Consider the following 56,524-nt stretch of genomic DNA (forward strand, 5'->3'; position numbering starts at 1 on the left):
GGCGGTGTGCGAAGTGCGTGGGTTCAGCGCGCGGACATGCCCTGCCCGGGACGTCCCTGCTGGCCGAGCCCGATCTTGGTCGCGTACGTGGACGCCACCAGCTTGCCCAGCGCCGTGTAGGCGCCCAGCGGCTCGGCCACGGCGCAGCCCGCCTCCTGGGCCGCCGCCTCCAGCAGGCCCTCGGGGACCTCGGGGCCGATCAGGCACGGGGCGACCGCGAGCTGCTGCGAACCGGAGCCGCGCAGCTGCTCGGCGGTGCGGGCGATGGCGCCCTCCTCGTCCAGCCCGGCGGCCAGCACCGGCACCGCGAGCCGCGCCGCCAGGAGCATGCCCGTGATACCGGCGGCCTGGACGGCCTCCTCGCCGCCGACCGTCGCCAGGATGATGCCGTCGGCGGCGGTCGCGACCGTGAAGAGCCGGGCGCGGTCGGCGCGCGCCAGACCCGCCTCGGACAGCTTGACGTGCACGCCCTCGGCGAGGAGGGGGTGCGGGCCGAGGACGTCGGTCAGTTCGGCGCCCGCGCCGCTGCTCACGACGGCCTGCCGTATCCGCCGCATCAGCGCGGAGTCCGGGCCCGCCAGCAGCGGGACGACGATGGCGCTGGGCCCCGGGTCCTGCTGGGGCTGAGCGTTCCCCGCGGCCGCCGCGGCGGCGGCAGCTGCCTCGAGCGCGGCGTTCCGCTGCGCCGCGACCCCCGCGAGGACGGCTCCCAGTGCCGGGAACTCCTCGCTCTCCCCGTCCACGTACCCGATCCGGGCGTCGAGGCCGGGGAGCTCGGAGCGGGCGATGCTCAGAGTCTCCTCGGCGAGGCCGCGCGTCGCGGCGGACGGCGTACCGGGAACGGCCAGCACCAGCGCGGGTGCGTTCTCGGGGGCGACCACAGGCTCCGGTCGGCGGTGCCTTCCGGGCTGACGTGGACGTGGCATTCGTACGGGCAGGCCATTGTCCGGCCCAGTGGGGGAGCTCATGCGCCCGCATGCTAATGCCTTGATGGGCTTGGCTGTTCGGGCGGGGAGGGACGGTCCGCCTATGTCCCGATTCGCACCGCGCGTCGCGTGACTCGTTTTGGCTATATTCGTCAACCCGACAACAACAGGGTGGGATCGGTCGGCAACCGCAGCGCACCCGCCGCCAACTGGTCGGCGACCAGCAGCGACCCCTCCAGCGGCCCGCCCCGCGCCTCGGCCGTCCGCGCCCCCGGCACCCGCCGCGCCAACTCCTCGCGCAGCGGCCGGCACAGCACCTCCCCGAGCCGGAACAGCCCGCCGGTCAGCGCGATCACGGACCCGTCACGGGCACCGTCCGGGCACACGGCGGCGGCGCTGACGGCCATCTGGTGCGCCGCCTCGCGCAGGACCGTCCCGGCCACCGCGTCGTGCTCCGCGCAGGCGGCGACCCGGGGCGCGAACGAGGCCAGCACCGCGGCCCGGTCCGTGCGCGGGTACAGCTGCCCGGCCAGCGCGCTCAGCGGCCGCCCGAACATCTCCTCGGCCTGCTCCCGCAGCGCCCCCGAACCGCCGGCCCGGCCGTCGTACGCGCGCAGCGCCGCCTCCAGTCCCGCGCGGCCGATCCACGCGCCGCCGCCGCAGTCGCCGAGCAGGTGGCCCCAGCCGTCGGCCCGGCGCCAGGTGCGCAGGTCGGTGCCGGTGGCGATCATGCCGGTGCCGGCGGCCAGCACCGCGCCGGGCCGCTGGCCGAGCGCCCCGGCGTACGCGGTGACGGCGTCGGCGGCCAGCGCGATCCGGCGGACGTCGGTGCCGAAGGCGGCGGTGAGGGCGCCGGGGAGTTCGGCGCGGAGCGCGGTGCCGAGCGAGGCCATCCCGGCGGCGCCCACGCAGACGGCGCGCAGCCCGTCCTCGGGCGCCCCGGCCCGCGCGAGCAGCCCGCGCGCGGCCGGCACCAGCCGCGCCAGCATGTCCCCGGCGTCGATCCCGGCCGGCCCCGTCCGCACCGGATCGTCCGAGGAGACCGAGCCGACGGGCACCGGCGGCCCGACGTCCGCACCCGCGCCCGGAGTTGAGCCCGCACGGGCCAGGGCGAGGCGCAGGCCCGAGCCGCCGGAGTCGACGCCGAGGACCCAGCCGGGGCCGGTCACGGCAGGCGCCAGTCCACCGGGTTCGCGCCCTGCTGCGCCAGCAGGGTGTTGACCCGGCTGAAGGGGCGCGAGCCGAAGAAGCCGCGGTCGGCGGACATGGGGGAGGGGTGCGAGGACTCGACGGACGGCAGCCCGTTCAGCAGCGGGCGCAGATTGCGCGCGTCCCGTCCCCACAGCACCGAGACCAGCGGCCGCCCGCGCGCGACGAGCGCTCGGATCGCCTGCTCGGTGACCTCCTCCCAGCCCTTGCCCCGGTGCGCGGCGGGCTTGCGCGGCGCCGTCGTCAGCGCCCGGTTCAGCAGCAGGACGCCCTGCCGGGTCCAGGGGGTGAGGTCGCCGTTCGAGGGGCGGGGCAGGCCGAGGTCCGTGTGCATCTCCCGGTAGATGTTCTCCAGGCTCGGCGGGAGCGGCGCCACCTCGGGGGCGACGGAGAAGGAGAGCCCCACCGCGTGCCCCGGCGTCGGGTACGGGTCCTGACCGACGATCAGCACCCGCACCTCGTCGAAGGGCTGCTGAAAGGCTCTCAGGACCTGCTGCCCGGCGGGGACGTAGGTCTTCCCCGCCGCGATCTCCGTGCGCAGGAAGTCGCCCATCGCGGCGATACGGTCAGCGACCGGTTCCAGGGCCTTGGCCCAGCCCGGTTCGACGATTTCGTTCAAGGGTCGTGCAGCCACGAGCCGTCACTCTACTGGCCCACGGGCCCTGCCCGTCCCCGTCCCCGCGAATTCCCCGGGCCGCTCAGCCGATCACCGCGGCCCGTACGCACAGCACGTCGGGGAGGTGGCTCGCCAGCTGCTGCCAGCTCTCGCCCTCGTCGGCGCTGGCGAAGAGCTCGCCGTTGCGGTTGCCGAAGTAGATCCCGGCCGGGTCGGCGTCGTCCGCCCACATGGCGTCCCGCAGCACCGGGCCGTAGTGCGCGGACTCGGGGAGCCCCGCGCCGAGGCCCTCCCAGGTGGCGCCCGCGTCCTCGGTGCGGTGCACCCGGCAGCGGTGCCGCGCGGGGACGCGGTCGTAGTCGGCGTTGAGCGGGAAGACGTACGCGACCCCGCCGCGCCGGGGGTGGCTCACCACGGGGAAGCCGAAGTCCGAGGGGAGGCTGTCGCCGATGGAGATCCAGCCGGTGCCGGCGTCGTCGCTGCGGTAGACGCCCCAGTGGTTCTGGAGGTAGAGGCGGTCCGGGTCGGCGGCGTCCCGCGCGACCTTGTGCACGCACTGGCCGTGGTCGGGGAAGCGCCGGCCCTCCGGCAGGAACGCCGCCTGCACGCCCTGGTTGCACGGCTCCCAGCGCGCACCGGCGTCCGAGGTGCGGTACGCGCCGCCGGTGGAGACGGCGACCGTCACCGAACGGGAGTCGCGCGGGTCCACCAGCACGGTGTGCAGGCCGAGCCCGCCGCCGCCCGGGACCCAGTCGGCGCGCGTCGGGTGGTCCCACAGCGGGCGCACCAGCGCGAAGCTCTCGCCGCCGTCCTCCGAGCGGAACAGCGCCCCGGGCTCCGTGCCCGCGTACACCACGCCGGGTTCGTCCGCGCCGCCCGGCTGGAGCTGCCAGACCCGCTCAAGTGAAGTGCCGGTGTCCTGGGGGAACTTGACCGCCGGATGCTGCGGCTCCGTCCACGTCCGGCCCAGGTCGTCGGAGTGGAAGACCGACGGGCCCCAGTGCGCGCTGTCCCCGCCGGCCAGTACGCGGGGGGCGCCGGGGCCGCGGGTGTCGATGCCCACCGCGTACACCGCCTGGGCGTTGAAGTGCGGGCCGTCGAACTCCCAGTCCGGGTCCCCGCGCCGGCCGGTCTCCCGCCGGGCGAGGAAGAGTCCCTTCCGGGTACCCACCGCGAGCAGCACGTCCGTCATGCCAGAACACCGCCTCGTGACGCCGTCGTCCAGGACTCCGGCAGTCCGGTGCCGGATCAGTCGTCAGTCTGCACCCCGGCACCGACAGTCGCGTCCGGTCCGGCATCGGCCCAGGTCGCGGCGTGTGCCGCGGGGGTCAGGTGGGCCACAGGGCGTCGGAGGCCGCCGCGAGCAGCCGGTCGCGGGCCGGGATCTTGACCCGGGAGCGGCCGAGGCTGCGGCCGAGCGTCGTCTCCGCGTCCTCGATGCCGAGCCAGCCGCTCCACTCGACGGGACGCAGCCCCATGTACCGCAGCACCGTCAGCGGGTCGGCCGGGGTGCGCCCGGGCGCGGCGGCGAGCGCGCGGGCGTCGGCGAGCAGCGAGGTCACGGTCTCCTTGGCGCAGGGCCGGTTGGTGCCGATCACGCCGGTGGGCCCGCGCTTGATCCACCCCGCGACGTACTCGCCGCGCGAGACCCGGCCGTCCCGCAGCACCCGCCCGGCCAGATGCGGGACGGTGCCCGTCTCCGCGTCGAACGGCAGCCCCGCCAGGGGCACTCCGCGGTAGCCGACCGAGCGGAGCACCAGCTGTGCCGGGACCTCCTCGTGCTCCCCGGTGCCGGTGACGGCGCCCGTGCCGTCGGGCCGCATCCGCTCGAAGCGCACCCCGCGCACGGCGCCCTCGGCGTCGCCGAGGATCTCCACGGGGCGGAGGCAGAAGCGGAGTTCGATCAGCCGCCCGGTCTCCGGCTCCGGCGTCCCCTCCGGTGCCGACCAGCCGCGCAGCACCTCGACGTTGCGCTGCGCGGCCCGGGACAGGGCGTCCGGCGCGGCGCACAGCGGGTCGGCGGCCAGCTCGTCCGCGCGGACGCGGACGGTGGTGCCGGGGAGGGTGCCCAGCTCGCGCAGCTCCTTGGTGGTGAACTTCGCCTGGGACGGGCCGCGTCGGCCCACCGTCGTCACCCGGCGCACCCGGCTGTCCGCGAGCCGTTCGAGCACGTCCTGCGGCACGTCCGTCGGCCGCAGCTCCTCGCGGGCGCGGGCCAGGACGCGGGTGACGTCCACGGCGACGTTGCCGACGCCGATCACCACGGCCGAGCGGGCCGCGAGCGGGAAGCCGTCGGGGGCCGAGTCGGGGTGGCCGCTGTACCAGGAGACGAAGCCCGTCGCCGAGTAGCTGCCGCGCAGCTCCTCGCCGGGGATGCCGAGGGTGCGGTCGGTGGCGGCGCCGACGCAGTAGACCACGGCGTCGTACAGCCGCAGCAGGTCGCGCGGCCCGATGCCGCCCGGGCCCACCTCGATGTTGCCGAGGAAGCGCACGCCCGGCTGCTCCAGCACCTGACGCAGGTTGTTCTGCAGCGACTTGATCTTCTCGTGGTCCGGGGCGACGCCGTACCGCACCAGCCCGTACGGGCAGGGCAGCCGGTCCAGGACGTCCACCGTGACGCCCCTTTCCCCGGCCAGCCCCTGCGCGGCGTACACGCCGCTGGGCCCGGAGCCCACGACGGCGACGCGGAGCGGGGTGCCGTTCCGGGCTGCGGTGCGGTCGGTCCGATCGGGGCACACGGTGCCGTTCCTTCCGCCGGGAGTCCCAGCATGGCACCGCGCGGGCCCGGGCGGGAGGGGGCGGGCGCCGCGCGGGCTACGGCGGGGAGGGCGGGTGGCCCAGGGCCGGGTCCAGTCCGTACCGGGCGAAGAGCTCGGCGCGCAGCCGGGTCACGGACATCGGTGCTCCGGGCAGCAGGGAGGCCACCACGGAGCCCATGAGCAGGGCCCGCAGCATGGTGTAGTCGGTCTCGGGGTCGGCCGAGCCGTAGCGCTCGACGGCGTCCCGGAGCAGCGCGGCGAGGCGCTGCTGTTCGTCGCACTGGACGAAGCCCTCCTGCTGGAGCAGCCCGGCCATGTGGGCCCGCATCAGCACCGGCCGGTCCTGGGCGAGGCCGAGGATCGCGTCGATGGCGCGGGCCAGCAACTCCTCGCCGGCGCGGGGCCCTTGGGGGCGCGGCTCGCGCTCCAGCGCCTCGGCGAGGGTGAGGTGCATGAGCCGGTGCACCGCCGACTGGAACAGCTGGCGTTTGCCGGGGAAGTAGTACGAGACGAGCCCGCGCGCGGCCCCGGCGCGGTCGGCGATGTCCTTGAGGGTGGTGGCCTCGTAGCCCTGCTCGCTGACCACGTCGACGGTTGCTTGGAGCAAACGTTCGCGCGAGCGTCGGCGCAACTCCGCATTGACCGAAGCGCTCCGAGGGGACATGCTGGAACTCCTGCGTTGACTGGCTCAGAGCCAGTATACTCGGCGAGGCTTCGGACGTACGGCCCGCGAGGGTCACGTCCGGCATGGCTGCCGGTATTGGGCGAAGCGGGGGATCGTCCAATACCGGCTGTCCCTCGTTGTGGACGTGTTCCCGACTTCCCTTCCGCACACGTTTGCTCACGGCTCGTGACGGTGCGGACGTCAGCGGTGCTGCCACCGGGCCAGGGCGTGCACGACGCCGGCCGAGGCGGGATACAGCTCGCGGTAGAGGGCGTACAGCTCGTCGTAGCGCGCGGTGGCGTCCGGATCGGGGACGACGCGTTCGGCGACGGGGTTCCAGGCGTCCACCGAGGCGTCGCCGACGAGTTGGGCCGCGAGCAGCGCGCCGCCGTAGCTCGCGCCGATCGACGTCGCCCGCACCTCCTGCTCCCGGCCCGTGACGTCCGAGACGATCCGGGTCCACAGCCCGCCCCTGGTGCCGCCGCCGACGGCGACGACCCGGCCGATGCCGCCGCCCGCCGCCTCCAGCGCCTCGATGTTGTGGCGTACGCCGAAGGCCGTGCCCTCCAGCGCCGCGCGGTACAGGTCACCCCGGGTGTGCGAGAGCGTCAGCCCCGCGATGACGCCCCGGGCGTCCGGGTCCGTCACCGGGGTGCGCTCGCCCGCGAGGTACGGCAGCATCAGCAGGCCGCCCGCGCCGGGCCCCGACTCCTCGGCGAGGCGCAGCAGTTGGGCGTAGTCGGGCGAGCCGAACAGCTCCCGCAGCCAGCCCGTGACGGCGCCCGAGGTGGCCATGCCGCCCGCGAGGCTGCGGGTGCCGGGCAGGGCGCCGACGGTGCTCCACAGCGAGGGGGCGCGCAAAAGCCGGGGCACGGTGTGGACGAGGAACATCGTCGTCCCGTACATCAGCATCAGGTCGCCGGTGCCGTGCGCGCCGACGCTGAGCGCCTCGGCCCAGGCGTCGATCGTGCCGGTGGTGACGGGGATGCCCGCGGGCAGGCCGGTCAGCCGGGCCGCCTCGGCGGTGACCGTGCCGGCGGCCTCGCCGGACCAGCGCAGCGGCGGGAGTTCGACGCCGGGGGCGACGGCCTCGGCCCAGGGCGCGTACCAGTCCTGGGCGACGGTGTCGTACAGCGGGGTGCACTGGCTGGCCGAGTGGTGGTCCAGGACGTAGGCGCCGGTGAGCCCGCGGACCAGCCACGAGCTGGGCATGTACAGGCGCCGGGCGCGGGCGAAGAGCGCGGGCTCCTCGTCGGCGACCCAGGCGATCTTCGGGCCCGCGGCCTGGCCGGACAGCCCGGAGCCGCAGCGCCGCCGGATCTCCTCGTCGCCCAACTCGCGCTCCAGGCGGGCGATCTGGGGGCCGGAGCGGGTGTCGACGCCGTACAGGATCGCGGGGCGCAGCGGGGTGCCGGCCTCGTCGGTCAGCAGCACGCAGGGGCCCATGCCGCTGAGGCCGACGGCGACGACCCGGGCCCCGGCCTCGTCCTCCGCGTAGGCCGTCAACTCGCGTGCGAGGGAGACGAATTCGTCCCACCAGATCCCGGCGTCCATCTCGACGTGGCCGGGCGCGGGCCGGTCGACGGTGTGCTCGCGGACGGCCGAGCGCAGCAGGGTGCCGTCCGGGCCGACGAGGACGCCCTTGCTGCTGGAGGTCCCGATGTCGACGCCGAGGACGGCGGGGGAGGGGGTGCGGGGCATGGCAGCACGCTGGCAGCGATCTCCGGGCCGGTCAACGGGTCGCCGCACCCCGTCCCGTCGCAGTACCGGTGACCAGCGGCTTCGCGTTCGCCCGCTGTTCAACTCGGCAATGTTGATCATGACTTGAGAGTGCGATTAGTCTGACGGACCGACAGGCGGTGCCTGGCCGCCCGTACTTCACCGGAGGACATGCATGACCACCCTGCCGCAGCCTCGGGCCGGCGAGGCTGAGCAGCCCCAGCAGTCCCTCAGCACCGCCGCCGCGCGGAAGCTGGCGACCACGACCAAGTCCGCCCCGCAGATGCAGGGCATCACCTCGCGTTGGCTCCTCAAGGTCCTCCCGTGGGTCCAGACCGAGGGCGGCGTCTACCGCGTCAACCGGCGGCTGACCTACACGGTCGGCGACGGCCGGATCGAGTTCGACCAGACCGGCGCGAACGTCCGCGTGCTGCCGCCCGAGCTCGGCGAGCTGGGCATCTTCCGCGGCTTCGAGGACACGGCTGCCCTCGGCGCCCTCGCCGACGCCTTCACCCAGCACGACTTCGAGGCCGGCGAGGTCCTGGCCCGCGAGGGCGAGGACGTCCGCTACGTGCGGCTCATCGCCCACGGCCGCGTCCGCCGCAGCCGCGCCGGCAAGTACGGCGACGACTCCGTCGTCGAGACCGTCGCCGACGGCGACCGCTTCGGCGAGCACGCCCTCAACGGCGAGCCCGCCACCTGGGACGCCACGGCCACCGCGCTCACCTCCGGCACGCTGCTCCAGCTGCACCGCGACGACTTCGAGCGGCTCCTGGAGCGCACCCCCTCGCTCCGCGAGCACGTCGCCGCCTTCCGCGCGCTGCCCGCGCACGAGCAGAACAAGCAGGGCGAGGCCGACATCGCGCTGGCCTCCGGGCACATCGGCGAGCCGACGCTGCCCGGCACCTTCGTCGACTACGACCTCAAGCCGCGCGAGTACGAGCTGTCGGTCGCGCAGACCGTGCTGCGGGTCCACTCCCGCGTCGCGGACCTGTACAACAAGCCGATGAACCAGACCGAGGAGCAGCTGCGGCTCACGGTCGAGGCGCTGCGCGAGCGCCAGGAGCACGAGCTCGTCAACAACCGCGAGTTCGGCCTGCTGCACAACGCCGAGTACAAGCAGCGCATCCGCACCCACTCCGGCCCGCCCACCCCGGACGACCTGGACGAGCTGCTCGCCCGGCGCCGCAGCACCCGCGTGATGCTCGCCCACCCGAAGGCGATCGCCGCCATCGGCCGCGAGCTGAACCACCGCGGGCTCTACCCGGACAACGCCGACTTCAATGGCCAGTCCGTACCGGCCTGGCGGGGCGTCCCGATCCTGCCGTGCAACAAGATCCCGGTCACCGCGCAGGGCACCTCCTCGATCATCGCCATGCGTACCGGCGAGGACGACCAGGGCGTCATCGGCCTGCACCAGACCGGCATCCCGGACGAGATCGAGCCCGGTCTGAACGCCCGCTTCATGGGCATCGACGAGAAGGCCGTCATCTCCTACCTCGTGTCCACCTACTACTCGGCCGCGGTACTGGTCCCCGACGCGCTCGGCGTCCTCGAGGACGTCAACGTGTACCACCGCCGCGACTGACCGTAAGGACGACGCAGGATGGCCAAGCCCTTCGAGCTGCCCACGTTCTACGAGCCGTATCCGGCTCGCCTGAGCCCACACCTGGAAGAAGCCCGCACCCACTCCCGGGCCTGGGCCGGGGACATGGGCATGCTCGAGGGCTCGGGCATCTGGGACACGGCGGAGTACGACGCGCACGACTACGCCCTGCTGTGCGCCTACACCCACCCCGACGCCTCCGCCGAGCGGCTGGCGACGGTCACCGACTGGTACGTGTGGGTCTTCTTCTTCGACGACCACTTCCTGGAGAAGTACAAGTACACCCGGGACTCGGCCGCGGCCAGGGAACACCTGCTCCGGCTCCGGGAGTTCATGCCCGCCGACCCCTCGGCCCCGATGCCGCAGCCGCGCGACCCGGTGGAGACCGGGCTCGCCGACCTGTGGCGGCGCACCGTCCCCGTCATGACGGACGGCTGGCGCGAGCGGTTCACCGAGGCCACGCTCGCGCTGCTGGACGAGTCGATGTGGGAGCTGTCCAACATCGAGATCGGACGGGTCTCCAATCCCCTGGAGTACATCGAGATGCGCCGCAAGGTCGGCGGCGCACCCTGGTCGGCCGGACTGGTGGAGTACGCGGCGCACGCCGAACTCCCCGGCCAGGTCGCTCAGTCACGCCCGCTGGCCGTGCTGCGCGACACCTTCTCGGACGCCGTCCACCTGCGCAACGACCTCTTCTCGTACCAGCGGGAGGTCGAGGAGGAGGGCGAACTGTCCAACGGGGTGCTCGTCTTCGAGACCTTCCTGGACTGCACCACCCAGCAGGCCGCCGAGAAGGTCAACGACCTGCTCACGGCCCGCCTCCACCAGTTCGAGCACACCGCGCTCACCGAGGTGCCGCCGCTCTGCGCCGAGCACGGGCTCACCCCCGACGAACAGCTGCGCATCGCCGCGTACACCAAGGGACTCCAGGACTGGCAGGCCGGCGGCCACGAGTGGCACCGCCGCTCCAGCCGCTACATGCGCGAGTCGGGACCGGGCCCGGACGCCGGGCCCCGGCTGCCCAGCGGCCCCACCGGGCTCGGCACCAGCGCGGCCCGGCTCGCCGAGTCGTACACGCACTCCATGCCGCAGCGGCTGCGCAGCTTCACGCACGTGCAGCAGCCCGCCGGCGGCCTGCCCGAGCCGGACCCGCGGATGCCGTACCCGGCCCGGCGCTCCGGGCACCTGGACGGCGCGCGCGAGCGACTCGTCGCCTGGTGCCGCGAGTTCGGGATCACCTCGGAGGGCGTGTGGGACGAGGCGAAGCTGCGCGCCGCCGACCTCCCGCTCTGCTCGGCGGGCATCCACCCGGACGCCACAGCGGACGGCCTCGACCTGACCTCGGGCTGGCTGGCCTGGGGCACCTACGGCGACGACTACTACCCGCTGGTCTTCGGCCGCACCGGCAACCTGGCCGCCGCCAAGCGGTACACCGACGGCCTGGCGGACTTCATGCCGCCGGACGTCGGCGAGCCGCCCCGGCCGCCGGGCTCGGCGCTGGAGCGTGCGCTGTACGACCTGTGGGTGCGCACGGCCACGCCGATGAACCGCGAGGCGCGGCTCACCTTCCGGCGGACCATCACCGACATGACGAGCTCGTGGGTGTGGGAGCTGGTCAACGCGGCGCAGCGGCGGGTGCCCGAGCCCGTGGACTACATCGAGATGCGCCGCCAGACCTTCGGCGCCGACCTCACGATGAGCCTCTCGCGCATCGGGCACGGCGGCGTCATCCCGGAGGAGGTGTACCGCTCCCGCCCCGTGCAGGCGCTGGAGCACTCGGCCGCGGACTGGGCCGGCCTCGTCAACGACGTGTTCTCCTTCCGCAAGGAGATCGAGTTCGAGGGCGAGATCCACAACGCGGTGCTGGTGGCGCAGCGGTTCCTGGACTGCACGCAGGCCCAGGCGCGCCGGATCGTCGACGACCTGATCGACGGCCGGATGCGCGAGTTCCAGCACGTCCTCGCGGTGCAGATCCCCGCACTCTGCGACGACCTGGACCTCCCGGGCGAGACCCGCGCGGCCCTGGACCGGTACGCGCTGGAGCTGCAGAACTGGATGTCCGGCATCCTCGTCTGGCACCGCGGCTGCCGCCGCTACGACGAGGACGAACTCCGCCGCGACATCGGCGGCCTGGGCACCGCGGTGACCCGCGCCCGGGTGGGCGCCCTGGGAGTGTGACGCCGGCCCCGCGCCCCCGCTCCGGGGGCGCGGGGAACCGCGCGGACACCCCGCCGCCCGGCGGCGGTTCACGGCGCGCCGGTCACCCCGTGAACCGGTCCGGGTCCGCCTCGTCCCAGTCCCGCTCCCAGCCGCCCGGCAGCTCCCGCGCGGCGCCGCCGAGCAGCACCCCCGGCGCCAGCCAGTCGTACAGCTCCGCGTACGAGGCCACCGCGTGCGGCGCCGTGCGCCGGTACAGCATGCGCGGTCGCAGCTGCGCGGGCTCGTCCACACCGAGCGCGCCCATGATCTCCAGCGCGCTGCGCACCGTCGCCTCCTGGAACCTGCGCACCCGGACGTACTTGTCCGCCACGTCCAACGCCCGCTCCCGGCGCGGGTCCTGGGTGGCCACGCCGACGGGGCAGGTGTTGGCGTGGCACCGCTGCGACTGGATGCAGCCGACGGCGAACATCATGGCCCGGGCCGCGTTGGTGTAGTCGGCGCCCTGCACCAGCCGCTTGACGAGATCGGAGCCCGTGGCGACCTTGCCGCTCGCGCCGACGGCGACCCGCTCCCGCAGACCGATGCCCGTCAGCGCGTTGTGCACGGTGTTCAGCCCCTCCGTCAGCGGCACCCCGACGTGGTCCACGAACTCCAGCGGCGCCGCGCCCGTCCCGCCCTCCGCGCCGTCCACCACGATGAAGTCGGGGGTGATGTCCTCCTCCAGCATCGCCTTGCACAGCGACAGGAACTCGCGCCGGTAGCCGACGCACAGTTTGAAGCCGACCGGCTTCCCGCCCGCGAGCACCCGCATCCGCTCCAGGAAGCGCACCATCTCGCGCGGCGTGCCGAACACCCGGTGGTACGGCGGCGAGACGACCGTACGGCCCTGCGGCACCTCCCGTACGCGGGCGATCTCCGCGCTCACCTTGCCGCCCGGCAGCACCCCGCCCACCCCCGGCTTGGCGCCCTGCGAGAGCTTCAACGAGACGGCGCGGACCTGCTCCCAGGCCGCCTTGCGCGCGAACTCCGCCTCGTCGAAGCCCCCTTCGGGGGTGCGGCAGCCGAAGTACCCCGTGCCGATCTCCCAGATCAGGTCCCCGCCGTGGCACAGATGGTGGTCGGAGATGCCGCCCTCGCCGGTGTCGTGCGCGAAACCGCCCTCGGCCGCGCCGCGGTTGAGCGCGCGGATCGCGTTGCCGGAGAGGGAACCGAAGCTCATCGCGGAGACGTTCAGCAGTGCCATCCGGTACGGGCGGGTGCAGCGCGGGCCGCCGACGTGCACCCGGTACGGCTCCTCCGGCACGGGGCGCGGGGCGACCGTGTGCAGGAAGAACTCGTACCCGGGCTGGTAGACGGAACGTTCGGTGCCGAACGGGTCGGTGTCCTCCACGCCCTTGGCCCGCTCGTACACCGTCGACCGGGTCTCGCGGTCGAAGGGCCTGCCGTCGAAGTCCCGCTCGATGAAGTACTGCTGGAGCTCGGGCCGGAGCCGCTCCAGCGTGAAGCGCAGATGCCCGAGGACGGGGTAGTTGCGCAGCACCGAGTGCCGCCGCTGCACCACGTCGTACGCCCCGGTCACCGCGCAGGCCAGCAGCGGCACCGCGGCCGCCCACCACCGGGCCGAGGCCGCCAGCGCGGCCGCCGCGGCGACGGCGAGCACCGTCACCAGCGCCACGGTGGACCAGCGGCGGTGCAGCATGCGCGTCACGTGCCCTCCTCCTCGCTCGCGGTACGGGCGCGGCCCGTGGGGGAGGCCGGGCCGCGGCGTCCGGGTTAGCCTGCGAAGAGGTTCCCGGACATCCCGGACGTCGTCACCGGGATGACGCGACCGTAAGGAACGGAGCCCGACATGACATCCCGACTCAACCCGTACATCACCTTCGACGGCGACGCGCGGCAGGCCATGGACTTCTACCGGAGCGTCTTCGGCGGCGAGGTCGAGCGGATGACCTTCGCCGAGATGGGCATGGCCGACTCACCGGACGCACAGAAGGTCATGCACTCCATGCTGGTCACCCCCAGCGGCTTCACGCTGATGGCGGCCGACTGCCCGCAGGGCATGTCCTACGACCCCGGCGACAACATCACCGTCAGCCTCAGCGGCGACGACGCCGAGGAACTGCACGGCTACTGGGCGAAGCTGTCCGAGGGCGGCACCGTCGGCGTCCCCATGGAGAAGCAGATGTGGGGCGACGAATTCGGCGCCTGCGTCGACAAGTTCGGCATCAACTGGATGGTCGACATCGGGGAGCCGCAGAGCTGACCGGCGTCCGGTCTGCCGCGGCCGCGTAGAGCTCGGTCAGCAGGGCGACCGCGGCACCGGTGGCCGGGTGGGGGTCGGGGCGGCTCCACAGCACCCGTACCGGGACCGGGTCCGCGTCGCGCAGCGGCCGGAAGACGATCCCGTGCCGCCGGTACTGGGTGACGGTGCTCTCGGCCGTGATGCCGACGCGGCTGCCGGAGGCGATCGCGGCCAGCCAGTCGTCCACGTCCTGGATGTACTCGATCTCCGGACGCGCGCCGTCCGGCCACAGACCCGCCGTCGTGCTCCCCGAACGCCGGTCGATCAGCACCGTCCTGCCCTGCACCTCGTGCAGCCGCACCGAGCGCCGCCGCGCCCACGGGTCGTCCGCGGCCAGGGCGCAGTAGCGCCGCTCGTGCCCGACCACGGTGCTCGCGAACCGCCGGTCACCCGGCTCGGACCGGACGACGGCCAGGTCGCAGGCCCCCTCGGCCAGCCCCGCCGTCGCCGTGTTCGTCCGGACCAGCCGCAGCTCGACGCCCGGGTGCCCGGCGGCCCAGCGGCGCAGGAACTCGGGGGTGTGGCGGCCCAGCGACGACCAGGCGTGACCGATCCGCAGCCGGGTGTGGCCCGTCACGGCCTCGCGGACCAGATCGTCCGCCTCGGCCAGCAGCTGCCGCGCCCGGGCCAGCACCTGCACGCCCGCCGTGGTGGGGGAGAGGCTGCGGCTCGTGCGGTGCAGCAGCCGCACCCCGAGAATCCGCTCCAGCGAGCCCAGCGTGCGCGAGACGGCCGCCTGGGAGACGCCCAGCTCGATCGCGGCGTCCGTGAAGCTCCCCGTCTCCACGATCGCGACCAGCGCCCGCAGGTGCCGCAGCTCCATGTCCATGACTCCAGCGTATGGATGGCCCCTCGCACGCATTTTGCGGGTGTCCCCGGCGGCCGCAGGATCACCGCCCATGGAGACCCCCGTGGACGACGCCGTGCCCCGCCGAGCCGCACCCCTGCCCGCCCAACTCCCGGAGCAGCGCGGCCGGTTGACCGGCATCGCGCTGATGCTGGGCGGCGGGCTGTCCAACCAGACGGGCGCAGCCCTCGGCGCCCTCGCCTTCCCCGCCATCGGCCCCACCGGGGTGGTGGCCGTACGGCAGTGGGTCGCGGCCCTGGTGCTGCTGGCCGCCGGGCGGCCGCGGCTGCGCGGCTTCACCTGGGCGCAGTGGTGGCCGGTGCTGTGCCTCGCGCTGGTCTTCGCCACGATGAACCTCGCGCTCTACACGGCCGTCGACCGGATCGGCCTCGGCCTCGCCGTCACGCTGGAGTTCCTCGGCCCGCTCGCCGTTGCCCTGGCCGCCTCCCGGCGCCGTACCGACCTCGGCTGCGCCCTCGTCGCCGGGGGAGCGGTCGCGGTGCTGTCCAGGCCGCAGCCGTCCACCGACTACACCGGCATCGCCTGCGGCCTCCTCGCGGCCGCCTGCTGGGCCGCGTACATCCTGCTGAACCGCACCGTCGGCCGGCGGCTGCCCGGGGTGCAGGGTTCGGCCGCGGCCGCCGGCGTCTCCGGCCTGCTGTACGTGCCGGTCGGGATCGCCGTACTGCTCCAGCACCCGCCGACCGGGCGGGTGCTGGCGTACGCGGCGGCCGCCGGACTCCTCTCGTCCGCCGTCCCGTTCCTCGCCGACATGCTGGCGCTGCGGCGCGTACCGCCGCGCTTCTTCGGCGTCTTCATGAGCGTCCACCCGGTGAGCGCCGCGCTCGTCGGCCTCGTCGTCCTCGGCCAGCACCCGCAGCCGCTGGACTGGCTGGCCGTCGCCGCGATCGTCGCCGCGAACACCGTCGGCGTGCTGACGGCGCGGCGATGACGGAGTTGACGACGACACGGGCGCCCGCGCCGGCGGGCGTCGAAGGGGGTGACGTGGTCCCGAACGAGCCTGCCGCGCAAGGGAGTTGGCGGGCCGGGTGGTATCAGTGCGGCCGGTTCTTCGGTTCCTTGATCGATAATCGTCACCTATATCGGTGATCTTGCCCGCGGTGGCGACGAGCAGCCCCCTGAACGGCCCACAATGGAATCTGACAGAAGGATTACTTCAACAGCAGGAGGATTTCTGTGCGTCGGCTCGCTTGTGCTTTCGCCGTTCCCGCGGCGGCGGTTGTCGCCGCTCTCGCCGGTCAAGGAACGGCCGCGGCCGCGGAAAACGGTGAAGTGACCGTATTCAGCACGGAGTTTAACTCGCTCTCGGTCTACGAGAACCCCTCCGGCTGCCACAAGCTCCCGCTCGACGGCCATGTTCTGGTGAACCGCACGGACAAGCCGGTCACCCTCTACGGCGACCCGTTCTGCATGACCCCGGGAATGACCGTCCAGCCGGACCACGGCGCCCACGTCGTCCCCGGTACGGGAAGCTTCAGCGCCTGATGAGTGCCGTCTCGACAGGTGCCGGGTCCGGCCCGGAAGCGCTTGCCGGGCCGTCCTCACCGCTGCCCGGTGGGACCTCCGGAGGCGTGCCGGACGTGGTCGTCATGGGCCTGGGGCACGTGGGATTACCCCTCGTCCAGGAAGCCACCTCGGCCGGCCTCGCGACCGTGGGGTACGACGTGTCCGAGGAGGTCGTGGCGGGTGTGAACGCCGGCCGCTCGCACGTGGGCGGCGTCTCCGACGCGGACGTGACGGCCATGGTGGCGGGCGGCTTCCGCGCCACCGGTGACCCGCGCGTCCTCGACGGGGCGCGCACGGTGCTGATCTGCGTCCCCACCGGACTCACCGCCTCCGGCACCCCGGACCTGGCACAGGTCGAGGCGGCCACCACGGCCGCGGCGCGCGGACTGTCCCCCGGAACCCTCGTCGTCCTCGAATCGACGAGCTATCCGGGAACCACCGACGGATTCGTCCGCCCGCTCCTGGAGCGGATCAGCGGACTGCGCGCCGGACACGATTTCCACCTCGCCTTCTCGCCCCAGCGCATCGACCCGGGAAACCGGGAGTGGGGCGTGCGCAACACCCCGAAGATCGTGAGCGGTTACACCGCGAAGTGCGCCAAACGCGCCATCGCTTTCTACTCGCGTTTCGTCGAGAACCCCGTGCTCTCCAGAGGGACGCGCGAAGCGGAAATGGCGAAACTGCTGGAGAACACCTACCGGTACGTGAACATCGCGCTCGTCGACGAAGTCGCCCTGTTCTGTGCCGAATCCGGGATCGACGTGTGGGACGTGCTGCACTGCGCCGGCACGAAACCCTTCGGCTTCGCCTCCTTCAGACCCGGCGCCGGGGTCGGCGGTCACTGCATCCCGGTGGACCCGCGGTACCTGGCGGCGCAGGCCGAGGCGCAGGGCTTCTCCTTCCGGATGCTCGCCGCCGCGCAGGACGTGCTGACCCGGATGCCGGGCCATGTCGTCGGCCGCACCCTGGAGTTGCTCGACGAGATCGACGTCAAGCCCGCCGGGTCCCGGGTGCTGCTGCTCGGCGTCTCGTACAAGCCCGACGTGGCGGACGTCCGCGAGACCCCCGCCGTCGCGGTGGCCTCCGGGCTGCTGTCCGCGGGCGCCGAGGTCTCCTACCACGACCCGTACGTCGAGCACTTCGCCCTCGGGGCGCAGCCCGTCCCCCGCGCGGGGGAACTGGACGAGGCGCTGCGCGAGGCGGATGTGGCGATCCTGCTCCAGGAACACACCGAGTACGACGCGGCCTCGCTCAACCGCGCTCCCTGCGCGGTGCTCGACACCCGGGGCCTCGTCGCGGGCCGCGGCGTCACGCTGCTCTGAACCCGGCCGTCCCGTGCGGACCCGGCCACCCGAACTCACACGCCGGTCACCGGTGTGTGTCCCGCTGCCCTCAACCGGGCGGTTTTTACTGGAAATTCACGAAAGGATCAGGAATATGAGCAACGCTCTGGCCAACGAGCGCCTCCGCAAGCGCTTCTCCCGCTGGGACGTGGACGGCAACGGCCGTCTGGAGCTGAACGACTTCAAGCAGGAGGCGGCCCGGATCGCCCAGGGCTTCAACAAGGCCGAGGACGCCCCCGAGGTCAAGCCCCTGCACGACGCGTTCGAGGCGCTCTACAGCCACCTCGCGGAGAAGAGCGGCGCGCAGGCCGGCATCACCGAGGAGCAGTTCCTCCAGGTCACCGGTGAGCTCCTGTTCACCGAGGGCGAGGCCGCCTTCAACCGCGCGCTCGGCCCGGTCGTGTCCGCCCTCGTCGGCCTCTCCGACGCGGACAAGGACGGCGTCATCAGCGGCTCCGAGTTCGAGATCTGGCTGGCCGGCGTCGGCCTGCCGCGCACCGAGGCCGCCGAGGTCTTCCGCAAGGTCGACCAGGACGGCAACGGGCAGCTCACCGAGGAGGAGCTGCTGACCGCCGTGCGCGAGTACCACTACGGCCGGCTCGACGCCGAGCTCCTGGGCTGACGCCCTCCGCGCCCCGCAGCGGGGCGCGGGACCGCACGAAGAGGCCGGCGGCCCCAACGGGCCGCCGGCCTCCTGCTGTTGGGGCCGCCCGGCGTCTACGGCACGTCGTCCGCGCCCTGGGTGAAGACGACCGGCATCTCCGGCCGCAGCGCGAGCTCACCCCCGGCGGTCAGGCTCTCGCGGTGCACCAGGATGTTGTAGTGGTTGGGGAAGTGGCAGCCGTCGAAGCCGAGCACCGTCCCCACCACCGTGTCCCCGATGCGCAGCGTGTCCCCGCGGTCGACGACGCCGCCGCAGCGCAGCTCCGTGAAGCCGAGGAACCCGACCCGGTCCACGCGGGCGCCGGGCGTCGGGTCCCACCGGTCGGTGACGACGAGTTCGTGCACCTCGCCGGCGCGTACGCAGCGGCTCGCGAACTCCTCCAGGGCCATCCCGCGGTCCGTGCGCCGGTGCAGCAGCACCTTCACCAGCCGCCCCTCGACGGCCCGCTTCGGCCCGTCCTCGACGGTGTTCCTCACGGCCTGCCTCCCGCCTGGGCGAAGGACCCGGCGGGCGCGGGACCGTACGGCTCCTCGCGGGCGTACGCGGCCGCCACCAGCTCCAGGCAGTCCAGCCCGCCGTGCGCCCGGTGCCCGGGGAGCGGGGCAGCGCAGGCCGTGGCGAAATCGGCGAGGATGCCCTCGTACTCGTGCCACAGCGAGGACTTGAAGCCGTGGTGCCCGGCGAGCATGTCGGCCGACAGCAGCCGCCCGTCGGCCAGTTCGACCTCGACGTCCTTGGTCTCGCCCGGGTGGGACCAGTCCAGTTCCACGGTGGCGCGGACGCCGTCGGCGGCGCGCAGCCCGATCCGGGCCTGCCGGTCGGTCCCGTCGGCGTCCCGCCGGACCTCGGCGCCCGTCACCTCGACGTCGCCGGCGAACAGCCGTACCAGGTCGAAGGCGTTGGGGCCGTTGTCCGCGACGCAGCCGCCGCCGCAGCGGCCCGGGTCCAGGTACCAGGTCTCGCCGCCGAGGTGCTCCTCGATGCGCTCCAGGTAGCGGACCCGGAGCGAGCGGACGGGCGGACCGCCGTCGAGCGAGCGGCGCAGCGCGAGGACGGCCTCGTTGTACCGCCGGTGGAAGGCCGTGAACAGGGCGACGCCGTGCCGTTCGGCCTCGGCGACCAGCTCCTTCCCCTCCTCCGGGGTCAGCGCCAGCGGCTTCTCCACGCACACCGGCACCCCGGCGGCCAGCACGCTCGCGCACACCTGCCGGTGCGCGTCGTTGGGCACGGCGACGACGACGCCGTCCGGCTCCGCCTCGCGCAGCATGGTCTCCGCGTCCGTCCAGCACGGGACGCGCCCCCGGTGCGGTGCGAGCCGGGATTCGCGGGCGTCGCAGACGGCCGCGAGTTCCCAGTGCGGGGAGCGTTCGGCGGCGGCCAGGTAGTAGCCGGAGATCGCCCCGAGCCCGATGACGGCCAGCCGCGCCGTCCCGCTCATCGCCCGGCCTCCCCGTCGCCGTCGCCGGAGAGCAGGCCCAACTCGACCAGTTCGCGGTGGAGTTCGCGGGGCAGGGGGACGCCGTCGCGGCGGCGGGCCGTGGCGCGTTCGGCCTCGTGCCAGCCCGGGTACCGGACCGGCCCCGCGCCGGGGCGCGGCGGGCAGTCGGCGACGGTGCCGAACAGCGAGCGGACGGTGTCGCGGAACTCGCCGCCGGGGCGCAGCAGTCCGGGGTCGATGGCGAGCAGGAAGAAGCCGACGCCGTCGTCCCTGCCGTGCGGGGTGCCGTCACCCGAGAGGGCCTCGGGGGCCGGGCCGACCCCGCTGCCGGACAGCGCGGCCGACAGCACCTCCACCATGAGCCCGAGGCCGAAGCCTTTGTGGGCCCCGTTGTCGGGGTCGCCGCCCAGCCAGCGCAGGTGCGCCTCGCCCCGGTCGAAGGCGGCCGGGTCGGTGACCGGGGTGCCGTCGGCGTCCTCCAGCCAGCCCTCGGGGACGGGCCGCTCCTCGCGGGCCGCCAGCCGGACCCGGCCGGTCGGCACCGCCGTGGTGCTCATGTCCAGCACGAAGGGGTGGCCGTCGAGCGCGGGGGCGGCCACGCTCAGCGGGTTGGTGCCCAGCAGCGGGAGCGTGCCGAGCGGCGGGCGGGCCAGGCGCTGGCTGCCGCAGTTGCTCGCGACGATGCCCACCAGCCCCTCGGCCGCCGCGCGGGCCGCGTGGAAGCCCGCGCAGCCGAAGTGGGTGCCGCCGCGCACCGCGACGAGCCCGATCCCGTACCGGCGGGCGCGGGCCACCGCGTCGTCCATGGACGCGGCGGCGGCCCACAGGCCCAGCGCCCTGCGGTGGTCGACCACGGCGCAGGCCCCGAGGTCGGTGACGGTGAGCGGGCGGGCCGCCGGGTCGCAGCGGCCGGACTCCAGCAGCGGCAGGTAGAGCCGGCGGAGGTTGGTCAGCCCGTGCGAGGGGAAGCCCGCGAGGTCGCCGTAGCAGAGCGCCTCGGCCGCGGTTCGGGCCTCTGCCGCGGGGATGCCCCGGTCGCGGAAGTGCCGGGCGACGGAGCCGAGCAGCTCGTCGTGCCCGACACGTACCGGGTCGTGCGGGCTGTGCTGCCGTTCCGCGGCAGCGGCGGGTGCGGACGTCATACGGAGGGCCTCTCGTCGGCGAAGGTGGTGCGGTCGGTCGGGTCGGTCTCGGGCGGACGGTCGGTGGCGAAGCCGGTGACCAGGCGGGTGACGAGGGCGGCGAACTCCTCCAGGTCGGCCAGGTCGACGAACTCGCCTTCGGCGTGGGCGTGGTTGAGGTCCAGCGAGCCGGGGCCCAGCACCGTGGTGAAGGTGCCCGGGAGCCCGGCGGCCCAGATGGCGTCGCAGGTGAACCCGGGGTCGTCGGCGGGCGCCGCGCGTGCGCCGGCGCGGGCCAGCAGCCGCTCCGCCCACGGGTCGCCGGAGCGCAGCGCGGGGAGCCCCCGCTTGTCCCAGGTCAGCCGGGTGACGCGGGCCGCGGACGCGGCGGTGTGCGCGAACTCGCGGGTGCCGGCGAAGGCGTCGGCGAAGTCCTTCAGGCCCGCCGCGTACTCCCGCTCGACGGCCTCCGCGAGCAGTTCGCCCTCGGCCGCCGTCCCGTAGGACAGGTTCAGCAGGAGCGTCCCGGTGCCGTAGACGCGGTTGTGGGCGCCGCCGGTGTGCAGGCCCGCGACGCAGAGGCGGCCGCCGGGCGCGGCCCGGTCGAGCCGGGCCGCGAGGTGGGTGGCCAGGTGTCCGAGGAGCACGGTGGCGTTGTGCCCGGCGTCGGGGCGGTCGTCGATCGCGCCCTCGCCGTCGACCGTGATCCGGGCCGTCATGGAGGCGGTGGCCCGGGGGACGGAGCGCAGCCCGGTCGGTTCGCAGAAGACGTTGAGCCGCCCGTAGTGGCCCGCGTCGAGCAGCGGGCGGGTGCCGAAGGTGCCCATCGCCCCGCCCTCCTCCCCGGCGACGGCCTGCACCAGCACCGTGGACTCCCGTGCCGCGCCCGGGAGTTGCGCGACGGCGCGGAGCCCGGCCAGCAGCGCGACGGCCGGGCCCTTGGCGTCCACGGCGCCGCGGCCGGTGAAGCGCGCCCCGTCGAAGCCGACGGGCTCGGCCCCGGCGACGGTGTCCAGGTGCACGTTGAACATCACGGTGCGCTCCGCGGGCCGCGGCGGGCCCAGCCGGAGCACCAGGCTCGGCTGCTCGGCGAGGAAGCCGTCCCGGGCGCGTGCCGCCTCCCGGACCACGGCGGGGACGCCGGGCCGCTCCAGCCAGTGCGGGGCCGCGGGCCCGTGGTGGACGACCTCCAGTCCGGCGTCCTCCGCCGCGGCCGCGTACGTCCGCAGGGCCGCCGGGATGCCGGACGGTCCGGCGCCGGGGCCGGCCTCCAGCGGGCCGACGGTGGGGATCTCCAGCAGCCGCAGCAGCAGTTCCGTGTCGGCCCCGGAGAACAGTCCGCTCACGCCGGCCGCCCGGCGAGCGCGTCCAGGGTCTGCGACCACAGCCGCTCCAGCCGTTCGCCCGCGCTGACCGTCAGGCTCGTGGCGTCCGCGCCCGGCCGGTTCAGGCCCTCGTGCGGCCGGACGGCGAGGTGCGGTTCGAGCGAGAGGGCGCCGGTGTAGCCGCCGCGCGCCAGCATGTCCAGGCACTCCGCGACGTGCGCCTGCCCGTCGCCGGGGAGGGTGTACGCGGTGTCGTCCCCGGAGGTGCGCACGGCGTCCTTCACGTGCACGTGGGCGACGTGCGGGAGCAGCTCCCGCAGCATGGCGACGCCGTCGTAGCCGTGCGGCACGCCGTTCCCGATGTCGAACAGGACCCGCAGGGCCGGGCTCGCCACGTCCTCCAGCAGCCGGAGCGTGCGCGGCGCGCTGGCGCCGGCCCAGCCGGAGCAGTTCTCGTGGACGAGCGTGACGCCGGCCTCCTCGGCGCGGGCGGCCAGCCGGGTCAGGCGGGCCGTCACGTGCCGGGCCCATTCCGCCTCGGGGAGGCCGTCGTTGGGGTAGGACATGACGCGGACCATCCCGCAGCCGAACAGGCGGCCCTGCTCGATCAGGGTGTCGAGCTCGGTGACGTCCTCGGCGAAGTCGCCCGTCACCGGGCGCCCCCAGTTGCCGATCCGGGAGGCGAGGCAGACCACGTCCACGCCCGCGTCCGCCAGCCGCGCGGCGCACTCCCGGGCGCGGGCGCGGGGGAGTTCGGCCAGCGGCGTGCCGTCGACCGTCCGCAACTCCAGGGTGTGCCAGCCCAGTCGGCGTACCGTCCGGATCTGGCCCTCCAGTCCGGCCGCGGCCTCGTCGCCGATGACGGCGAAGGTGCGGGCGGACGTCTCGGTGCCGCTCATGCCGCCCCCTGCCCGAGGACGGGCCCGGTGGTGTCCGAACCGGGCGCTCCGCAGCGGGTCTTGGCCTCGTCCAGGAGTCGGGCCGTGTCGCGGGCGACCGCGAACTCCGGGTCGGGCCGTCCGGCCGCGAAGTCCTGGTAGGCGCGGCGGAGGAAGGCGGACAGGGCGTCGTCGCGGAAGCTGCGCGGTCCGGAGCCGTCGGGGAGGACCAGTTGGGCGTGGTCGTCCTCCTCGCCGATCGGGTAGTGCGCCGTGACCGTCCCGTCGCCGAAGCGCAGATGGGCCGTGCGCTGCCGGACCGGGGACATCAGATCGCTGCGCAGCACCGTGTGCACACCGCTGTCGTGGGCGAGTTCGACGCGGGCGCCGCCCAGCAGCGGGCGCGTCCGGCTGCCGGCCCGCAGGTCCGAGCAGGAGGCGTCGAGCAGGCGGGCGGGCCCGGCGAGGTGCAGGACCAGGCCGAGGGAGTGCGGGATCTCCACGTCGAGCGCCGTCGGGTGCCCGGAGGTGGCCAGGGACCGGGCGAAACGCGGCTTGTCCTGCCGCATCCCGAAGCCGAGCAGCGGGCCGTACGGTTCCTCGCGGACGATCCGCCGGAGCCGGGCGGTGAGTTCCGAGGTCAGCCAGTGTGCGACGACGGCGATCCGCAGGTTCTCGCGGCGCCGCAGGTCCAGCAGTCCGTCGAGTTCGGCGCGGTCGGCGGCGAGCGGCTTCTCGACGATCAGGTTCCGGAAGCCGTGCTCCGCGAGCTCGGTCAGCAGCGGCAGCCGGCTCCTCGGCGGGGTGCACACGTGCACCACGGTCCGCTCCGGGTCCCGGACCCGCGCGGCGGCCTCCGCGACCGAGGCGGTGACGGCCAGACCGGGCACCTCTCCCTCCGCTCCGGGGCGCGGGTCGCATCCGACCACGGGCCCTGACCAGACGGGGGCGTCCTCGTTCCCGGCCGGTTTTCGGAGCACCTTCAGGTGCAGACCGGCTCCGGCGCGGCCGAGTCCGACCACCAGGGGCTGCAGCACACATGCCTCCTTCGGGGGCAGTTGAGAAACGGAGGGGAGCGGAGGAGCCGGTCCGGCGGGCAATCCTGCGGCGGCGCAGGGCTTCGGGTGCCTCCCGCGACGGGACGGCACGCGCCGGGGCGCCGCGGCGCGTGGGTGCGCCAACTCCCCTTTCCCGAGCGACTGTTGAATGCTTGGCGATCAAGGTCAAGCCATTCGGGGAAGGGCCACCGAAAAGTGTGAATATGATCGTCTCAGCTTTGCCGGAGCACCGCGTTCCGGTCAGTCTTGGGCCCGCCATGCAGAAACCATTGGGGGGCAGGACTTTGGGTTCCGATACCGCCCGGACCACGCTGGAGCCCCACGGTTCCGAAGGTCCGGGCCCGAGTGGAACGGCGGCGGAAGCGGGGGTCCCGTTCTTTTCCCAGACGGCGACCGTCACCCGTTTGTGGCCCTTGATCGAACGCAATCTGCACCGTGTGTTCGACAACGGAAAATTCTCGCACGGACAGCAAGTGGCGGAATTCGAGCGGGAACTCGCCGCCTGGACCGGCGCGGAATACGCGATCGGGGTCAACAGCGGAACCGACGCCCTGGTGCTGCTGCTCCGCGCCTGCGGGATTCGCCCCGGCGACGGCGTCCTCGTCCCCGCCTACTCCTTCTTCGCCACCGCCTCCTCCGTCGTCCTCGCGGGCGGCCGCCCGCAGTTCGTCGACATCGACCCCGCGACGTACGCCCTCGACCCGGCCGCGCTCGCCGCGGCGGTGACCCCCGAGAGCCGCTTCGTCATGCCCGCCCACCTCTTCCACGGGATGGCCGACACGGCGGGCATCGGTGCCGTCGCCCGGGACGCGGGGCTGACCGTCGTGGAGGACAGCGCCGAGGCGATCGGCATGCGCCGGGACGGCGTGCACGCCGGACTGCACGGCGCCGGGGGAGTGCTGTCCTTCTTCCCGAGCAAGACGCTCGGCGCGCTCGGCGACGCCGGCGCCGTCCTCACCGACGACCCCGAGATCGCCGCCACCGTCTCCGCGCTCCGCCACCACGGACGCGGCGGGGACACCGTGAACAACTTCCCGGCCATCGCCACGTCCAGCCGACTCGTCGGCGAGAACAGCAAGATGGACGACATCCAGGCCGCCGTCCTCTCGGCCAAGCTCACCGTCCTCGACGAGGACATCGCCCACCGCGCCCGCCTCGCCGCCGCCTGCACCGAGCAACTCCGCGGCCTGCCCGGCATCCTGCGGCTGCCCACGACGGACGCGCACGGCCCCGGGCACGAGGGCGTCCACTACGTCTACCTGATCGAGACCGAGCGCCGGGACGCACTGGCCGCGCACCTCGAACGGCGCGGCATCGGCACCGAGATCTACTACCCGCTGGCTCTGCACCTCCAGCCCGCCTTCGCCGGACTCGGGTACGGGCCGGGCGACTTCCCGTGCGCGGAGCGCGCCTCCGGCCGCGCCCTCGCCCTGCCGATGTACGCCGACCTCACCCTCGACGGGGTGGAGCGGGTCTGCGCCGCCGTCGCGGAGTTCTGCACCGGCGACGAGCCCCGGGGAGGGGACGCCCTATGACCACCGTGCAGACCATCCCGTTCTTCCCGCCGCACCTCTTCGAGGCGGACCGCGAGGAACTCCTCGGACTCGTACGGGACGTCGCCCTCGACCCGGAGCAGCGGTTCATCCTCGGCGCGCGCAGCGCGCGGTTCGAGGAGACGCTCAGGTCCTCGCTGCGCGCCGCCGACGCCGTGCTGTGCGGCAGCGGCACCTCCGCGCTGGAACTGGTGCTCGCCGCCATGGACATCGGGCCCGGCGACGAGGTCGTCGTCCCCGCGTTCGGCTGCGCCCCGCTCGCCGCCTCCGTGGTGAACGCCGGCGCCGTGCCCGTCTTCGCCGACGTCGACCCGCACACCATGGTCGCCGACCCGGCGGACGCCGAACGGCGCGTCACCCCGCGCACCAAGGCGCTGATGCCCGCGCACATGTTCTCCGTGATGGCGGACATGCCCGCCTTCCGCGAGGCCGCGCGCCGGAGGGGACTGCGGCTGATCGAGGACTCCGCCGTGGCCCAGGGCGCCACCCTCGACGGCATCCCGGCCGGACTGTGGGGCGAGGCGGGCGTGTACTCCTTCGTCCAGGTCAAGTCGTGCGGCATGCCGGGCGAGGGCGGCGCCGTCGTCACCGGGGACGCTCAACTGGCCCGGCGCGTACGGATGCTGCGCAACCACGGGCAGGACGGCACACAGCGCTTCCTGCACCACGAGGTGGGCCGCAACAGCCGCTTCGACGAGCTCCAGGCCGCCTTCCAGCTGCACCGCTTCGCCGGATTCCCGCGACGGCTGGAGCGCCGCGCCGAGATCGCCGCCTACTACACCGAGCGCTTCGCGCCGCTGGCCGCCCAGGGCGTCCTCCCGCCCCCGCCCGGCCGGGACGGACGCTGCTACTACGTCTACGCGGTGCTCGCCGAGCAGCGCGACGCGCTCCGCGCCCACCTCACCGAGCGCGGCGTGCAGACCCACGTCTACTACCGGCAGCCGCTGCCCGAGCAGCCGGCCTTCGCCCGGTACGCGGCCCCGGACGACCGGTGGCCGCACGCGCGGCGGGCGAGCGAACGCCATCTCGCCCTGCCGGTCCACCACCTGCTCACGGACACCGACGTCGAGTACGTCGCGGACTGCGTCCGCGCGTTCGCCGCCGGCCGCTGACGCACGGCCGCACCCCGCCGCCGTACCCCGCACGCCCGTGCCGCCGGGAGCCGACACTCCCGGCGGCACGGGCGTGCGGGGCGGCCGCGAGGGGACCGGCCGGACCGGCCACCGAAGAAGAAGGAACGAGGAAGGAACGATGACCCAGAGCATCGCCGCCGAGACCGGCGCACCGCGCCCGGCGGACCGGCCCGAGAGCACCCTCCGCAGCTACACGCGGCTGGGCAAACTCGACGTCTACGACTACTACTTGAGCACCGCGGTGGTCCTCTCCGCCGTGCTGCTGCCGCTGTCCGGACTCTCCGCGCGGACCGCCGCCGTCGTCGTGGTGTTCCTGCTCGGCCAGGTCTTCGTGATCATGGCCATGGTGGCCCTCGACGACATCACCGGCTACCGCGACGGCAGCGACATCGCCAACTACGGCCCCGACGACCCGTTGCGCAACAAGCTCCGCAAGCCCCTCGTCGCCGGCACCCTCACCGAGGCGCAGGCGGTGCGCTTCGCCTGGCTCTGCGCCGCGGCCGGTGCCGTGCTGTGGACCGCGGCCGCCGGCATCGCCCCGCACCGTCCGACCTGGGCCCTGGTGCTGCTCGGTGCGCTGTTCGTGGTCTCGCTCCAGTACTCCTACGGCCTGAAGATCAGCTACCACGGCTTCCAGGAGGCCTTCCTCGTCTGGCTCGGCGCCGTCCTGGTCATCGGCCAGTACGGGCTGCTGGCGGGGGAGTTCTCCGGGTTCGTGATGGTGCAGGGCGTCCTCTTCGGCTTCGGGCCGCTGATGTTCGGGGTGTACTCCAACACCAACGACGTCGAGGGCGACCGTGCCGTCGGACGTCCCACCGTGGCCGCGCTGGTCACCGAGCGCGGCAACGCGGTGTTCATCGGGGTGCTGTCCGCCGCCGAGTTCCTGCTCAGCGTCGTCGCCGCGGCCGCCGGCATCGCGCCCTGGTGGTTCGCGCTGGTCATGCTGCCCGCGGCGGCGCTCCGCGCGCACCAGTACGTCACCGGCTTCCGCAAGGGCAACATCATGGTGGCCCGCCGCACCGGCTTCGCCGTGCACCGCCTGAGCGTGCTGCTGCTCGTCGTGGCCAACCTCCTCGCCGGGGCGGGCGCCGCGTGAGCGCCACGAGCGGCCCCGACCTCGACGTCGCCGTGGTCGGCGCCGGGATGGCCGGGCTGACCGCCGCGCACGAACTGCGCCGCGCCGGGCTGTCGGTGCGGGTCTTCGAGGAACACCAGCAGGTCGGCGGCCGGATGCGCAGCTTCCGCCGGGACGGCTGGACCGTCGACCAGGGCGCCGAACAGGTCCCCGGACGCGGCTACCGCGCCACCCGCGAACTCCTCACCCGCCTCGGCGTGCCCGGGACGGACGTGCCGCCCGTCGGCGCCGGCGTCGCCGTGTGGCGCGGGGGACGCGCCCGGCACGGCGTCGGGGACCCCGGCGCGCTGCTCGCCGACGGCGCCGGACTCGGCCCGCGCGCCCGTGTCGACCTGGCCGGCCTGCTCGCCCAAGTGGCCCTGCGCCGCGCCGAGTTCGACGGCGACCGGCCGGAGAGCACCCCGGTCGGCGCCGCCACCGTGCGCGAACTCGCCGCCCGCTGCCACCGCGACGTCCACGACTACCTGCTCCAGCCGCTCGCCGGCTGCTGCTTCGGCTGGGACACCGCCCGCTCCGCCGCGGCCCCGATGCTCTCCCTGCTCGCCGAGGTCGGCCCGCCCTCCGGATGGCGCACCTACCGCACCGGCATGGACCTGCTCGCCCGCCGCCTCGCCGGCACCGTCGACGTCGAGCCGGGCCGCGCCGTCCGCGAGGTCGTCGACGAGGGCGGCCGCGCCCGCCTGCGGTTCGACGAAGGGGAGGTCACCGCCCGCGCCGCCGTCCTCGCCGTCCCCGCGCCGACGGCCCTGGCCGTCCGCCCCGAAGTCCCGCCGGAGGAACGGGAGTTCCTCGCCGCCTGCACCTTCACCCCGGCGCTGAAGGTGAGCTGCCTGCTCGACCGCCCGCTCGCGCCCGCCGCGCGGCGCCCGGTGTACCTGCTGCTCACCCCGGCCGCCGAGGAGTCCGTCCTCTCCGCCGTCATCGTCGACCACGCCAAGCACCCGGGCCGCGCCCCGGCCGGCAAGGGCCTGCTGACCCTGATGGCCGCGCCGGGAACCGTGCCCGAACTGCTGGACGCGCCCGAGGAGGAGACGGCGAAGCTGCTGACGGACGCCGCGGAACGGTACGTCCCGGGGCTGGCCGAGGCCACCGGGCAGCGCTTCGTGCACGCCTTCCGGCACGCCCTGCCCGAGGCCACCCCCGCCGCGCTGCACCTGCGGTCCCGCTTCGGGGCCCGGCGGGCCCGCGCCGTGGACTACGCGGGGGACTGGACCACGCTGCGCCCCGCCAGTGAGGGCGCCGTCCGCTCGGGCGCGCTGGCCGCCTCCCGCGTCCTGAGCAGGCTCGGCCCGGCGCCCGCCACCCGGAACCCGCTGCGAGAGGTGCACCGTGAAACCGCATGACATGGGAGTCCTGTTCGACGAGGCCGCGGCCCGGGGCGCCGCCACCGCGGTCCGCCTCGACCGCCCCTTCGACATCGCCCCCGACGGGGGCACCCACTGGACGCTGCCCCGGCTGGCCGCACTCGTCGCCCGCACCGCCTCCCGGCTCGCCGCCGCCGGCGTCGGCCGCGGGGACCGGGTCGCCGTGGCCAAGGACAACCACTGGGACTACGACCTGCTGGCCTGCGCCGCCGTACGCCTCGGCGCCGTCCCCGCGCAGCTCTCCGGACAGCTGGCCCCCGAGACCCTCGGCACCCTGCTCCGCCGCCTCGGCCCCGCGCTCCTGGTCACCACCCCCGAACTCCTCGCCCGCTGCCGCGCCGCCGACGTCGACCCGGCCGCGCTCGCCAAGAACTGCGTGACCGTCACCCACGCGCTCGGCGACACCCCCGAGGACCCCACGTCCCCGGGCGCCGTCCCGCTGCTCACCCTGGACCCGGACACCCCGGCCCCGCACCGCGGGCGGCACGACGACGAACCGCTGGTGATCAACCACACCTCGGGCACCACCGGGGTGCCGAAGCTCGTGACGCACTCCACGCGCACGATCATCCGCAAACTCGCCCGCTCCGAGGCCGTCCGCTACCCGCGCATCGGCGCCCGCAGGGACGACACCCTGCTCAACGCCAGCTCCTACGCGCACGGCAGGACCTTTTGCTGGACCGGCGTGGCCGTCTCCATGGCACCCCGCGAGATCGTCCTCCTCACCGACTCCGCACCCGAGACCGCCGACCCGCTGCTGCGCGCCCACCCGCCGACCGTCGTCGAGGCCCTGCCCTCCGCGTACGTCCGGCTCCAGCCGCTGACCGAGCGGCTGGACAACCCCTTCCGCCGGGTCCGGCTCTTCATCAGCACCTACGACGCGGTGCACCCGCCCACGCTGCGCGGCTATCTGACGGCCAGCCGGCACCGCAGCCCGCTGTGGATGCAGGGCTGGGGACAGACCGAGACCGGGCCGCTCACGTTCCGCTTCCACACCCGCGGCTCCGTCACCGGCGATTCCGCGCCCGGAACCGCCAGGGACCTCGGCCGCCCGATCCCCGTCCGGACCCGGCTCCGCGCCGTCGACCCCGACACCCTGGAACCCGTGCCGCGCGGCCGGGCCGGACTGCTCCAGGCCAGGACCGGCGCGCTCGGCCTCGGCTACATCGGCGAGCCCGAACGCTGGGCACGCAAGGAGCAGGACGGCTGGTGGACCACCGGCGACATCGGCATCCTCCGCCGGGACGGCAGCGTCCGGCTGCTCGACCGCGAGGTCGACAGCACGCCCCGGCTCAGCTGCCTGGAGACCGAGGACCTGCTGGAGGACCGGCTGCCGGAGGCGCTGGAGTGCGTCGTCCTCGGCCGCCCCGGCACGGACCCGCTCCCCGTGGTCGTCACCGCGGACGGCCGGCTCGACGGGGACAGCTGGCGCGGGGCCGTCGCGGGCCTGCCGCGGCTGGCCGAACCCGTCGTGCTCACCTGGCGGGACGTCCCCCGCACCGGCACCGGCAAGGTCCGCCGCACCGCCCTCCTGCACCAGCTCACCGGCAACGGCAGCACCTGCGGCACCGGCCTGTGGACCTGAACCCCGGCCCCCGGCCCCGTACTTGAGCCTGCCCCTGCACACCCCCTGCACCCCCGCCCCGACGAGAGGAACCCCCGTGAACCAGCCGACGGCCACCACCGACCGCCCGGCCACCGGCTACGCCTTCGACAACGCCACCGACCACAGCCACGACCAGCACCGCTGCCTGGCCGCCGCCTACGACCCGGTGACCCTGCCGCGGCTGGCGGCCACCGGACTGCGCTCCGGCTGGGACTGTCTGGAGGTCGGCGCGGGCGGCGGCAGCGTCGCCCAGTGGCTCGCGCGCCGCGTCGCCCCGCACGGCACCGTCCTGGCCACCGACGTGGACCCCCGGCACATCGCCTCCGCGCCCGGCCTGACCGTACGGGCCCACGACCTGGAGCGGGACCCGCTGCCGGAGAACGCCTTCGACCTGGTCGTCGCCCGGCTGGTGCTCCAGCACCTGCCCGGACGCCGCGCCGTGCTCGCCAAGCTGGTGCGCGCGCTCCGGCCCGGGGGCGTGCTCCAGATCGACGAGTTCGACACCTCCTACGAACCGCCCCTGCTCGCCCCCGACGAGGAGTCCGCCGAGCTGTACAGCGCCTTCCTCCGCGCCAAGTCCGACGCGCTGCGCGCCGCCGGAGGCGACCCGCAGTGGGGCCGCCGCGTCCCGTCCGCGCTGCGCGAGGCCGGACTCGTCGGCATCGACACCCAGCCGTACGTCGAGGTGCGGCACGCGGGCTCGGCCAGCCTCCAGCTCCAGCTGCACCACACCCACCACCTCCGCGACCGGCTGGTCGCCCAGGGCATGACCCCGGCCCAACTGGAGCGCGTGCGCGAGCTGATGACGGACCCGTCCTTCCGCGCGGCGTCCAGCATCCTGTACTCCACCCAGGGCCGCCGCCCCGAGGGGCGCGACCCCCGGTGACCGCTTCCCCGACCGCACTGCACCCCCGCACCACCCGCGACGAGGTCACCGCCCGCCTGCTCCGGCACACCGCGCACGCCCTCCGGGACGACGCGCTCACCGCCGCCGTGGACCTGGCGGCGGACCGGGCCGGACCGGTGGCCGCGCCCCTGCCCGACGAGCGGGCCGTGCAGGCCGCCTGCGGCATCGCGCACGTGCACGGCCGCGCCGCCGGCCGCCCGCTGCCCCTCGCCGTCGACTACGCCGCGACAGCGGCCGGACTCCTCGCCGCGCAGGGCGTGTCCGCCGTCCTCCTCGCCCGGCACCGCGGACTCGGCCTCCGGCACGTACGGACCTCCGAGGCCCAGGCTGCGCTGCTCGCCACCGGCCAGTACCTCGCCGCCGCCACGGCGGCCGGGGACGGCGAGGAGGAGACGGCGGCCGGGCCCGTGCCGCGCACCGCCGGCCTGGCCGCCGCCGACGGCACACCCGTCGAGATCGAGACCCTGGACCCGGACGCCTGGCGGGAGTTCTGGCGGCGCCTCGGCGTCGCCCCGTCCCTCGCGGGCCGTGGCTGGGGCCCGTTCCAGCGCCGCTTCGCCACCGCGGTCTGCGACCTGCCGGACGCCCTGCGGCAGGCGGCCCGGGAGACCACGCTCGCCGCACTCCGGGACGCGGCCGCCGCCACCGGCGTGAGCCTGCTGCCCCTGACCGGCGACCCGGCCCCCGCCGGCCTCCCGTCCCCCTGGGACCTGACCCGGGAGCCCGGCCCGGCCACCGGCCACGGGCCGGGCCCCGGACTCCCGCACGGCGCGCTCCCGTTGGCGGGCGTCCGCGTCGTCGAGGCCACGCGCCGGGTCCAGGGGCCGCTGGCCGGGCACGTGCTGCGGCTGCTGGGCGCCGAGGTGATCCGCGTCGAGCCGCCCGGCGGCGACCCGATGCGCGGGCTGCCCCCGCTCGCCGGGGACTGCTCGGCCCGCTTCCTGGCGCTCAACGCGGGCAAGTCCGTGACCGAGGCCGACATCACCACCCCGGCCGGACGCTGCGCCGTGCACGAACTCGTCGCCGGCGCCGACGCGTTCGTGCACAACTGGGCACCGGGCCGCGCCGAACGCCTCGGGCTCGACGCACCGGCCCTGTGGCGCACCCGCCCCGGCCTGGTCCACGCGGCGGCCTCCGGCTTCGGCGACGCCTTCGCCCCCGCCGGGCCGCCGCTGGGCACCGACTACCTCGCGCAGGTGCACAGCGGACTCGCCGCCGCGCTGCGGCCCGCGGGCGAGCCCCCCGCACCCTCGCTGATGACCCTCACCGACGTCCTCGGCGGACTGCTCTGCGCCCAGGGCGTGCTGACCGGACTGCTGGTCAGCACGCGCACCGGGCGCGGCGCCCGGGTCGACTCCTCGCTGCTCTCCGCCGCGTCCCTCGTCCCGCGCCCCGCCTCCCGCACCCGCTGGACACCCCTGGACGTCCCGCTCCGCACCGCCGACGGCTGGCTCCAGCTCCCCGCCGAGGCCGCCGCCTCCCCGGAGCACCTCACCCGGGCCGCCCAACTCCCCGCCGACAGCCCGGCGATGACCGCCGAACGGTTCACGGAGCGTCCCACCCGCGCCTGGGTGTCCCTGCTCGGCGAGGCCGGGGTGACCGCGACCCCCGTACGCACCGACCTCGCCGCGCTGCCCGGCGACCCGGCCTTCCGCCACGCCGTCGACCCCGCCGGGCCGGGAACGCCCGCCCGGCCCCGCCGCCCCTGGGAGTTCGCGTGACCGCGCCCTGGACCTCCCGCGCCGGAGTCCCCTTCCCCGACCGCGTCCCCCGCGCGGACCGCCTGGCCTGGGCGGAGCACGCCCCGGACCAGGACCTGTACGCCCTCTTCACCGCACACGTACGCGCCCACCCGCACCGCCAGGCCCTCGTCGAGGCCGGCCCCGGAACCGGCACCGTCCTGGACTACGCCGCCCTCGACCGCGAAGTACGCCGCGTCGCGGGCCTGTTCGCCGAGGCGGGCATCGGCCCCGGCGACGTCGTCGCCCTCCGGATGCCCAACGGCGCGGACGCCGTCGCCGCCGAACTCGCCGTCTACGCCGTCGGCGCCGTCGCCCTGCCCTACCCGCCGGGCGGCGGCAGCCGGGACACCCTCGCCCTGCTCGGCGGGGCCCGGGCCCGCGCCGCCGTCCTCGCCGACCCGGCCGACGCCGCGCTCCGCGACCGGCTGCCGTACCTGGAGACGGTCTTCACCCCGCACACCGGCGTCCCGGGCACCACCTGGCTCGGCGGCAGCCCGCGGCACCCGCACCCGGGCACCCCCAGCGGCGTCGACCCCGAGTCCCCGGCCCGCATCCTGGTCTCCTCGGGCTCCGAGGCCGAGCCGAAGATGGTCGCCTACACGCACCGCGCGATGGGCGGCGGCCGCGCCGCCTACCTGCGTGCCCTCGACCCCGGCAGCACCGAACGGCGGCACCTCCTGCTGGTGTCGCTGGCCTCCTCGTTCGGCTCTGCCGGCATCCTCACCCTGGCCGCGCTCGGCGGCACCCTGCTCGTCCAGCCGCACTTCTCCGCGCCGGACGCGCTGACGCTCCTCACCCGGCACCGCCCCACCCACGTCCTCGGGGTGCCCACCATGCTGCGTCGTCTCGCCGAGCAACCGGCCGCCCCCGACGAGGACCTGGCGTCCCTGCGCTCCCTGGTCTCCAGCGGCGCGGCCCTGCCGGAGGGCACCGCCGCGCTGTGCCGGGACCGCTTCGGCCGCCCGGTGGTCACCGTCTACGGCTCCTCCGACGGCGTCAACTGCCACACCGTGCACGGCAGCGAGCCCGCGGGCTGCACCGGCGTCCCCGACCCGTCGGTCGTCGGTATCCGCGTCACCGGCCCGGACGGACGGCCGCTGCCCCCGGGCCGGTCCGGCGAGATCCAGGCCAAGGGCCCGATGACACCGCTCTGTTACGTCGCCGCACCCGGACTCGACGCCCGCTACCGCACCGCCGACGGCTGGGTCCGCACCGGCGACCTGGGACGGCTGGACGAGCGGGGACGGCTCTTCGTCCTCGGCCGGCTGCGGAACGTCGTCGTACGCGGCGGCCTCAACATCTCCCCGGCCGAGGTCGAGCACGAGCTGGGCACCCACCCGGAGATCGCCGAGGCCGTCTGCGTACCGGTGCCCGACCCGGAGCTCGGCGAACGGCTCTGCGCCTGCGTCCGGCAGGCCCCCGGAACCGGCCCGCTCTCCCTCCCCGACCTCACCGGCTACCTCACCGGCCGGCGCGGCCTGGAGAAGCGGAAGCTCCCCGAATTCCTGCTCCGGGTACCGCAGATGCCCCTCGGCCCCACCGGCAAGATCTGCCGCCGCACCCTCACCGAACAGGCCACGGACGAGCTGCGCGCGGGGGCGTACGCGTCGGGCGCGGGGGTGGGGTGATAGGACGGAACGCACGGGGGAATCCCCGCCGCACCGACGAGAGAGGCCACCGCGCATGGCGTCCACGCACCTTGACGTCCCCACCCCCGACGGCGCCGCCGACGCCTACGCCGCCTGGCCGGACAGCGGCGGTCCGGTTCCCGGAGTGCTGTTCTACATGGACATCTTCGGGCTCCGGCCGGTGCTGCGCGAGATGGTCGACAAGCTCGCCTCGTACGGCTACTACGTCCTCGCCCCGAACGTCTTCCACCGGGAAGGACGCACCCCCGAGGAGGCCCCCGACCTGCGCCGTCCGCAGAACCGGGACGCCTTCCTGGCCGAGGCGCTGCCCAAGCTCCGCGAGCACGGAGCCGAGCGCGCCGAGCGCGACGCGGGCGCCTACGTCGACTTCCTCACCGCGCGCCCCGAGGTGGCCCCCGGGCCCATCGGCGTCACCGGGTACTGCCTGGGCGGCGTGCTGGCGCTGCGCACGGCGGCGGCCCGCCCCGGCCAGGTCGCCGCGGCGGCGAGCTTCCACGCGGGCCACGTCGTCACCGGAGCCCCCGACAGCCCGCACCTGACGGCCGAGCGCATCACCGCCGAACTCCACCTCGCCCACGCGGCCAGGGACGAGGCGATGACCCCGCAGGACGTCGCCGCGCTGGAACGCGCCCTGGACGACGCCGGGGTCACCTACACCAGCGAGGTCTACCCGGGCACGATGCACGGGTTCACCATGGCCGACGTGCCCGCCTTCAGCCCCGAGGCGCTCGACCGGCACTGGGAACGCCTCGTCGCCCTCCTCGCCCGCAGGCTCGGCACGGACTGACATCGCCCGCGCGCGGCTCCCGCCGGGGGCCGCGCCGGTCAACGGCCGTACGCCGCCGCGGAGTTCACCGCCCCGGGCCCCACGCGTACCGGACGCCGACCGCGGCCGCGCCGAAGGCGGCGCCCAGCAGGGCCCCGACGAGGGTGTCCGTCATCCAGTGCACCCCGAGCACCATCCGCGTCACGGACACCCCGGCGACGGAGACCACGGCCAGCACCGTCGCCGCACCGCAGAGCAGGCCGGAGGCCGAGGTCGTCCGGCGCAGCAGCCACAGCAGCAGCACGGCCGTCGCCGACAGCGTCATCACGTGTCCCGAGGGCATCGCCGCGTAGTGCGCCGAGTCGACGGGCACCTCCCACTCGGGCCGCTCCCGCCCCACCAGCGCCTTGAGCCCCGTCTGCACGGCCCCGCACAGCGCGGTGGCCACGGCCGCCCACGCGGCGAGCCACCGCTCGCCGCGCACCCACAGGGCGACCACCGTCACGGCGATCAGCAGCCGCATCGTCCACGGGTCCCACACCCAGTCGGTCAGCACCCGGTTGGTGTGCGTCCAGTCGGGGCGGGCGAGCGCCTGCGCGTGCAGCGCCTCGGCGATGCCCCGGTCGAGCCCGGCGAGCGGCTGCCAGCCGAGCACCACCAGCAGCAGGACCAGTACGCCGAGCCCGCCGCTCACCGCGGCGGCACGGGCCCAACGGGCCGTCGGGGACGGGGCGTCGGACACCCGGGAGTCGTCGGAGGCGGTACGCATCCCCCGATCCTCACGCATCGGCGCGCCCCCGTCCCGCACCGGCCCCCGGAACGGTCAGATCTGCCGGAGCGCCGAGAGGCCGGGGACGAAGGCCACCAGCAGGGGGATGACGGGGACCAGCGCGGCCACCGCCGTCATCCGCAGCCGCCGCGCGACGGACAGCCGCGGCGAGGGGGACAGCAGCCGGTGCACCCGCTGCGGGACCTGCGCGAGCGGGGTGGGGCAGGGGCCGAACACCCCGCGGTCCTCGTTGAGTTCGACCAGGGCGAGCGCGATCGTCAGCCTGCCGTAACGGCGGGAGGCCACGTCGTCGGCGGCGAGTTCGACCAGCCGGTGCACCTGGTCGCGGAACGCGGCGAAGACCGGGACCCGGGGAAAGCCCGTGGCCAGCGCCGAGGAGCAGTGCAGCAGCCAGTCGTGCCGGGCCCGCGCGTGGCCCTGCTCGTGCTCGATGACGGCGTCCAGCTGCCGCCCCTTGAGGCGGCGCAGCGCCGCCGTGGTGATGACCAGCTGCGGCGCCGTGCCGGGCAGCCACCAGGCGTCCGCCTTCTCGCCCTCCAGCACGACCAGCCGGTCCTCCGGGTCGGGCTCCTCGCCCGGCAACCGGGGCGCGCGGCGGCGCAGTTCGGCGTGCCGCTGCCGGCGCCGCACCCGGGCCTCGTACACCTCGCGCAGCAGCATGGCGCCCGTCCAGGCACCGCCGCAGGCGAGCAGCAGCGACAGCGAACCGGCCCAGGGCCCGTACGAGCCGAGACCGTACGCCTCGATCACCTCGTGCGGCGCGGGCGCGAAGACGTGGCCGCGCACGGCCTGCCAGGCGGCGGCCCCGGACAGCGCCATCGCCAGCACGCAGCACAGCAGCACGGCCGCGACGACGCACTGCCACACCCACAGCGCGAGCACGGGTTCCCGGTCCGCCCAGGAGGATCTCGCCAGCACCCGGGGAGCGGCGGAAGCAGCCAGCCCGGCCAGTACGAGCAGTGCCAGCGGGAGCGTCATGGGCCCCACACTATGAGGCCCGGACCACCCGGCGGTACGCGGGTCCCCGCAGAAGTGACGCAGGCCTCACGGGGTGCGCCGCGGCGGTGCTGACGGTGCCCCGCCGGGCTCACCAGGGGAGCAGCATCGCGAACATGGCCGTCCCCATGGCCAGCCGGCACGCGGCCGCGAACCCGGGCACCCGCCCGAGCCCGCCCGGCGCCTCCGCCTCGTCGGGGGCGGGCGGCGGACCCGGCGCCCCGTGCGCCGCCGCCAACGCCGGTGCGGGGGCGGCCGGTTCGGGCGGGGCCGTGGACAGCAGGCGGGCGCCGGTGACGAGGACGTACGCGGCGAAGTAGACCAGCAGCGCACCCGTGAGCAGCGACGGGCCGGTCCACGCCGGCTGCGCCGCGTGCCCGCCCGTCCCGTGCCCGGCGTGCGCCGGGGCGGCGTGCGTCGCGGGCATGGTGAGTGCCATGAGGGCCATCGCCGACGAGCCGACGAGGTGGTGCAGTTGGTGCCCGGCCTCGCCCCGCACGCCGTGCCCGTCACCGTGCCCGGTCCGGGACTCCCGGCCCGGGTGGGTGGCCGACGGGCGGCACAGCAGCGCCAGTTCGACGAGTGCGGCGGCGGCCGGCAGGCCGAAGAAGAGGGCGAAGAGAGCCGGGGGCGCGGGTACCGACACGGGTGCGGGCAGAGCCATGACGGCCATGCCGAACCCCATCAGGGCCTCGCTCCCGGCCGCTCTCCGCCGCGGGGCCGGTGCCCCCCTGCCCCGCAGCAGACAGGAGACGCCCGTCAGCGCGCAGAGCGCCGTCAGCAGCCAGCCGACGATGGCCGGTCCGTGCATGCTCCCTCCCCGGTCGTCTCCCGGGCTGAGGCTGCCCCCGCCACGGCGGGCACACGGGAGCGCACGGGCGCACCGGGGGGCGCCCGTGCGCTCCGGCCGGGTCAGATCCCGGGCCGGTACCGGATCGGGTGCTCCTCCGGGACCTCGACGACGCAGATCCGCAGCCCGTCCGGGTCGGCGATCCACATCTCGATCAGGCCCCACGGCTCCCGCACCGGCTCGCGCAGCACCTCGACGCCCGCGGCCAGCAGCTCCCGGTGCGCCTCCGCCGCGTCGGGCACCTGCATCCAGAGCTTGATGTCGGGGGAGGCGGACGCGCCCGACTCCTCGGCCCGGCCCGCGAGTTCGAGGTGGCCGCCGCCCAGGAAGTAGACCGTCCCGCGCTCCGGCCCCGTACCGAACTCCCGGTAGACGGCGAGCCCCAGCGACTCCCCGTAGAACTTCCGGGACCGCTCGGGGTCGGTGGGACGGATCAGGACGCGGCTGCTCAGTACATGCACCATGATCCGACCCTAGGCGCACGCGCCCGGCCCCGCCGTGCGCCGGACCGGCGCGGACGCGGGCCGGGGGAGTGTCCGGTGGGCGGACCGGGGCGGTGCGTCGTCGGCGGGCGGCGATATCGTCCGCAGCATGACGCACGCCGACGACGCACCGGCCCGGCCCGAGCGGCCCCGGGCCTTTGAGACCTCCCAGGCCCCCGAGACCGCGGGCACGCAGGCGCCCGCCGCGCCGCCGGTCTTCCGCGCGGCCACCGAGGCGGACGTGCCCGCGCTCGTCGCGCTCGTCGAGTCCGCCTACCGGGGCGAGCACAGCCGCGCGGGCTGGACGACGGAGGCCGACCTGCTGGAGGGCCAGCGCACGGACCCGGAGGGCGTGCGCGAGGTCGTCGGCCACCCGGACGGCGTGCTCCTCGTCGCCGAGCGGGACGGCGGCATCGTCGCCTGCTGCCAGCTCGAACACCGGGGCACGCACGCCTACTTCGGCATGTTCGCCGTCCGCCCCACCGAGCAGGGAGCCGGCCTGGGCCGGACGGTGCTGACCGAGGCCGAACGGGTCGCCCGGGAGCGCTGGGACGCGACGGAGATGCGGATGACCGTCATCCAGCAGCGCGCGGACCTCATCGCCTGGTACGAGCGCCGCGGGTACGCGCGCACCGGCGAGCTGACCCCGTTCCCGTACGGTGACGAGCGCTTCGGCATCCCGCAGCGGGACGACCTGGTCTTCGAGCTGCTGGTCAAGAAGCTGGGCTGAGCCGGGGCCCGGGCGGGGCGTCAGGCCGTGGTGAGCGCCGCCTGCCGGATCTGCGGCATGTCCGTGACGACGCCGTCGAGGCCGAGCTCGCGGGCGCGTGCCAGGTCCTCGTCGGTGTTCACGGTCCAGCTGATGACCTGCACGCCCGCCGCGTGCGCCCGCTCCACGGTTCCGGGCTCCAGGTGGCACAGCTCGCAGGAGATCATGTACGCGCCCAGCTCCACGGCCCGCTCCGGCGCGGTCGGGGTGGAGCGGCCCGCGACGAGCACGATCGGGATGTCGGGCAGCAGCTCGCGGGTCTCGCGCAGCGCGGCCGCGTGGAAGGAGATCACCGTCACGCGGTCGGCCAGCCCCCGCTCCGTGATCACCCCGGCCAGGACGCGGGCCGCGGCGACGTCCTTGATCTCGGCCTGGACGGGGGCTTGTACGGCGTCCATGACCTCCTCGAAGACCGGGATCCGCTCGCCCTCGCCCGCGTCGAGGGCGCGCAGCTCGTCGAGCGTGAAGTCGCCGACGGGGCCCGCGCCGTCGGTGGTGCGGTCGACGTCCGCGTCGTGCATCACCACGAGCGCGCCGTCCTTGCTCAGGTGCAGGTCCAGCTCGATCGCGTCGAAGCCCTCGGCCTCGGCGCGGACGAAGGACCGCAGGGTGTTCTCGGGCTCGACACCCATCACGCCACGGTGACCGACGGTGAGCAGTGGGGACACGACGCGCTCTCGCTTTCCTACGGGACGGCGCACGGTGGGCACGCACGCGCCGTCAGCGTAGCGGCCTCCGCCGTGCTGTCCGACGGGGCGGTGCGTCCCGTTCCCCGGGGTGCGGTGCTTCCCCGCCTGCGGGTGCGTCGGGGCTTTTCGCGCAGTTCCCCGCGCCCCTTGTCGCGGGCTCGCCCCGCTTGGGAGGTCTGCGCCGAGGCGCAGGGCTGGCAAGCGCAGCGCGGTCACCCACGCGCGGGGTGCTCCATGCCGTCACCGGGCCACCCCGTACGTCCTGGCCGTTCGCGCAGTTCCCCGCGCCCCTCCGGGCGCTCGTTCCCCGCGCCCCCTACGGCTCCAGCTCGTCCAGGTCGGTCAGCATGGCGCGGGCGAGTTCCAGTTCCGCCTGCTGGGCCCGTTCGCTCCAGCGCAGGGCCACGCGCGGGTGGGCCCAGCCCTCCACGTCCTCGGTGCGGGCCAGTGCCTCGCGGACGTCGGCCAGTTCGTCGCGGGTGCGTTCCATGTGGGCGTGGACGCGTTCCCGCAGCCGGGCCGGGTCGGCGAGGTGGCCCAGCCATATCCGCAGCACCGTCGGGTGCTTGAGCACGGGCGGCCCGGGGTCGCTGCCGTCCGCCCACTCCGCCAGCGCCTCCCGCCCGGCGGGCGTGATGGCGTAACGGCGTTTGGTGCGCGGCTCGTCGGGCCCGGAGCGGCGGGAGGTGGCGTAGCCCAGCCCTTCGAGGCGGCGGAGTTCGGCGTAGATCTGGCTGATGGCGGGTGACCAGTAGAAGAAGCGGAGCGAGGAGTCGGCCCACTTCTTCAGCTCGTAGCCGGTGCGTTCGCCGTCGAAGGAGAGCAGGCCGAGCACGGCCCAGGCGGTGGGCGGCAGTTCGGGGGCCTGCCGGGTGCGCCGCGGGGACGCCTGGCCGGACGGGGACTCGGACCGTGGTGTGGGGTGCCGCATGTGTTGCCTTCTCGGGACATGACGATTAGTCATATGGCTGATCGGAACATTCGCATTCGGGCAGGCAGAAGGTGGCAGTGTGAAGTTCTCCATGATCTTCGAGGCGCAGCTCGCCGATCCCACGGTCGAGCGCGAGCACCAGCTCTTCCGGGACAGCGTCGAACAGGCCGTGTTCGCCGAGCGGATGGGGTTCGACCGGATATGGGCGGTCGAGCATCACTCCCTCAAGTGGTACGCGCACATGAGCGCGCCGGAGATCTTCCTGACCTGGGTCGCCGCGCGGACCAGCACCCTACGCATCGGTCACGGCGTCGTCTGCATGCCCTTCGCCTTCAACCACCCGGCGCGGGTGGCCGAACGGGCCGCCACCCTCGACCTCCTCTCCGGCGGCCGTCTCGACCTGGGCGCGGGACGCGGCGGCACGGCGCAGGAGACCTCCCTGTGCGGGGTGGACCCGCAGCGCACGAAGCAGGAGGTGGAGGAGGCGCTGCGGGTGATCGGCGCGGCCTGGCAGAAGGACGAACTGGAGTACCACGGCGAGCTGCTGGACATCCCGCCGCACCCCGTGCTGCCCCGCCCCGCGCAGGCCCCGCACCCGCCGCTGTTCCTCGCGTGCAGCCGTACGGAGACCCTGGAGCAGGCGGCCGAACTCGGCGTCGGCGCCCTGGTGATGGGCTTCGCCGGCCCGGAGTCGGTGGCCGGGATGCGCGGCGCGTACGACGCGGCCCGGGCCGCGCGCACCGGGGAGCGCCAGGTGTCCACCGAGGTCAACGACCACTTCTCGGTGCTGTGCCCGACGATCGTGCTGGACGACGCGGAGCGGGCGCACCGGACGGGCGTGCGCGGGCAGCGCTTCTTCGCGCAGTCGATCAGCCACTGGTACGGCGGCGGGGGCGTGCCGGACGAGGCCGTGGTCGAGGGCGCCGACGAGGAGGAGGAGATGCGCCGCGCGGCCGAGCAGACGGTGGCCCGGCTGCACGAGCAGGACATCCCCGTCCGCCCCAACTCGACCGCCACCTTCCACGCCGAGCACGCGTACGGCAGCGCGGCGGACGCCATCGCGTACGTGGAGCGGCTCCGGGACGCGGGGGCCGACGAGATCATGTGCCTGATCCAGATGGGTACGGTCCCGCAGGAGGTGTGCATGGAGACCATCCGGCAGTGGGGCGAGAAGGTCATCCCGTACTTCCGTACGGGCGCCGGGAGTTGAGGTTTCCGTACGCACCGCCCGCAGACCGTCCTCGCCTGAAGGAGCCGACCGTGACCGACACCCTCTCCCCGGACCCGCAGGGCCCGGACCCGCTGGACCGGAGCCCGATGGAGCGCCTCGCGCCCGAGGCACGCCCCCTGATGGAGGCCATGACCGCCTTCTTCCCCGACCTCGGGGGCACGGTCACGGACGCCGCCGAGGCCCGCCGCGTCCTGGCCGCCGCACCGAAGGCACCGCTGCCCGTGACCGAGGTGCGGGAGGTGACCGACCGGCTGATACCGGGGCCCGCGGGGGCGCCCGAGCTGCCGGTGCGGATCTACCGTCCCTTCGGCGAGGGCCCGCACCCCACGGTGGTGTTCCTGCACGGCGGCGGCTGGGTGCTGTGCGGGATCGACACGCATGACGGGACGGCGCGCGGCATCTGCCGGGAGGGCGGCGCCGTCGTCGTCTCCGTCGAGTACCGGCTCGCGCCCGAGGCCCGCTTCCCCGAGCCGGCCGAGGACGCCTACGCCGCGCTGTGCTGGGCGGCCGAGCACGTCGGCGAGCTGGGCGGCGCCCCCGAGGCGCTGGTGATGGCCGGTGACAGCGCGGGCGGCAACCTGGCGGCGGCGGCCACGCTGATGGCCCGCGACCGGGGCGGCCCCCTCCCGGCCGCGCAGGTGCTGGTCTACCCGGCGACGGACCTGTCCGGGGAGACGGACTCGCACCGCAGGAACAGCGAGGGCCTGTTCCTGACCCGGACGGCGATGCGCTGGTACGCCGAGCAGTACGTGCCCCCGGGTACCGACCTCGCGCACCCGTACCTCTCGCCGCTGTGCGCCGACCTCACGGGGATGCCGCCGGCCCATGTGGTGACGGCGGGCTGCGATCCGCTGTGCGACGAGGGCCGCGCGTACGCGGCGAAGCTGCGCGCCTGCGGCGTCGCGGTGAGCGAGGCGCACTACCCGGGGATGTTCCACGGCTTCTTCGGCCTCGCCGAGGCGCTGCCGGACGCGGCCGAAGCCCAGCGCGGAGTGGGCAAGGCTGTCGCGGAAACCCTGCCCGGCAGGAAGAACGGCGGTGAAGACGGGGTGTCCGGCGGATAATTTCCCGTGATCTCCCCTTGAGCGACGGACCCTCGCGTGGTTACTGTCATTACACGCGAGGTTCTCCTGTGGAGGGGCAGACATGACGGAAATTCTTTCGCCCGAGCGCGCGGATCGCGATGCTTCGTCCGCCGCACCCGTGGTCGAGCACCCGGCCTGGCCGGTCCTGAAGCGGTCCGTGGAGGCCATCAGGGCCGCCCAGTCGCCGGACGGCTCGATCGACTTCGAGGCCGAGGGTGCACCCTCCCGTGCCGCCGTCGAGGCCGAGCTGGACAGCGTCTGCGAGGCCGTCGGCCGGATCTCCGCACTGCTGCCGCACGACGCCGCGTACCACGAGGCCCTCACCGCGGACCTGCGCCGCTGGGCCGAGGACGGCTTCGGCATACCCGACTTCCTCGACTCGCTGCTCGCCTTCCAGCCCGCGCAGAACCGCGCCGACCGGCTCCAGCACCTGGTCGTCTTCCCCATGTACACCCAGAACGGCAACCCGGACCGCAACCTGGAGGCCGTCGTCCTCCGCATGGTCTGGCCCGACTGGCTCGCCGAGCTGGAGCGCACCCGCTACGACAACCCGCTGTTCTGCGGCATCACCTTCGAGGACTTCACCGGCGGGTACGACACCCACTCCGCCGTCCTCTTCCCCGAGACCATCGCGGTGCGCGAGGCGCCCGCCCGGTTCTCCTGGGGCGGCATCTTCTGCGACCGCGAGGCGGCCCGCTTCCGCCGCGTCGTCGCCGCGGCCTGCGACGTCACCGGTCTTCAGCTGCCGGAGGAGGCGCGCGGCCTGCTGGAGGACCAGCGCCGCTGCCAGGAGACCTTCGTGCTGTGGGACATGATCCACGACCGTACGCACAGCCACGGCGACCTGCCCTTCGACCCGTTCATGATCAAGCAGCGCCAGCCGTTCTGGATGTACGGCCTGGAGGAGCTCCGCTGCGACCTCACCGCCTTCCACGAGGGCCTCAAGCTGGAGGCCGAGGGCTACCCGCAGGGCCGGGACGTGAGCTACGCGATGCTGCTGGAGCGGCTGTTCCGGTTCCCCGTCACCGGCGAGCGCAAGCGCAACTACGACGGTCTGGGCGGCCAGTTGCTCTTCGCCTTCCTGCACCGGCACGACGCCCTGCGCTGGACGGACAACACCCTCTCCATCGACTGGGACCTCGCCCGCGAGGTGACCGTCAAGCTCCGCGAGGCGATCGAGACGCTGTACCGCGAGGGCATCGACCGCCCCAAGCTCGTGCACTGGTTCAAGGCGTACGAGCTGGTCTCCACCTACCTCGCCCCGCACCCCGGATCGACCTGGGCCAAGGGCCCCGACGCCCTGGACACCAGCCTGCCCCCGCGCAAGCTCGTGGACGAGGTGCTCCCGGACGAGTTTCCGCTGAGCATGTTCTATGAGGCACTCGCGAAGAAGCTCCGTTCCGTGATCGCATCGACGGAGGGCATCACCGCCGAGGCACCGGCGCACCCCGCCGCGGCCTGAGCGGGCGTACCCCCTGCCGGACACGGCAGCAGCGACCACACGAGGCCGGCGCCACGGCGCCGGCCCGGAACGACCGGCACGGGACGGACGGCACGGGACGACCGGGCGTGCGGACCCGGCGTTGCCGGGCCCGCGGCCGGGGTCGGGCCGGCGGGCCCGGCGAGCACGAGGAGGGCGAGGATCATGACGGACACCACGACGCAGGGTTACGAGGGGAACGGCAAGGGCCGGCTGGAGGGCCGGGTCATCGCGGTGGCGGGCGCGGCGGGGCCGGCCGGGCAGGCGACGCTGCTGCGGCTCGCCGAGGAGGGCGCGGTCGTCGTCGGCTGCGACTCCGACCCGGAGCGCCTCGCGCAGGCCGTGGACGCGGCGAGGTTCGCGCACGGCGGCGCGACCGTCACCGGCGACACCGTGGACCTGCTCGATCTGGAGGCCACCCGCGAGTGGGCGGTCCGTACGGAGAAGGAGTTCGGGCGGATCGACGGGCTGGTGCACCTGGTGGGCGGCTGGCGCGGCTCCAAGACCTTCGCGGAGACCGACCTCGGTCACTGGGAGGTGCTGCACAAGCTCCTCGTCCGGACCGTCCAGCACACCTCGCTGGCCTTCGAGCCGTACCTGCGCGCCGGCGACAACGGCCGCTTCCTGCTGATCAGCGCGGCCGGCACCGGCAAGCCCACCGCGGGCAACGCCGCGTACGCCGCCGCCAAGGCCGCCGCCGAGGCGTGGACGCTGGCGCTGGCCGACGCCTTCCGCAAGGCCGGGGGCGAGGCGGGCCCGTCGGCCGCCGCTGCGATCCTGGTGGTCAAGGCGCTGGTGCACGACCAGATGCGGGCCGACCGTCCGAACGCCAAGTTCGCGGGGTTCACGGACGTCAAGGACCTGGCCGCGGCCATCGCCGAGACTTGGACCAAGCCCACCGCCGAACTGAACGGAAACCGTCTGTGGCTGACCCCCGCCCCGTGAACCGTCCCGCCGTGCCGCACACCCAGGACGCCCCGGACCATCCCGCGACCGACGCCAGGCGCCGCCACGACCCCGAGACCCGCGGATTCGCGAGTGACAACTACGCGGGTGCGCACCCCGAGGTCCTGGCGGCCCTCGCCCTGGCCAACGGCGGCCACCAGGCCGCCTACGGCGCCGACGACTACACCGCGAATCTGCAACGCCTGATACGCAGCCACTTCGGCCAACGGGCCGAGGCCTTCCCGGTGTTCAACGGCACCGGTGCCAACGTCGTCTCCCTCCAGGCCGTCACCGACCGCCGGGGCGCCGTCATCTGCGCCGACAGCGCGCACATCCACGTCGACGAGTGCGGGGCGCCCGAGCGCGTCGGCGGGCTCAAGCTGCTGACCGTCCCCACCGAGGACGGCAAGCTCACCCCCGAGCTGATCGACCGCGAGGCGTTCGGCTGGGACGACGAGCACCGGGCCATGCCGCAGGTGGTCTCGCTGGCGCAGGGCACCGAACTCGGCACGCTCTACACCGTCGACGAGATCCGCGCGATCTGCGACCACGCCCACGAGCGCGGCATGAAGGTGCACATGGACGGCTCCCGGATCGCCAACGCGGCCGCCGCGCTGGACGTTCCGATGCGCGCGTTCACCAACGCGGCCGGGGTGGACATCCTCTCCCTCGGCGGCACCAAGAACGGCATGGTCTTCGGCGAGGCCGTCGTCGTCCTCGAACCCGACGGGGTCCGGGGCATGCCGCACCTGCGCAAGCTGTCGATGCAGCTGGCCTCGAAGATGCGCTTCGTGTCCGTCCAGTGGGAGGCGCTGCTCGCCGGCGACCTGTGGCTGCGCAACGCGCGGCGGGCGAACAGCATGGCCCGGCGCCTGGCCGACGGCGTGCGCGGGGTGGACGGCGTGGAGATCCTCTACCCGGTGCAGGCCAACGCGGTCTTCGCGCGCCTCCCGCACGAGGTGTCCGAACGCCTCCAGAAGCGCTACCGCTTCTACTTCTGGGACGAGGCCGCGGGGGACGTCCGCTGGATGTGCTCCTTCGACACCCAGGAGGAGGACGTCGACGGCTTCGTCGCCGCGCTGCGCGAGGAGATGGCCAGGTAGCGCGCCAACGGCAGCCCCCGGAGCGGCAGTTGCGGGGGCTGCATAGCGGTGAATATATATACGGTCGACGGTAATTCTATTGAATGCCGTCGGCCGTCCCCGTACGCTCCTGGGCATGCGGCTGACACCAGTGACCGCCGACGAGTCGGCCTACCTCGTCGCGGACGACGTCATCGACCACACCCACCCCCTGGTACGGGAGACCGCGGCCCGGCTGCGCGCCCGCACGGAGGGTCGACTCGGCTACGCGCACGCCGCGTTCGCGCACGTCCGCGACACCATCCCGCACGCGGCGGACGTCGGCGACCCGCGGCGCGGACCCTGGCGCGCCTCGGAGGTGCTCGCCGCCCGTACCGGCATCTGCCACACCAAGTCCCACGCCCTGGCGGCCCTGTTGCGCGCCGAGGGCATCCCCGCCGGGTTCTGCTACCAGCGGCTGGACGTGCTGCACGGGCTCCTCGCCGTACGCGTCCCCGGCACGGGCCGCTGGGTGCGGCAGGACCCGCGGGGCAACAAGCCGGGCGTCGACGCCCGGTTCAGCACCGGCAGGGAGCAACTGGCCTGGCCCGTACGCCCGGAGTGCGGCGAGTGCGACTACCCGCTGCTGTACGACGCGCCGCACCCGGTCGTGCTGCGGGCGCTGCGCACGGCGCGCGACCGGGAGCACCTGTGGCAGCTGCTCCCGGCCGCGCTGTGAACCGTGGTGACGTGGCCGGTCAGAGAGCCCTGGCCTGGGCCGGGGTCGGGGCCGTGCCGCCGAGGTGCGCGGGCAGCCACCAGCTGTCCTCGGGGCCCTTCGGCGCCGCGGGGTACGCGCGCTGCGCGGCCTCCAGCAGCTCCTGGACGCGGCCGCGCAGCCGCTCGGTGACGCCGGGCGCCGTCTCGTCGGGGCCGGGGTGCACCGGCTCGCCGACGTGGATGGAGATGGGGAAGTGGTTCCGTCCGAAGTCCCGCTTCTGGCCCTTCGTCCACAGCCGCTGGGTGCCCCACAGCGCCACCGGCACCAGCGGCACCCTGGCCTCCTGTGCGAGCCTGGCGGCACCGGACTTGAAGTCCTTGAGCGTGAACGACCGGGAGATCGTCGCCTCGGGGAAGACGCCGATGACCTCGCCCTCGCGCAGCGAGCGCAGCGCGTGCCGGTACGCGTCGTCGCCCTGCGAGCGGTCGACGGGGATGTGCTTCATCGCGCGCATCAGCGGCCCCGACACCTTGTGCCGGAAGACCGACTCCTTCGCCATGAAGCGCACCAGCCGCTTCGCGGGCTGCGCGGCCAGGCCGGCGAAGACGAAGTCGAGATAGCTGATGTGGTTGCTGACGAGGACGGCTCCGCCACGGGAGGGGATGTGCTCGGTGCCCTGCATGTCGAACTTCAGGTCCAGCGCCTTGAACCAGGCGCGGGCTGCGCCTATCACCGGCGGGTAGACGAGATCTGCCATGTCGGGGGAACCCTTCGTGTCGGTGCCTTGGGCGGGGGTTCTCCCGCCGGACGCCCGGTCACCTACGGATGCGTAACTTCGGGCTTCCGCAGATAGTTCCCGAAAAGCACCGTCCCCCGCTACCCCGGTCCCGCGCGCTCCGGGAGATCCTCGTCACGTACGCCCGTTCCCCGTCCGCTTCCTCCCCCTTCCGCTCCCGTGCCGCCCGGTTCACGTGCGGGATCACCGGCTGCGTACGGTGGACGCCGGAGCCGCGGGTCCGCGGCTCCGGGACGATGCTGCGGGAGGTGCGTAGATGCGGGACGGGGAGCGGCTCACCGCCGAACGGATCGGCGCCGCGCGCCTGGGGGAGCGGGCGACGCTGGTGCACTTCTCCAGCGCCTTCTGCCAGCCGTGCCGCGCGACGCGGCGGGTGCTGCGCGAGGTCGCGGACATGGTGACCGGCGTCGAGCACGTCGAGATCGACGCGGAGGAGCGCCTCGACCTCGTCCGCGCGCTGGACGTCACCGGCACCCCGACCGTCCTGGTGCTCGACGCGCACGGGCGCACCGTGCGCCGCGCCTCCGGCCAGCCGCGCAAGGCCGACGTCATCGCGGCCCTGGGTGAGGCCACCGCCGCGGAGTGAGCGCGGACGCCGTGATTGATCTCCCAAGTGACGGGCGCTTCTTGACGGTGTGCCACCCGGGTCGCCACCGTGACCGCATGGGGTCTGCGACACCGGGTCATCCGGGCACTACGGGGCGTTGCCGGTGAGCACGCTCGACACATCGGCCGCCGACAGCACGGCGCGGGGAGCGCGTACGGACCCGCCGGGCGCGGGTCCCGGGCTGCTGCGCGCCGCCTTCCGGGAGCACGCCGCGGGCGTCGCCGTCGTCACGGCCCGCTCGGCCGGACCGGACGGCCGGCTCGCGGGGTTCACCGCCACCTCCCTCACCTCCGTCGCCGCCGAACCGCCCCTGGTCTCCTTCGGGGCCGGGACGGGTTCCTCCAGCTGGCCCGTGCTCGCCGAGGCCGAGTACGTCGGCGTGCACGTACTGGCCGAGCACCAGCGGGAGTTGGCGGAGCGTTTCGCGCGCAGCGGCGCCGACCGCTTCGCCGCGCCGACGCGCTGGCGGGAGGGCCCGTACGGCGTGCCCGTGCTGGAGGGCGTGCCGGTGTGGCTGGTGTGCCGGATCGTGGCGCGGGTGCCCGCGGGGGACCACCGCGTGGTCCTGGCCGAAGTGGCCGCGGGGGAGAGCGCGGAGGGCAGTCGTCCGCTCCTGTATCACCAGGGGCGATTCACGGCGCTGCGTGATTGAGTTGCCCTTGCGCTCCGCGTTGGGAAGGTCACAGTTCACCGGCCTTGCCAGTGGGGAACGTGCCGAGTGTACTGGCGAGTAATATTGTGGACGGCCAGCAAGGTCCACCGGACCGGAACAGTTAAGACGAGGCAGTAGGAGAGCCGGCGTGAGCTTGAGGATCGTTGTCGCTGTGAAGTACGTGCCCGACGCCACTGGCGACCGGCACTTCGCCGAGGACCTGACGACCGACCGTGAGTCGGTCGACGGGCTGCTGTCGGAACTGGACGAGTACGCGGTCGAGCAGGCGCTCCAGATCGCGGACGACGCGGACGACGCGGAGGTCACCGTCCTGACCGTGGGTCCGGAGGACGCGAACGACGCGCTGCGCAAGGCGCTGTCGATGGGCGCCGACAAGGCCGTTCACGTCGAGGACGACGACCTGCACGGCACCGACGCGCTGGGCACCTCCCTGGTGCTGGCCAAGGCCATCGAGAAGACCGGCTACGACCTGGTCGTGTGCGGCATGGCCTCCACCGACGGCACGATGGGCGTCCTCCCGGCGATGCTCGCCGAGCGTCTCGGTGTGCCGCAGGTGACGCTGCTGTCCGAGGTCTCGGTCGAGGACGGCAACGTCAAGGGCCGCCGTGACGGCGACACCGCGACCGAGCACCTGGAGGCGGCCCTGCCGGCCGTCGTGTCCGTCACCGACCAGTCGGGCGAGGCGCGTTACCCCTCCTTCAAGGGGATCATGGCGGCGAAGAAGAAGCCGGTGGAGTCCCTGGACCTGGACGATCTGGACCTGGACGGCGACGACTTCGGCCTCGAGGGCGCCTGGACCAAGGTCGACGAGGCCACCCCGCGTCCGGCGCGCACCGCGGGCACCGTCGTCAAGGACGAGGGCGAGGGCGGCAAGCAGCTCGCCGAGTTCCTCGCGGGCCAGAAGCTCCTCTGAGCGGCCCCGCCACCCACGTCCCCCGGGGCCGGGAGCCCCACTCACACCGGCAGGAGAACAATTCCCATGGCTGAAGTCCTTGTCTACGTCGACCACGTGGACGGTGCCGTCCGCAAGCCGACCCTGGAGCTGCTGACGCTGGCCCGTCGCATCGGCGACCCGGTCGCGGTGCACCTGGGCCCGAACGCCGAGGAGGCCGCGAAGGTCCTCGGCGAGCACGGCGCCACCCGCGTACTGTCCGCCGACGCCCCGGAGTTCGGCGACTACCTCGTCGTCCCGAAGGTGGACGCGCTGCAGGCCGCCTACGACGCCGTCTCCCCGGCCGCCGTGCTGGTGCCCTCCTCCGCCGAGGGCAAGGAGATCGCGGCCCGCCTCGCGGTCCGCATCGGCTCCGGCATCATCACCGACGCCGTCGACCTGGAGGCCGGCGACGAGGGCCCGGTGGCCTCGCAGTCCGTCTTCGCGGCCGCGTTCACCACCAAGTCCCGCATCACGCGCGGCACTCCGGTGATCACCGTCAAGCCCAACTCCGCCGCGCCGGAGGCCGCCCCGGCCGCCGGTGCCGTCGAGGCGCTGTCCGTCTCCTTCGGCGAGCAGGCCACGGGCACCAAGGTCACCTCGCGGGCGCCGCGTGAGTCGACCGGCCGTCCGGAGCTGACCGAGGCCGCGATCGTCGTCTCCGGCGGCCGTGGCGTGAACGGCGCGGAGAACTTCCACGTCATCGAGTCCCTCGCGGACTCGCTCGGTGCCGCCGTCGGCGCCTCGCGCGCCGCCGTCGACGCCGGCTGGTACCCGCACTCCAACCAGGTCGGCCAGACCGGTAAGTCCGTCTCGCCGCAGCTGTACATCGCGGCCGGCATCTCCGGTGCGATCCAGCACCGCGCCGGTATGCAGACCTCGAAGACGATCGTCGCGATCAACAAGGACGCCGAGGCGCCGATCTTCGACCTCGTCGACTACGGCGTCGTCGGCGACCTCTTCGACGTCGCGCCGCAGCTCACCGAGGAGGTCAAGACCCGCAAGGGCTGAACGCCCGGGGCTTGTCCGCCGTCGCCCCCGCGCACCCGAGGGTGTGCGGGGGCGGTGTGCGTCCGGGGGTGTGTGCGAAGCGTGGGAATCCGGGCACACAGGGTTTCTCCGTCGTCCCGGGAGGTCTTCCGGGAGGGTGTTGACCTGCGGACACGGCACGGATAACTTCGCTATGCGAATTGCCGATTCCACGTTCCGGAAAATATTCCGGACATCCGTGCCGGGCACCGCCCGTGAGGCGGCGGCACGGCGGAGTGAGAATGGGCAGAGACCGGATGCGGAAGGAGAGTCGGACGTGAGCGACCCCAAGGCGGCGAGCACAAGCCTGGCGAGCACGGTGAGCGAGGAGATCGGGGACCGGCTGGCCCCGGTCGACGCCGAACTGGCCCGGCGCTACCCCGGCGACCCGGGCTCCCGCCAGCCGGTCCACACCTGCTACGTCCCGGCCGACGCCTTCTCCGCCGACACCGTGGCCTCCTGGGGCCGCCAGGCGCTCCAGATGCTGGACGAACACGCCCCGGACGCGGCCTCGTTCGCCGCCGTCCTCGGCCTCTCCGACGAGCTCGCCGAGCCCGTCTACGAGCGCGTACGCGCCAAGCTGGAGCGCGAGCCCGTCGAGGACCTGCGCATCGACTTCGAGGACGGCTACGGCAACCGCCCCGACGCCGAGGAGGACGAGGCCGCCGCGCAGGCCGCCCGGCTCGTCGCCGCGGCACAGAAGGAGACCACGGCGCCGCCGTTCACCGGCATCCGCATGAAGTGCATGGAGGCCGCCGTCCGCGACCGCGGCATCCGCACCCTCGACATCTTCCTCACCGGCCTGCTGGAGGCCGGCGGCCTGCCCGAGGGGCTGCTGCTGACCCTGCCGAAGGTGACCTATCCCGAACAGGTCGAGGCCATGGTCACGTTGTGCGAGGAGTTCGAGAAGGCACGCGGCCTCGCCGCCGGCCGGATAGGTTTCGAGATCCAGATCGAGACCACCCAGTCCATCCTCGGCGCCGACGGCCGCGCCACCGTCGCGCGCATGATCGAGGCCGCCGCCGGACGCGCCACCTCCCTGCACTACGGCACCTTCGACTACAGCGCCTCCTGCGGCGTCAGCGCCGCCTACCAGGCCATGGACCACCCCGTCGCCGACCACGCCAAGGCCGTCATGCAGGTCGCCGCGGCCGGCACCGGCGTCCGCCTCTCCGACGGCTCCACCAACGTGCTGCCCGTCGGCCCGCGCGAGAAGGTGCACGACGCCTGGCGGCTGCACCACGGCCTCGTCCGCCGCTCCCTGGCCCGCGCCTACTACCAGGGCTGGGACATGCACCCCGGCCACCTGCCCACCCGCTACGCGGCCGTGTACGCCTTCTACCGCGAGGGCATGGAGCAGGCCGCGGCCCGGATCGCCGCGTACGCCAACCCCTCGGCCGCCGGCGTCGGCGGCGTCGCCGACGAGCCCGCCACCGCCAAGGCGCTCGCCAACTACCTGCTGCGCGGCCTCGACTGCGGCGCCCTGACGACCGACGAGGTCGCCCGCCGCGCCGGAATGACCCGCGCCGACCTGGCCGGAATCGCCGGACGGCCCACCGCGTAAGGCGGTACGGGCGGGCGGCGGCGGGTCTCCCGGCGCCGCCCGCGCCCCGTAGGCTGTGCCCGACACCAGGCGACTCGAGGGACGGACGCTGTGCGGGTACCGGGGGATGGGCAGCAGGCATCGGACGGCGGCCACACGGGCGGCGACGACGGTGCCGGCCGGCTGCTGGCCGGGCGCTACCGGATCACGCGCCGGCTCGGCCGCGGCGGCATGGGCGTGGTGTGGCGCGCCACGGACGAAGTGCTCGGCCGCGAAGTGGCGTTGAAGGAACTGCGGACCTTCACCGACGCGGGCGGCGGGGAACTCGACGAACTGCGCACCCGCATGCAGCGCGAGGCCAGGGCGGCGGCACGGGTCCGGCACTCCGGCGTCGTCGCCGTGCACGACGTGGCGCAGCACGAGGGGCGCCCCGTCATCGTCATGGAACTGGTCGAAGGGCCTTCGCTCGACGACGTCCTGCGCCGCTCCGGCACCCTGCCGCCGGAGCAGGCAGCGTCGATCGGCGCCCGCGTCCTGGACGCGCTGGCCGCCGCGCACCGGGCCGGCGTCCTGCACCGGGACGTCAAGCCGGGCAACATCCTCCTGGAACAGGCGCCGGGCACGTCCGGGCACGGCCGGGTGGTGCTCACCGACTTCGGCATCGCCGCCGTCGAGGACCCGGACGACGGCGCCGCCACCCGGCTCACGGGCAGCGGCGAACTCGTCGGCTCCCTCGACTACCTCGCCCCCGAACGCGCCCGCGGCGAGGACCCCGGGCCCGCCTCCGACGTGTGGGCGCTCGGCGCCACGCTCTACGCGGCCGTGGAGGGCGCCGCTCCGTTCCGCCGCACCTCCACCTGGTCGACGCTCACCGCGATCGTCACCGACCCGCTGCCCGAACCGGTGCGGGCCGGCCGACTGGGGCCCGCGCTGGCCGAGTTGATGCACAAGGACCCGCGCGAGCGCGCCGACGCGTCCCGCGCGGCCGCCCTGCTGACGGCCGTCGCGGAGGGCGCCCCGCTCCCGCTCACCTCCGAAACGGTCCGCCTGACCCGCCGCGCCCCGGACGCCCCGGCCCCGGGCGCCGCGAACTCGGGCCCGGCGCCCGCCCCGTACCCGGCACCGGCCGCCGCCCCGCCCGAGCCGCCGACCGCACCGCCCGGGGCCGCCGCGTACAACGCCGCCCCGTACAGTCCCGCGCCGTCGGCCCCCGGAGCGCCCGTCGACCCCTCCGAGGCCCGCACGGGCCGCACCCCGAGCGGCGGGAAGAGGCGGCGGCGCGGACTGGCCGTCGCCGCCGCCGCGTTGGTGGTGCTCGCGGGCGGCGGTGTGACGTACGCCGTGGTCGGCGGCGGGGACGACGGCGGCGGGGGACGCGCGGAGGCGGGCCCGGCGGGCGGCAAGCAGGCGGCCTCGCCCGGGAGTTCGGAGCGGCGGCAGGGGGACGGCGGGCGCGGCCCGGCCGGCGAGGCCGAGCCGGACCGGGGCGGCAACGACCCCGAGCGGCGGCCCGAGCCCAAGCCGTCGGAGGAACCCGAGGACCAGGCGGAGCGGAAGCCCGAGCGCAAGCCCGCCCCGGAACCGGAACCGAGCCGCGGGCCCGGGGGCGGTGAGCCGGCGCCCGCGCCCGCGTGCAAGCCGATCGGCGGCGGCAAGCACAACTGCGAGGTGTGGCGCAGGGCCGACTCCTACGACGCGGCGCACCGCCCGGCCGGCTTCCTCAAGGCGGGCGTCAACTACTTCTACTGCCAGGAGAAGCAGCCGCACCGCGAGACCGCGGGCGAGTGGACCAACGTGTGGTGGGCCAGGACCGACGACGACAGCGGCAACACCGGGGTGTACGTCAGCGCCGTCTACCTCAAGGGCGGCGAGAACGACAAGCCCGTCCCCGGCCTCCCCGTCTGCGGACGCGGGTGACCGGCGCGGCCCGCTGAACGCTCAGTCGTACGGCGGGAGTTCGCCCGAGCCGCGCGGGATCAGGCGGGTGGGCTGGACGACCCGGCGGGGCGCGTCGTCGACGCCGTCGAGCCTGCGGAAGAGCAGCTCGGCCGCGCCCTTGCCGAGCCGGGCCGGGTCCTGCGCGACGACGGTGACAGGCGGGGAGAGCAGGTCGGCGAGCTCGAAGTCGTCGAACCCGACCAGCGCGACGGGCCGCTCGCGGCCCGAGAGCACCCGCACCGCGGTGACCGTCACCCGGTTGTTGCCCGTGAACAGCGCGGTGACCGGCTCGGGGCCGGTGAGCATCCGCTCCGCGTCGGCGCGTACCCGCTCCGGCGAGGTGACGCCGGGGGCCCGCCAGGAGGCGTGCACCGGCAGGCCCGCCTCGGCCATCGCCGCCTCGTAGCCGCGCAGCCGTTCGGCCGCGGTGTGGATGCGCGGGTCGTCGCCGATGTACCCGATGCGCCGGTGCCCGTGCGCGATCAGGTGCGCGACGCCGTTCCGCGCGCCCTCGTAGGAGTCGGTGAGGACGAGGTCGGCGTCGATCCGCCCCGGCGGGCGGTCCACGAAGACGGTGGCGACGCCGGCGGCGATCTCCGGTTCCAGATAGCGGTGGTCGTCGCTGGCGGGGACGATGATCAGGCCGTCCACCCGCCGCGCGCACAGCGCGAGCACCAACTCCCGTTCGCGCTCCGGGTCCTCGGCGCTGGAGCCGTTGACGAGCAGCGCGCCGTGCGCCCGCGCGGCCTCCTCGACGGCCCGGCTGAGCGGGGCGTAGAACGGGTCGGCCAGGTCCTCCAGGACGAGTCCGACGCTGGAGGTGCGGCCCTTGCGCAAGATGCGGGCGCTGTCGTTGCGCCGGAACCCGAGCGCGGTGATGGCCTCCTGGACGCGGCGTTCGGTGTCGGCCGAGACGCCCGCCTCGCCGTTCACGACCCGGGAGACGGTCTTGAGGCCGAC

At 74.6% G+C, this 56,524-nt stretch carries 52 protein-coding genes (1 of these 52 cut by a window edge); 29 read left to right on the top strand and 23 right to left on the bottom strand.

What is annotated here, in order from left to right; all coding sequences use genetic code 11:
• Positions 1-23: 23 nt before the first annotated feature.
• The 7 genes from HCC30_RS12705 to HCC30_RS12735 form a co-directional block, all read right to left on the bottom strand.
• A complete protein-coding gene (locus HCC30_RS12705; protein WP_206323779.1) occupies positions 24-968 on the bottom strand; it encodes a hypothetical protein in 945 nt (314 codons plus the stop codon).
• 110 nt (positions 969-1,078) lie between these two features.
• Entirely contained in the window at positions 1,079-2,095 is a 1,017-nt protein-coding gene (locus tag HCC30_RS12710) for a BadF/BadG/BcrA/BcrD ATPase family protein (RefSeq protein WP_346776608.1), read from the bottom strand.
• Positions 2,092-2,769 carry a uracil-DNA glycosylase gene (locus HCC30_RS12715; protein ID WP_169442599.1) on the bottom strand — a complete coding sequence of 226 codons (678 nt, stop codon included), beginning with the start codon at positions 2,767-2,769 and terminating at the stop codon, positions 2,092-2,094. Before HCC30_RS12715 ends, HCC30_RS12710 begins: the two co-directional genes overlap by 4 nt.
• Positions 2,770-2,833: 64 nt before the next feature.
• On the bottom strand, positions 2,834-3,943 hold the full coding sequence (locus HCC30_RS12720; RefSeq protein ID WP_169442600.1) for a sialidase family protein: 1,110 nt from the start codon (positions 3,941-3,943) through the stop codon (positions 2,834-2,836).
• 136 nt (positions 3,944-4,079) lie between these two features.
• Positions 4,080-5,489, bottom strand: a complete 1,410-nt coding sequence (locus tag HCC30_RS12725; protein WP_169442601.1) for an FAD-dependent oxidoreductase — start codon at positions 5,487-5,489, stop codon at positions 4,080-4,082.
• 76 nt (positions 5,490-5,565) lie between these two features.
• Entirely contained in the window at positions 5,566-6,174 is a 609-nt protein-coding gene (locus HCC30_RS12730; RefSeq protein WP_169442602.1) for a TetR/AcrR family transcriptional regulator, read from the bottom strand.
• 201 nt (positions 6,175-6,375) lie between these two features.
• Complete coding sequence (locus tag HCC30_RS12735; RefSeq protein WP_169442603.1) at positions 6,376-7,875, bottom strand: FGGY-family carbohydrate kinase; 1,500 nt, start codon at positions 7,873-7,875, stop codon at positions 6,376-6,378.
• A 193-nt stretch (positions 7,876-8,068) separates the two neighbouring features.
• Between HCC30_RS12735 and HCC30_RS12740 the strand changes: the two genes are divergently transcribed.
• Together HCC30_RS12740 and HCC30_RS12745 are read left to right on the top strand one after the other, a co-directional pair.
• On the top strand, positions 8,069-9,481 hold the full coding sequence (locus HCC30_RS12740; RefSeq protein ID WP_169442604.1) for a family 2B encapsulin nanocompartment shell protein: 1,413 nt from the start codon (positions 8,069-8,071) through the stop codon (positions 9,479-9,481).
• 18 nt (positions 9,482-9,499) lie between these two features.
• The gene (locus HCC30_RS12745; protein ID WP_169442605.1) at positions 9,500-11,677 is read left to right on the top strand and encodes a germacradienol/geosmin synthase; all 2,178 of its coding nucleotides are present in this window, start codon (positions 9,500-9,502) and stop codon (positions 11,675-11,677) included.
• 82 nt (positions 11,678-11,759) lie between these two features.
• On the opposite strand, the gene HCC30_RS12750 is transcribed toward HCC30_RS12745, so the two are convergent.
• Complete coding sequence (locus tag HCC30_RS12750) at positions 11,760-13,358, bottom strand: FMN-binding glutamate synthase family protein (protein ID WP_169442868.1); 1,599 nt, start codon at positions 13,356-13,358, stop codon at positions 11,760-11,762.
• 150 nt (positions 13,359-13,508) lie between these two features.
• Here HCC30_RS12750 and HCC30_RS12755 point away from each other — a divergent pair, with 150 nt between their 5' ends.
• On the top strand, positions 13,509-13,922 hold the full coding sequence (locus tag HCC30_RS12755) for a VOC family protein (protein ID WP_169442606.1): 414 nt from the start codon (positions 13,509-13,511) through the stop codon (positions 13,920-13,922).
• Here HCC30_RS12755 and HCC30_RS12760 read toward each other — a convergent pair.
• Positions 13,885-14,790, bottom strand: a complete 906-nt coding sequence (locus tag HCC30_RS12760; RefSeq protein WP_169442607.1) for a LysR family transcriptional regulator — start codon at positions 14,788-14,790, stop codon at positions 13,885-13,887. The two genes, HCC30_RS12755 and HCC30_RS12760, sit on opposite strands and share 38 nt — an antisense overlap.
• 70 nt (positions 14,791-14,860) lie before the next feature.
• Between HCC30_RS12760 and HCC30_RS12765 the strand changes: the two genes are divergently transcribed.
• From HCC30_RS12765 to HCC30_RS12780, 4 genes are all read left to right on the top strand, one after another.
• The gene (locus tag HCC30_RS12765; RefSeq protein ID WP_240979546.1) at positions 14,861-15,760 is read left to right on the top strand and encodes an EamA family transporter; all 900 of its coding nucleotides are present in this window, start codon (positions 14,861-14,863) and stop codon (positions 15,758-15,760) included.
• Between the two features lie 341 nt (positions 15,761-16,101).
• Positions 16,102-16,314: a hypothetical protein gene (locus HCC30_RS12770; RefSeq protein ID WP_206323780.1), complete on the top strand. Its 213-nt coding sequence runs from the start codon at positions 16,102-16,104 to the stop codon at positions 16,312-16,314.
• 86 nt (positions 16,315-16,400) lie between these two features.
• Complete coding sequence (locus HCC30_RS12775) at positions 16,401-17,657, top strand: nucleotide sugar dehydrogenase (protein ID WP_346776609.1); 1,257 nt, start codon at positions 16,401-16,403, stop codon at positions 17,655-17,657.
• Between the two features lie 115 nt (positions 17,658-17,772).
• A complete protein-coding gene (locus HCC30_RS12780; protein WP_169442609.1) occupies positions 17,773-18,300 on the top strand; it encodes an EF-hand domain-containing protein in 528 nt (175 codons plus the stop codon).
• Between the two features lie 95 nt (positions 18,301-18,395).
• Here HCC30_RS12780 and HCC30_RS12785 read toward each other — a convergent pair whose 3' ends face one another.
• The 6 genes from HCC30_RS12785 to HCC30_RS12810 are packed head-to-tail and all read right to left on the bottom strand — an operon-like array spanning position 18,396 to position 24,141.
• Positions 18,396-18,818, bottom strand: a complete 423-nt coding sequence (locus HCC30_RS12785) for a hypothetical protein (RefSeq protein ID WP_169442610.1) — start codon at positions 18,816-18,818, stop codon at positions 18,396-18,398.
• On the bottom strand, positions 18,815-19,780 hold the full coding sequence (locus HCC30_RS12790; protein ID WP_169442611.1) for a Gfo/Idh/MocA family oxidoreductase: 966 nt from the start codon (positions 19,778-19,780) through the stop codon (positions 18,815-18,817). Before HCC30_RS12790 ends, HCC30_RS12785 begins: the two co-directional genes overlap by 4 nt.
• The gene (locus HCC30_RS12795) at positions 19,777-20,922 is read right to left on the bottom strand and encodes an Ldh family oxidoreductase (protein WP_169442612.1); all 1,146 of its coding nucleotides are present in this window, start codon (positions 20,920-20,922) and stop codon (positions 19,777-19,779) included. The genes HCC30_RS12790 and HCC30_RS12795 overlap by 4 nt, the downstream gene beginning before the upstream one ends.
• Positions 20,919-22,247, bottom strand: a complete 1,329-nt coding sequence (locus HCC30_RS12800) for a M20/M25/M40 family metallo-hydrolase (protein ID WP_169442613.1) — start codon at positions 22,245-22,247, stop codon at positions 20,919-20,921. Before HCC30_RS12800 ends, HCC30_RS12795 begins: the two co-directional genes overlap by 4 nt.
• The gene (locus HCC30_RS12805) at positions 22,244-23,125 is read right to left on the bottom strand and encodes a sugar phosphate isomerase/epimerase family protein (protein ID WP_169442614.1); all 882 of its coding nucleotides are present in this window, start codon (positions 23,123-23,125) and stop codon (positions 22,244-22,246) included. Before HCC30_RS12805 ends, HCC30_RS12800 begins: the two co-directional genes overlap by 4 nt.
• Positions 23,122-24,141, bottom strand: a complete 1,020-nt coding sequence (locus HCC30_RS12810) for a Gfo/Idh/MocA family oxidoreductase (RefSeq protein WP_169442615.1) — start codon at positions 24,139-24,141, stop codon at positions 23,122-23,124. Before HCC30_RS12810 ends, HCC30_RS12805 begins: the two co-directional genes overlap by 4 nt.
• A gap of 332 nt (positions 24,142-24,473) precedes the next feature.
• Here HCC30_RS12810 and HCC30_RS12815 point away from each other — a divergent pair, with 332 nt between their 5' ends.
• From HCC30_RS12815 to HCC30_RS12855, 9 genes are all read left to right on the top strand, one after another.
• Complete coding sequence (locus HCC30_RS12815; RefSeq protein WP_277347984.1) at positions 24,474-25,697, top strand: DegT/DnrJ/EryC1/StrS family aminotransferase; 1,224 nt, start codon at positions 24,474-24,476, stop codon at positions 25,695-25,697.
• The gene (locus HCC30_RS12820; protein ID WP_169442617.1) at positions 25,694-26,827 is read left to right on the top strand and encodes a DegT/DnrJ/EryC1/StrS family aminotransferase; all 1,134 of its coding nucleotides are present in this window, start codon (positions 25,694-25,696) and stop codon (positions 26,825-26,827) included. Before HCC30_RS12815 ends, HCC30_RS12820 begins: the two co-directional genes overlap by 4 nt.
• A gap of 139 nt (positions 26,828-26,966) precedes the next feature.
• A complete protein-coding gene (locus tag HCC30_RS12825; protein ID WP_169442618.1) occupies positions 26,967-27,944 on the top strand; it encodes a UbiA family prenyltransferase in 978 nt (325 codons plus the stop codon).
• On the top strand, positions 27,941-29,326 hold the full coding sequence (locus tag HCC30_RS12830; protein ID WP_169442619.1) for an NAD(P)/FAD-dependent oxidoreductase: 1,386 nt from the start codon (positions 27,941-27,943) through the stop codon (positions 29,324-29,326). Before HCC30_RS12825 ends, HCC30_RS12830 begins: the two co-directional genes overlap by 4 nt.
• Position 29,327: 1 nt before the next feature.
• Positions 29,328-30,932 carry a class I adenylate-forming enzyme family protein gene (locus HCC30_RS12835; protein ID WP_169442620.1) on the top strand — a complete coding sequence of 535 codons (1,605 nt, stop codon included), beginning with the start codon at positions 29,328-29,330 and terminating at the stop codon, positions 30,930-30,932.
• Positions 30,933-31,008: 76 nt separating this feature from the next.
• Positions 31,009-31,839 (top strand): class I SAM-dependent methyltransferase, encoded by an 831-nt coding sequence (locus HCC30_RS12840; protein ID WP_169442621.1) that lies wholly within the window; start codon positions 31,009-31,011, stop codon positions 31,837-31,839.
• Positions 31,836-33,581, top strand: coding sequence for a CoA transferase (locus tag HCC30_RS12845; RefSeq protein ID WP_346776610.1), 1,746 nt, complete (start codon positions 31,836-31,838; stop codon positions 33,579-33,581). Before HCC30_RS12840 ends, HCC30_RS12845 begins: the two co-directional genes overlap by 4 nt.
• Positions 33,578-35,230: a class I adenylate-forming enzyme family protein gene (locus tag HCC30_RS12850; protein WP_169442622.1), complete on the top strand. Its 1,653-nt coding sequence runs from the start codon at positions 33,578-33,580 to the stop codon at positions 35,228-35,230. Before HCC30_RS12845 ends, HCC30_RS12850 begins: the two co-directional genes overlap by 4 nt.
• A 55-nt stretch (positions 35,231-35,285) precedes the next feature.
• Complete coding sequence (locus HCC30_RS12855; protein WP_169442623.1) at positions 35,286-36,038, top strand: dienelactone hydrolase family protein; 753 nt, start codon at positions 35,286-35,288, stop codon at positions 36,036-36,038.
• A 64-nt stretch (positions 36,039-36,102) separates the two neighbouring features.
• Here the strand turns inward: HCC30_RS12855 and HCC30_RS12860 are convergent, their stop codons facing one another.
• From HCC30_RS12860 to HCC30_RS12875, 4 genes are all read right to left on the bottom strand, one after another.
• Positions 36,103-36,786 (bottom strand): phosphatase PAP2 family protein, encoded by a 684-nt coding sequence (locus tag HCC30_RS12860; protein WP_169442624.1) that lies wholly within the window; start codon positions 36,784-36,786, stop codon positions 36,103-36,105.
• Positions 36,787-36,840: 54 nt separating this feature from the next.
• Positions 36,841-37,785: a M56 family metallopeptidase gene (locus HCC30_RS12865; RefSeq protein ID WP_169442625.1), complete on the bottom strand. Its 945-nt coding sequence runs from the start codon at positions 37,783-37,785 to the stop codon at positions 36,841-36,843.
• A 109-nt stretch (positions 37,786-37,894) separates the two neighbouring features.
• Positions 37,895-38,614: a DUF5134 domain-containing protein gene (locus HCC30_RS12870; protein WP_169442626.1), complete on the bottom strand. Its 720-nt coding sequence runs from the start codon at positions 38,612-38,614 to the stop codon at positions 37,895-37,897.
• Between the two features lie 101 nt (positions 38,615-38,715).
• Positions 38,716-39,117: a VOC family protein gene (locus HCC30_RS12875; protein WP_169442627.1), complete on the bottom strand. Its 402-nt coding sequence runs from the start codon at positions 39,115-39,117 to the stop codon at positions 38,716-38,718.
• Positions 39,118-39,244: 127 nt separating this feature from the next.
• Between HCC30_RS12875 and HCC30_RS12880 the strand changes: the two genes are divergently transcribed.
• Positions 39,245-39,865: a GNAT family N-acetyltransferase gene (locus HCC30_RS12880; RefSeq protein ID WP_169442628.1), complete on the top strand. Its 621-nt coding sequence runs from the start codon at positions 39,245-39,247 to the stop codon at positions 39,863-39,865.
• Positions 39,866-39,885: 20 nt separating this feature from the next.
• On the opposite strand, the gene HCC30_RS12885 is transcribed toward HCC30_RS12880, so the two are convergent.
• Complete coding sequence (locus HCC30_RS12885) at positions 39,886-40,536, bottom strand: glycerophosphodiester phosphodiesterase family protein (protein ID WP_169442629.1); 651 nt, start codon at positions 40,534-40,536, stop codon at positions 39,886-39,888.
• Positions 40,537-40,909: 373 nt separating this feature from the next.
• The gene (locus HCC30_RS12890; protein ID WP_346776626.1) at positions 40,910-41,428 is read right to left on the bottom strand and encodes a PadR family transcriptional regulator; all 519 of its coding nucleotides are present in this window, start codon (positions 41,426-41,428) and stop codon (positions 40,910-40,912) included.
• A gap of 175 nt (positions 41,429-41,603) precedes the next feature.
• Between HCC30_RS12890 and HCC30_RS12895 the strand changes: the two genes are divergently transcribed.
• The 6 genes from HCC30_RS12895 to HCC30_RS12920 all read left to right on the top strand — a co-directional run bounded on the left by HCC30_RS12895 (position 41,604) and on the right by HCC30_RS12920 (position 48,065).
• Positions 41,604-42,734 (top strand): LLM class flavin-dependent oxidoreductase, encoded by a 1,131-nt coding sequence (locus HCC30_RS12895; RefSeq protein ID WP_169442631.1) that lies wholly within the window; start codon positions 41,604-41,606, stop codon positions 42,732-42,734.
• A gap of 50 nt (positions 42,735-42,784) precedes the next feature.
• Positions 42,785-43,819, top strand: a complete 1,035-nt coding sequence (locus HCC30_RS12900) for an alpha/beta hydrolase (protein ID WP_346776611.1) — start codon at positions 42,785-42,787, stop codon at positions 43,817-43,819.
• An 82-nt stretch (positions 43,820-43,901) separates the two neighbouring features.
• Complete coding sequence (locus tag HCC30_RS12905; protein WP_169442632.1) at positions 43,902-45,302, top strand: DUF6421 family protein; 1,401 nt, start codon at positions 43,902-43,904, stop codon at positions 45,300-45,302.
• Positions 45,303-45,485: 183 nt separating this feature from the next.
• The gene (locus HCC30_RS12910) at positions 45,486-46,265 is read left to right on the top strand and encodes an SDR family NAD(P)-dependent oxidoreductase (RefSeq protein ID WP_169442633.1); all 780 of its coding nucleotides are present in this window, start codon (positions 45,486-45,488) and stop codon (positions 46,263-46,265) included.
• Positions 46,266-46,276: 11 nt separating this feature from the next.
• Complete coding sequence (locus HCC30_RS12915) at positions 46,277-47,368, top strand: low specificity L-threonine aldolase (protein WP_169442634.1); 1,092 nt, start codon at positions 46,277-46,279, stop codon at positions 47,366-47,368.
• Positions 47,369-47,483: 115 nt separating this feature from the next.
• Entirely contained in the window at positions 47,484-48,065 is a 582-nt protein-coding gene (locus HCC30_RS12920) for a transglutaminase family protein (protein ID WP_169442635.1), read from the top strand.
• Positions 48,066-48,084: 19 nt separating this feature from the next.
• Here HCC30_RS12920 and HCC30_RS12925 read toward each other — a convergent pair whose 3' ends face one another.
• Complete coding sequence (locus HCC30_RS12925) at positions 48,085-48,804, bottom strand: lysophospholipid acyltransferase family protein (RefSeq protein WP_169442636.1); 720 nt, start codon at positions 48,802-48,804, stop codon at positions 48,085-48,087.
• 295 nt (positions 48,805-49,099) lie between these two features.
• On the opposite strand from HCC30_RS12925, the gene HCC30_RS12930 reads away from it, so the two are divergent.
• The 6 genes from HCC30_RS12930 to HCC30_RS12955 all read left to right on the top strand — a co-directional run bounded on the left by HCC30_RS12930 (position 49,100) and on the right by HCC30_RS12955 (position 55,543).
• A complete protein-coding gene (locus HCC30_RS12930; RefSeq protein WP_169442637.1) occupies positions 49,100-49,429 on the top strand; it encodes a thioredoxin family protein in 330 nt (109 codons plus the stop codon).
• Positions 49,430-49,631: 202 nt separating this feature from the next.
• Positions 49,632-50,102, top strand: a complete 471-nt coding sequence (locus HCC30_RS12935) for a flavin reductase family protein (RefSeq protein WP_240979563.1) — start codon at positions 49,632-49,634, stop codon at positions 50,100-50,102.
• Positions 50,103-50,250: 148 nt separating this feature from the next.
• Positions 50,251-51,036 carry an electron transfer flavoprotein subunit beta/FixA family protein gene (locus HCC30_RS12940; protein WP_169442639.1) on the top strand — a complete coding sequence of 262 codons (786 nt, stop codon included), beginning with the start codon at positions 50,251-50,253 and terminating at the stop codon, positions 51,034-51,036.
• 66 nt (positions 51,037-51,102) lie between these two features.
• Entirely contained in the window at positions 51,103-52,065 is a 963-nt protein-coding gene (locus HCC30_RS12945; protein ID WP_169442640.1) for an electron transfer flavoprotein subunit alpha/FixB family protein, read from the top strand.
• 295 nt (positions 52,066-52,360) lie between these two features.
• Positions 52,361-53,647 (top strand): aldolase/citrate lyase family protein, encoded by a 1,287-nt coding sequence (locus HCC30_RS12950; protein WP_346776612.1) that lies wholly within the window; start codon positions 52,361-52,363, stop codon positions 53,645-53,647.
• Positions 53,648-53,737: 90 nt separating this feature from the next.
• Positions 53,738-55,543: a protein kinase gene (locus HCC30_RS12955; protein WP_346776613.1), complete on the top strand. Its 1,806-nt coding sequence runs from the start codon at positions 53,738-53,740 to the stop codon at positions 55,541-55,543.
• Between the two features lie 21 nt (positions 55,544-55,564).
• On the opposite strand, the gene HCC30_RS12960 is transcribed toward HCC30_RS12955, so the two are convergent.
• Positions 55,565-56,524, bottom strand: partial view of a LacI family DNA-binding transcriptional regulator gene (locus HCC30_RS12960; RefSeq protein ID WP_169442874.1) — the 3' portion only. The gene runs 27 nt beyond the window's last position; only the last 960 of its 987 coding nucleotides appear in the window; the start codon falls outside the window, past its right edge — the gene reads right to left on this strand; its stop codon occupies positions 55,565-55,567.

Source organism: Streptomyces sp. HNM0574, assembly GCF_012726235.1.
In the GTDB taxonomy this organism is placed as follows: domain Bacteria; phylum Actinomycetota; class Actinomycetes; order Streptomycetales; family Streptomycetaceae; genus Streptomyces.

Excerpts from the sequence above, each read along its gene's own strand:
- HCC30_RS12925 (WP_169442636.1), bottom strand. The coding sequence starts at position 48,804 with ATGGCAGATCTCGTCTACCCGCCGGTGATAGGCGCAGCCCGCGCCTGG.
- HCC30_RS12790 (WP_169442611.1), bottom strand. The coding sequence starts at position 19,780 with ATGAGCGGGACGGCGCGGCTGGCCGTCATCGGGCTCGGGGCGATCTCC.
- HCC30_RS12860 (WP_169442624.1), bottom strand. The coding sequence starts at position 36,786 with ATGCGTACCGCCTCCGACGACTCCCGGGTGTCCGACGCCCCGTCCCCG.
- HCC30_RS12720 (WP_169442600.1), bottom strand. The coding sequence starts at position 3,943 with ATGACGGACGTGCTGCTCGCGGTGGGTACCCGGAAGGGACTCTTCCTC.
- HCC30_RS12750 (WP_169442868.1), bottom strand. The coding sequence starts at position 13,358 with ATGCTGCACCGCCGCTGGTCCACCGTGGCGCTGGTGACGGTGCTCGCC.
- HCC30_RS12825 (WP_169442618.1), top strand. The coding sequence starts at position 26,967 with ATGACCCAGAGCATCGCCGCCGAGACCGGCGCACCGCGCCCGGCGGAC.
- HCC30_RS12745 (WP_169442605.1), top strand. The coding sequence starts at position 9,500 with ATGGCCAAGCCCTTCGAGCTGCCCACGTTCTACGAGCCGTATCCGGCT.
- HCC30_RS12855 (WP_169442623.1), top strand. The coding sequence starts at position 35,286 with ATGGCGTCCACGCACCTTGACGTCCCCACCCCCGACGGCGCCGCCGAC.
- HCC30_RS12880 (WP_169442628.1), top strand. The coding sequence starts at position 39,245 with ATGACGCACGCCGACGACGCACCGGCCCGGCCCGAGCGGCCCCGGGCC.
- HCC30_RS12765 (WP_240979546.1), top strand. The coding sequence starts at position 14,861 with ATGGAGACCCCCGTGGACGACGCCGTGCCCCGCCGAGCCGCACCCCTG.
- HCC30_RS12730 (WP_169442602.1), bottom strand. The coding sequence starts at position 6,174 with ATGTCCCCTCGGAGCGCTTCGGTCAATGCGGAGTTGCGCCGACGCTCG.
- HCC30_RS12910 (WP_169442633.1), top strand. The coding sequence starts at position 45,486 with ATGACGGACACCACGACGCAGGGTTACGAGGGGAACGGCAAGGGCCGG.
- HCC30_RS12735 (WP_169442603.1), bottom strand. The coding sequence starts at position 7,875 with ATGCCCCGCACCCCCTCCCCCGCCGTCCTCGGCGTCGACATCGGGACC.
- HCC30_RS12865 (WP_169442625.1), bottom strand. The coding sequence starts at position 37,785 with ATGACGCTCCCGCTGGCACTGCTCGTACTGGCCGGGCTGGCTGCTTCC.
- HCC30_RS12920 (WP_169442635.1), top strand. The coding sequence starts at position 47,484 with ATGCGGCTGACACCAGTGACCGCCGACGAGTCGGCCTACCTCGTCGCG.
- HCC30_RS12780 (WP_169442609.1), top strand. The coding sequence starts at position 17,773 with ATGAGCAACGCTCTGGCCAACGAGCGCCTCCGCAAGCGCTTCTCCCGC.
- HCC30_RS12805 (WP_169442614.1), bottom strand. The coding sequence starts at position 23,125 with ATGAGCGGCACCGAGACGTCCGCCCGCACCTTCGCCGTCATCGGCGAC.
- HCC30_RS12755 (WP_169442606.1), top strand. The coding sequence starts at position 13,509 with ATGACATCCCGACTCAACCCGTACATCACCTTCGACGGCGACGCGCGG.
- HCC30_RS12885 (WP_169442629.1), bottom strand. The coding sequence starts at position 40,536 with ATGGGTGTCGAGCCCGAGAACACCCTGCGGTCCTTCGTCCGCGCCGAG.
- HCC30_RS12905 (WP_169442632.1), top strand. The coding sequence starts at position 43,902 with ATGACGGAAATTCTTTCGCCCGAGCGCGCGGATCGCGATGCTTCGTCC.
- HCC30_RS12760 (WP_169442607.1), bottom strand. The coding sequence starts at position 14,790 with ATGGACATGGAGCTGCGGCACCTGCGGGCGCTGGTCGCGATCGTGGAG.
- HCC30_RS12870 (WP_169442626.1), bottom strand. The coding sequence starts at position 38,614 with ATGCACGGACCGGCCATCGTCGGCTGGCTGCTGACGGCGCTCTGCGCG.
- HCC30_RS12705 (WP_206323779.1), bottom strand. The coding sequence starts at position 968 with ATGAGCTCCCCCACTGGGCCGGACAATGGCCTGCCCGTACGAATGCCA.
- HCC30_RS12820 (WP_169442617.1), top strand. The coding sequence starts at position 25,694 with ATGACCACCGTGCAGACCATCCCGTTCTTCCCGCCGCACCTCTTCGAG.
- HCC30_RS12835 (WP_169442620.1), top strand. The coding sequence starts at position 29,328 with ATGGGAGTCCTGTTCGACGAGGCCGCGGCCCGGGGCGCCGCCACCGCG.
- HCC30_RS12945 (WP_169442640.1), top strand. The coding sequence starts at position 51,103 with ATGGCTGAAGTCCTTGTCTACGTCGACCACGTGGACGGTGCCGTCCGC.
- HCC30_RS12875 (WP_169442627.1), bottom strand. The coding sequence starts at position 39,117 with ATGGTGCATGTACTGAGCAGCCGCGTCCTGATCCGTCCCACCGACCCC.
- HCC30_RS12795 (WP_169442612.1), bottom strand. The coding sequence starts at position 20,922 with ATGACGTCCGCACCCGCCGCTGCCGCGGAACGGCAGCACAGCCCGCAC.
- HCC30_RS12930 (WP_169442637.1), top strand. The coding sequence starts at position 49,100 with ATGCGGGACGGGGAGCGGCTCACCGCCGAACGGATCGGCGCCGCGCGC.
- HCC30_RS12740 (WP_169442604.1), top strand. The coding sequence starts at position 8,069 with ATGACCACCCTGCCGCAGCCTCGGGCCGGCGAGGCTGAGCAGCCCCAG.